The organism is Microbulbifer maximicatervae (SeqCode) (assembly GCF_052467305.1).
Genome location: NZ_CP174306.1, coordinates 4088556 through 4146226, shown reverse-complemented (window position 1 = coordinate 4146226; position 57671 = coordinate 4088556). Strand labels below are relative to the sequence as shown.

Here is a 57671-nt window from a genome sequence, read left to right as displayed (position 1 = left end):
CTGCTTTTAAAGCGCTCTAAGCCCTCGTGAACATAATTTTGCACAATGCGCTGTGCCCGTGTTTCCAATGGCTCCTCGACAAGAACCCGGGGAGCGGCCTTCATGGCGGTTTGCAATACTGGAGGAAGTGCGCATCGTCCAATTAGACGGCTTTCATCTTCAATAGCAATAGCACCTGTCTGCTGGGAAAGCTTCAGCAGGTCGATACTGATCTGATTTTCAAAATCGACTTGTGAAGGTTGGCTACTACTGGTGCGGCCAAAGCTAGAACCTCGATGTTTTGCGATCCCCTCAAGGTCGATATACCGCCGCGCAGCCTGGATTAATTCCGTTTTGCCACTGCCGGTGTGACCAGCAACAACGATAAAAGGCAGTTGGGTACAATGCTTTTCCAGCTCGTTTAACAGGAACTGCCGCATGGCTTTATAGCCACCCTCTACTATCGGGTATTCAATATTATTCGAGCGCAGCAGTTTTTGTGTCATTCGGGAGCGTAAACCGCCTCGGAAACAGTAGAGGTAACCTTGGGGTTGTTTACGTATAAATGCGCTCCATTGTGAAAGACATAAGCTTCGCACTTCATCTGTTGCTAAACGCCAGCCAAGGTCAATTGCTGCTTGCTGGCCTTTGTTCTTGTACTCAGTCCCGATCAGTTCACGTTGGTGATTGTCAAGCAGGGGGTGATTTCTTGCGGAAGGGAAAGCGCCGCGAACAAACTCAACTGGGGCGCGTACGTCCATCAGCGGAATATCATTCAGGAAGATGTCCGTGTAATTTGCAGTATCGGTCCGCAAGGTAGCACTCCTGCTTATTTAGGAAATAGGTGGTATTTGATTGTATCTCCATTTTCTTTCCAGGCCTATGGCAACTGAAGAAGCTACTTGTATATGCAATATATGATGTGCTTAGCGTTAGATGACAGTTTGATATTTACACCGGAAATTAATGCTCAGTATGAGAGAATACATTTTTAATTTATTGCTCGATAGCTCAGTGTTTACATTTACTTTTTGAACCTAATGCGATTCCAGGTCACAGAAGGTAAATCTTAGCTTCCCTGAATTATTGCAGCTGATTTAAAAATCCTGGAAGCATTTGGATTACATAATGGGCGGGTTGCTCCTGCATGTATAGAGGATAAAAACGTGGCTAAAAAATATATCTATATCCCGATAAATAGTGATGAAATGCAGGAATATGCGGAGGGGTTGGCGAAAGCCTGGGGCATACCGGTGAATCAAATCCTGGCCAATAAAGTAACCTCCGGTTTTGGAAAAGCCATGTATCGGTGGGTGAACCAGTGTTTGAGTAAGCTGAACCCTGCCGATACCCTTTACATCGTAACCCATGGCACGGGTGCCGGGGATGGACAATTTATTGGTGCTGAGCGCTCCACGAGTAACAACAAGCAGAAAAAAGTATATGTAAACGGCATGCCTAACTGGCAAGGAGGAGAGTGGAAAACCTACACGCCTCGACAGCTAGCAGATACCTTGGTTAAAGAGGGGCTTCCTGCTAATTTCGTTAATTTACATGTTTGTGCCTGTGGTTCCGGCTACGATGGAGAAAAGTTAAGACCTTGGGCTCAACGCTTGCGCCAGGCGATGGTTGGCACCTATAGAAATATTCAGGTCACTGGATATAGAGGTTGGTTCTCCTGCAGTACTGCCAGAGTTTGTATTAAAGTAGGTACTCAGTTTTATCCATTGGAAGAGCGGGCAGTTACTTTCTCCTGAATTTTGTACCCCTAATGTAGCTGGGGTTATGGCGTAGAAGTGCGCTCCATGTAGTTTCCCGGGTATACCCTGAATAGATAGCTGAACAGAAATCTGAGCAGCTTTTATATTCAGGGATATTTTTCTCCATGACTGTTGACCAGTTACTAATCCTGATTATTTTAAGTGTCACTATAACCCTGTTTATATGGGGGCGGTGGCGCCACGATATGGTTGCTATAGCAGCCTTATTGACTTGTGTCTTTACCGGTCTGATTCCCCCGGAAAATGCTTTTATTGGTTTTGGCCATCCAGCGGTCGTGACTGTAGCTTGTGTGTTAATCCTGAGTCGCGGCTTACAAAATACCGGCGCAATGGATGCACTTGCACAACGAGTTGTCCGCAAAAGCGGGAGTATCTCAGTATCCATATTGTTACTCATTGGGCTCGGCGCGTTTTTATCGAGCTTTATGAATAATGTCGGCGCGTTGGCTTTATTAATGCCCGTGGCTGTGGATATGGCCGAGAAACAGAAAGTGGCACTGGGGAGGGTTTTAATGCCCCTGTCTTTTGCAACGATTCTGGGGGGAATGACCACACTGATAGGTACACCGCCAAACTTGGTCGTTTCCGGTTTTCGGGCGGATTCTGGCGCCGGTAGCTACGGTATGTTTGATTTCACCCCGGTGGGTCTGGCAGTTGCGATAGCCGGAGTTTTGTTTATTGCATTTGTTGGGTGGCGCTTGGTGCCTACACGCAACCGAACGGGGGCCTCCTCCTTTGAAACTGGCACATATTTAACAGAAGCACTTGTTGAGGAAAAAAGTGTAGCTGCCGGTAAGAATCTACGTGAAATTTCCAAGATGTTGGGAACAGAGGATGCCCAAGTTGTGGGTGTCGTACACAATGATGCCAGGGTCTCTCCCGCGACTCCCTGGCATAAAGTAAATAGCGGTGACATTTTGGTCATTGAGGCGGAGCCGGAGAGCCTTGCCACCTGCTTGTCCAATCTCAGTTTGAAAACAGTGGGCGCCCTTGGGGCTGATTCATCGGGTAAGGCTCGACAATCGGGTAGCAATAACACCGAGAGTGATTCTCAGAATAAGCCCCCAATAAAAGCACTGGCGGATCGTACCGAAATGCAGCTGAGGGAGTTGGTTGTTATGCCAGATTCCCCCTTAGTGGGACGCCCTATGAGGTTTTCACGCCTCGCAGCGAGATACCAGATTCACTTACTAGCACTCTCGCGCCAGGGGCGCCGCTCGGTGCGCCGGTTGCGTTCGACACCATTACTGGCCGGTGATGCTCTGTTAATGATGGGGGCCGATGAAAACCTAAACAGCTTTGCTAGGGAAAAGGGTTGTGTGCCTTTGGCCTCAAGGGATATTAGCATCCCCAACAAGGAGAAGGCGGCCATTGCCCTATTGGCTATGGTGCTTGGTGTCGCCGGTGCAGCGTTCGGCCTATTGCCGGCAGCAATCTCGTTTGCCACCTGTGTATTGGCTTTTATGGCGTTGAAGATAGTGCCGTTGCGAAATGTTTATGACTCTATCGACGGGTCCGTCGTCGTGCTATTAGGAACCTTGATTGCTGTTGCTGATGTGATGGAGTCAACGGGAGCTGCAGATTTGGTCGCTCAGGTTTTGTTGGATGTCCTGGCTCAGGGCAGTGCTGTTTTGGCCTTGGGGCTGATCCTGGTGGTTACCATGACCCTGTCTGATTTTATGAATAATGTCGCCACTGCGGCTGTGATGTGTTCAATTGCCATGAGCACTGCAGAACAACTGGCGGTGAATCCAGACAGTTTCCTGATGGCTGTCGCAATTGGAGCCTCTTGCGCATTTCTAACACCGGTTGGGCACCAAAATAACACCCTAATTCTGGGGCCGGGAGGGTTTGAATTTGGTGATTACTGGAAAATGGGGCTGCCACTAGAATTGTTGGTACTGGTTGTGAGTATCCCCATGCTGCTTTGGGTTTGGCCCCTGTAATCGCAGTGAGCTCAAGCAATAGAATCGTCTACCGGCTGGGCCAACTCCGCCATAAACCTGCTACAAAAGCGCAAAATATCAGTTACAGTTACAATTCCAACCAGCTCGCCTTCCCGCATAACCAGTACCGAGCCAATGCCTGTATCCGCCATAGCTAAGAGAATTTTATCTAATGGGTCGTGGATATCTGCAATAAAGGGACGTCTGGCACATAGGTCATGTACATAAAGCTGCTGCTCCTCTAAACGGTGTCCCGGTGCATTGGCTCTTTCGATATCCCCTCGGGAAATGACCGTCTCCAAGTCGCCTGCACGTGTTACCGGCAGGTGGCGTACTTTGTGCTCCTCCATCATTGCCAGAGCATCCTCAACCGTGGCATTGATATCGATATGGTAGGGAAATGGCGTCATCAGAGCGGCCAAAGTCGGTATATGGTGGATATTATTGTGAGTGGACATAGTATGATCTGGGTATCCAATTGTATTTGGCAATATGCTCGATTACCGTTACACAGCGACTAATTTGCAATTGACGACTGCAGCTACAATATAGCTAATTGCGCTCCCTAGGGATATCCTTTTGAGATTGCAGATATGGCCGCCTTTGTTACACTTTTTAGCCCTTATTTTGAATTATTCCTATTATATTCAAAGGTAGGGACACAAATGGTTGATATTTGCCGGTGAAAGATTATTATTCGCGACCTCAGTCGAAAAATATAATCAGTGATTCGGAGTGTTTGCCGAACCGAGCTGAAATCGGCTAGTTTTTAATAATGTATTTGCCGAATATACCTAACACCAGAACTACACGATGTGTAGTGGTATCTACTCATGTATATCGGGCAATTCATAATATGCCGGACTAAACATCACTAAGTTGCTTGCCATTGGCCAGCATGGTGTTTGTTGATTTTTTACACGGTATATCCGAAATAACAATCTGTGTCGCCCAGCGCCACAGATATATCTCTGTGTTTTTTAATAACCGTCGTTGAGGTTTATTGAATGTTTCAGGAATACGAACAACTTGAACAACAAATCGCCGAACATCAGGCAAGAATCGAAGAGTTACAAGAGCAAATGGCTCAGGCTGAACGCAAGAAAGATGGCGTAATTGCCTATGATAAAGCACTGGTAAACCTTGCTGCTGAATATCACATGGATGAAGAGGAGTTCTTCGTTGCCCGTGGCCAGCAAATCGTTGAATGGTTGGTAGCACAGCTGGGTGATGAAGATCCTGCAGACTACGTACAAACCCTGAAGGCTCGCGTTGCCCGTCACCTCAAGAAGGAAGGTGACAGCCCCCGTCGCGGTCGTCGTGCAGCACCGGCAGCAAAGGCAGCAGAGCCCAAGCTGGAAACTGGTCACTATCGCAACCCGTATACCGGCGCTACTGTTGAAAAGAAAAAGCGTAATCCTAAGGCCCTGAGCCAGTGGATTGATGAGTACGGCCTGGATACCGTAAAAGAGTGGAAAATCTAATTCTGGATGACCACTAATTTGATGCCGGATATCCGGCATCAAATATTTTTTCAAAAATCGTTCGATTTTAATTCATCGCATTATTTGGCGTTTTCGCCGCATCCTCTCTTTACTTAACTTATTATATTCAGCATATGTCTGCCCCGTTATTTACCTGGGAGTTAATACCGTGTTTTCAAGACTTAAGCTGATTGTTTTATGTACACTTTTTGTTCTGATTGGGGCTTCAAATTGGGTTTTAGCCGACTCTTCTGAGTCTCAGGTGATTTACTTGATACGCCATGCAGAAAAAGAGAAAGGGCCCGGGGTGGGTCGCGACCCTCATTTGACTGAGGCGGGCCAGCAGCGTGCACGGCAACTCGCCTATATTCTTGGGGGAGTGGGTATAGATGCTATCTATAGCACTGACTACAACCGCACCCGGGAAACGGTTGAGCCTCTGTCAAAAGAGCTGGGGCTTGAAGTGGAAATTTATAACCCCAGAGATTTAAAAGAATTTGCTAACTCTTTGCAGCAGGCAGGAAATCGGATTTTAGTGGTTGGGCACAGCAATACCACTCCAAAACTGGCGGAATTGCTCGGCGGTGAAAAAGGGCGACCCATTCGAGAGGCCAGTGAGTTTGACCGACTCTATATCCTTGTGCGTGATAATGAGGGGGTAACCACTTTGATACAGCGCTATGGCCCGATGAAATCCTCGCAGACAGAAAATGCAGTTTCAGAGTCATCTTAATTAATGATTTCTTTTATAAAAGTATCGACTACCTGTGACGCCAGTCCGTGGCGGTGTTCCTTGAAGGCATCGCCGACACTACTGCGCTCCAGGTTCAACTCTATGGTGTGAGCTCCAGCCTGATTGGCACATTCGACAAATCCCGCTGCTGGGTAGACGTTTCCAGATGTGCCAATGCTGATGAATAGGTCGCAATCGGATAACGCCTGATAGATAGTTTCCATTTCCAGAGGCATTTCTCCAAACCAGACCACATGGGGGCGAAGGTTTCCCGCCTGCTGACAGCAACTACAGGTATCAGCTATCGAAAGATCCGAATTGAGGGGATATAGTTTCCCGCTCCGGCTGCATCGTGCTTTTAGTAGCTCTCCATGCATATGAATTAGCTGGTCACTGCCCGCGCGCTCATGCAGGTTGTCAATATTTTGAGTAACCAGTAAGTAATCCCCTTGGAATTTCTGTTCCAGTTCGGCCAGGGCGAGATGGGCAGGGTTGGGATGGATATCTGCAGATAGCAGCTGCTGGCGGCGTTCATTGTAAAATCTATGTACCAGTGCCGGATTGCGATCAAATGCCTCTGGCGTTGCGACATCTTCCAGGCGATGGTTTTCCCACAGGCCATCGGCACCGCGAAAAGTACCTATGCCAGATTCAGCTGAAATTCCTGCGCCGGTAAGTACAACGATTTTTTGATACTGTTTTTTCATTTTATATTTTCACACAAGGGCATTGCCTGGATCTTCAGAGGAGCTCGCATCCAGTTCAAAGGTCTTAATTGATGGGCTGGTGTGACTCATAATGTTACCGCCCTGGCACTTCCATGTGCAGGGTTTTATTGGTAGTGCTATCAGTTAGTTTTGCACTAACTGTCTAATATCCCCTTAGCTCCATGGGATCGATACTTTAGTGCATCTTTAGCTTCGGCTTCACAAACCGGTTCGCCTGCCCGATTAGGTAGAGCAGCATAGCTCTCGGCCAGCCGTGGATTGCCGCCAAGTGCATACGGTAGAGTGAGCGATAGGCAAGGCCAGCAAGGCGTCCTTCTACGGTAAGACTGCCTTTAACCAACGCCCCCATCAGGTTGCCAACGGCAGTGTATTGACTGAGGGATACCAGAGAGCCTCGATCGCGATAATAAAAATGGTGCAAAGGCCTATCTTCAAGTAGGGCAATAATATTGTCGCCAACCAGGGTAGCCATTTGCTGTGCTGCCTGGGCGCGCGGAGGCACTCGCTGGTGATTGCCGTCAATGCAACTGGCGCAGTCCCCCATGGCAAAAATCTTTGCGTCAGTTTGGGTCTGCAAGGTAGTTTCCACTTCGATTTGATTGAGTCGGTTGGTACTGAGGCCATCCAGTTGAGTGAGAAATTTCGGAGCCTTGACGCCGGCAGCCCACACTCGGATAGCGGCTGGAACTTCCTTGCCACAAGACGTGGTGAGTCCGCTCTCTGTTGCAGCTGAAATATGATGGCCGGTAAGAATATTAACCCCCATCTTGGCCAGCTCGCGTTCAGCATTATTTCCAATTCGTTTTGGTAGTGCTGGGAGTAGGTGATCACCCCCTTCTATCAAGGTGATTTCCATCGCATTGGGACGAATGCGTCCATAGTTGCCAACCAACTTTACGGCATCTACTAGTTCTGCCGAGAGTTCTACACCCGTTGCCCCGCCACCAACGATCGCTACTTGCAATTTATCGTCAACACGGGTTTCTAAACGGAGGAAACGGTTGAGAAGGTTTTGGTGAAATTTTTGTGCTTCATAACTGCTATCCAGGAAAATACAATTTTCCCTGACGCCGGGAATATGAAAGTCGTTACTATGCCCGCCGATACACAGCACCAAATAATCGTATTCCAATTCCCTCGCGGGTACTAACTCGCTACCGTCCTCATCATTAACGGGTCCGAGCTCAACTACCTGTCGTTCACGATTCAGAGATTGCAGGCTACCCAACTGAAATTCATAGCCGTGAATGCGGGCGTGCACCTGATAATTCAGTGCATCCATATTGGCATCCAATGCGCCGGAGGCAACCTGGTGTAGCAGTGGTTTCCAGAGGTGGGTGCGATTTCGATCGACCAGAGTAACTTGTGCAGCGGGGGACTTGCGGCGGCGCTTAAAGAAAGGGGTAAAAGAAAAATATTGACCGAGCCGCGTAGCCAAATGCAAGCCGCTGGCACCGCCGCCAATAATGACGATCTTTTTCATAGGGGTCTTCCTGTCGATTGCTAAAAGCCGACTCCCCAATCTGTGAAGACCTTTTTTGGTATCGGGAAATATGTCACCGATGTTTTTTCTAACGCCAGTATGTCGCGCTGAAAGACAGATGACAAGTTAATAAAGTCGGTGAAGGCCTCTCTCAATAGAAATCATACAAAGCTCATAACCGGCTGTTGTTCCGGTTTCGCAAAATCCTTAAACCTGGCCTGGTACTGTCTCGTTGTCCTGTGAAATTAGCGCTCGCCAGTCTGCAGACTTGCGCAAGTGTACGCTTACTTCTGGATTCTGTGAGTCTGTTACTACACCGATTATTGACGCCTGGGTGTAACCGCGTTCTAGCAGTGCGCCCACGCAGGCTTCGGCTTGGTCAATAGGAACAGCAGCGAGGAGCCCCCCGCAAGTCTGTGGATCGGTAATCAGTGACCACTGTGGCAATGGCTGCCACTCCTGGGGGTTTTCTACAAAGGCGTAGGCATTGGCATTTTGCGGTTGCAGGCTGGATAGCCATCCGCGCTCGATACAAGTGGCGGCGCCGGAGATTAGCGGTAGATTCTCAGCGATCAGTGTCGCGCTTAACCCTTCAGGGCCGAGCATTTCCAATAGGTGACCCAGCAGGCCAAAGCCCGTGACATCCGTCAGCGCATTGGCGTTATGGCGGGCAAATATCTCTGCGGCGTCGGCATTGCTATGCAACATGGTTTCCAGCGCCTGCTGCAACCATAGGCCTTTAGCCTCTCCCGCGCCCTCTGCTGCCAGGATAGTGCCTACTCCCAATGGCTTGCTCAGGATCAAGCAGTCTCCCCCGCGGGCCCCCGTTTTTTCCAGGAGTTGCTCCCGCTCGGAAAATCCATTGACGGTTAGGCCCATTAGCATTTCAGAACCTTCGGCGGTATGCCCGCCAGATAGGGCACAGTGGTGCCGGTTCAGCTCGTGGATGGCGCCTGCGAGCAACTGCTGTAGGTCTCGCCGGGTAATTTCCTCTGCGGCCGTAGGCAGGGTTGCAAGGATTTGTGCGGTGGCGGGTCGAGCATTCATAGCAAATAGGTCGGATAGGGCGTGCAGAGCCGCCAGGCGACCAAATATCCAGGGATCATCTACAGGTGCACGCAATTGGTCGGAACTCTGCACTAATAAATGATTAGCTGGTAGATCCATAACTGCGGCATCATCACCGACGCCCTTTAACAGGTATTCCGAATGCTGATCCGGAAGGGTCGCCAGCGTGCGGCGCAGGATGTCGGCTCCAACTTTTGCGCCACAGCCATTACAGCGCATAGGAGATAGAGAAGAGCCTGAGCGCTGGTCGACGATGTCTTTGGTTTTGGCAGTGTGATCAGCCATGTCCATTGGCAGCTCACTGAAGCGTCGCATAAATGTGCGGTCGATAGAGTCTTTCCATCGCCACATCAGACCGCTTGCAGCGGCGAAGCCATTTCGAACTGCCACAGCCCGCTTGCCACCACAGGAAAGCAGGCTGAGAAAATCTTTTTGTGGCCGGTATTGTTTTAAGCGGCGTCCGGTCAAGGAGGCGCGCAGATTGTGAAATAGAACTGGCCCCTGGCGAACGGCGTAAACTCCAGCCTTAGGTAGAGGTTCTGGGGCGAAACTGGCCACATCACCAGCTGCAAAAACGTCTTCCCGCCCCTGGGCGCGAAGTGTTTGATCCACCACCACAAAGCCTTTGTCATCGAGGGATAGGCCCGAGTTGGCCAGCCAGGGGGGAGCACAGGCATTGGTGGTGAGTATTACCTGATCGAGGGGCAGGCAGTCATCGCTCCCATTAACGACACCCTGTTCGGTAATTTCATTAACGTTCCAGTTATGGTGTAACTGAACCCCTAGCTCTTGCATCTCCTTTGAGACTAATTTGCGTGCTCTGACTGGATAGCCCTGGGGAATTGCTGCGGCGCCATGAATCAGGTGAACCTCTACCTGCTTTTTCTTAACGGCACCTTGTAAAGCGTGAGCCATTGCCATCGACAGCTCGCAACCTCCGGCACCGCCGCCGACAACTCCTAAGCGGAAAGGTGAGGTGTTTTCACCAACCTGTTTTTGCAGCTTTTGCCAGAAACGGTAGAAATGCCCGATAGGTTTTACCGGGATTGCCAATTCGGAGCCCGGTAACTCGCGGGCGGGAGTCGCGCCGACATCTAAAGAGAGCAGGTCGTACTCTATGGGAGGTCTACCCAATAGGGATACGGTGCGATTATCGATGTCAATTTCGTGTGCACAGGCCTGTATAAAGCGGGCACCAGCGGCCCGGCAGAGTCTGGCAAGATCTATATGAGTGTCTTCCAGGGAGTAATGGCCTGCAACCATTCCGGGCAACATACCGGAGTAGGCGGTTTGCACTTGGGGAGAGACCAGGGTCAGACGCGCGCCTGGCAGAGGATTCATGGCCCACATTTGCAGCACAATAGCATGGCTATGGCCGCCGCCGACCAAAAGGATGTCCTGGTAGTTTGGATGCTCCTGCATGTCTACTCACTGGCTGGGTAACAGAAAAAATGAGAGGCGGTAAGGATACTGGCTTCCCAAACTTCCGCGCCGCGCAAATACACCCCTGGATAAATAGTAGACAGTTCGCATTTGACTGCGAGCGAATGGACGACGCAGCTGCTTATTATCGCGAATAGCAGCGCCAAGGCAAAAAAATCCCCAGGTGCTGGTCTTTACTGTATGGGCCTAATTGCAGTTGTAATCTGCGTAAAATTCATTTTCTGGCGCTTAATTCTAATGCCCCCAGAGCCCGCTTCTCAGAGTGCCTTTTTCCGTCGCTTAATCTGGTGGCTGCTAGCTGGGCTATTGCTGGTGGAAGTTCTTCACTGGTGGGCTGCAAACTGGGTGCGGGTAAAAGCTGGCGACTGGATGGAGGAGCGAGGCCTTGAATTCCATGTGGATCATTTGCGCGTATCGCTGCTGGATCTAAGTGTTATAGCGATTGATGTAAAAGCTGAAAATCGCGAAGGGCGGGGATTCTCTGCTCATGAGGTAATGCTCGATTACAGCTGGTGGCAATTGTTATGGGGGCGAGCTCATTTACCCAAGGCATCGGTGAGCGGTGCCTATATGGATCTGCAGTCTTACCCGGGTGAACTGTACCGGGAGTGGGAGGTGGGTGGTTGGGATCTTGGAGGCGGAGCGCGGCAGGATCGCGATTTCAGGCTGCTTATCGGTCGCGCCCAGATACGGGATAGTGAACTTTGCTACCTGCACAAGCCTATTTGGAAGCAAGCTACCTGTGCAGCCATCGGCAAGCTCCAAACCGATAAATTCACGCTGGCATTATGGCGCAAAGGTGATGTTCCCCTGAACGTAGATATTGCTATTGGGGATTTACAGGTCAGTGATTTATTGGCCTGGGAGGGAGGTAAATCACGATACAACACGGTGATAGGCAGTTTGGAAGGAACTCAGGTCAATTTTTCCTGGCCGAGCCTCAATACAGATCTTAACAAGTTTACTGCGGAATACTTTATAGGATGCCCGCCACAGCGTTGGGCCGATGCAATAGCAGGGCTGCAAAGCCTGATTGGACATTGCGCCTCCGCCCGCCGGCTTGCCGCAGCAGGTGATATGAAATTCGGGTTTGGCCGCAAAGCTCGTGCCCAGTGGCGGCAGCTCAATGGTGAGAGTGTTGTACTGAGGCACAGTGATCGCCTTTGGCAGGATTGGCGGGCCGGGGTTATTAGTATCAGTGAGTTTAATTTTGAGCGCCCGAAAAAGCGCTTGGGATGGAGGCGAGGCTTTGCCCAGGCATTTGATTGGTGTCCACGACATCTGCGTAACGCTAATTCCCACCTGTGTCTGCGAGCGGCTAATTTAGACCTGCCGGAAAAAACGGTTTTCGACTGGAACGATCGCTTAAAAATAAATACAGGGGCCAGTTCAATTAATCGGGGCTACCTCTTGGATATGGCTCGATCTACCAGCCATCCCATCAGGGCTAATAATGGCGTATTTGGTCCTCTTCAGTTTTATGCCAAAACGCGAATATTATCTTTTGCCCACCTCGCGATTGAAACAGCCAATGGGTGTGTACCGGGTGGTCTGTGGCAGAAGCCCGATCACTGTGTCTCTATGGTTGGTCTCAAAAGTACAGAGGAGTTTGCCTTTCAGTTCGGCTCTGCTGAACACAATATTGATTGGGGGCTTTCCAGCGGTCCTCTGCAATTGGCTCAATTTTCAATAGGTGCCAGAGGTCGTCCCAGAGCTAAACTACAGGACCTACGCTGGCGGGCCATTGATACAATAGGTCGTAACGGCCCGCTATCTGCTCAGGACTTTTTTATCCAGTCACTATCCGGGTGTTTACCGCAGGACTTTCTCCCCTCGGATTGGCAGCCTTTGTGCGCACGTTTGAACAGCTTTTCAGGGCAGGGACATTTTGCCTGGCAGGGAGGTGAAGATGGCTATGCCATTTTGGGAAAACTGCGCCTTCACCGATTACTTCTAAATGATTCCTCTGGTGCAGGAAATGGCTTACTGATACAGCAGTTTGAAAGTGGCGATAGCTTATTTAAAAGAAAGGTTACAAATAATCCTTGGGTGGCGACCAGTCAGTTACCGGGTATTCCTCAAGGAGTTGGTGATGATAATTACGGCACCGAAAAAGGAAGACTGGATCAACAAAATATTGATGCGGGTAAAAATCCTGACGACTTAGGGCTGGCCACCATAGAAAACCCAAACCTGGAAATAAAAAACCTTGTTTTGAAGAAACTGGCTGGCTGTCTCACTGAAAGTTGGAAAAGGTTATTTTATCGCGCCAACAAAAGCCACGAAAATCTGCCAGTTTGCTTTGATATCCGCTCATTAGAGCAAAGGGAGCCACTCTTTATATCTTGGCAGCAGGGGATAGATCTCTCTGTAAAAAAAATTTCCGTGGTTAGTGCTGAAGCGAAGACAAAGGGAGGCAGGAAATTATTTGACTTAAAAAAGATAGAGCTACCCCTTGTCAGGCTAAGGCATAGACGTACACCAGACTCTGAATCTTATATCGCTTTGCCCGGTGCAAATGCTGAGCAGTTGAGTGGCTGCTTTCCCGGCGGTAGGCAAGTGAGTTCACTAAATATTCACTGTGTAGATGTTGAGCGCCTTTTACTGGGAGATTACTCCTTCGTTTATTTCAGCCAACGCAATCTAATTGCCAATATGGATGACTCAGCAATTCAATCCGTGCAGTTGAAAAACCTGTCTGGCGAGAATGTTTTTGACCTTGGGGGTGTACTTATACCAAAGCTAGAGTTGCTATGGTCGCGGGAAAAGCCTACCCAGTCAAAAATTGCATTGCAGGATGTTGCTGCTGACAGAGTAACCTTGTGTCTTCCCTGGCTAGCAGAGGCGTATAAATCGATACCGACCTGTGTATTTGGGCAAGATATCCATTCGGTAGGGAAAAGCGGTTGGTCGATCGAAGAAGTGGAATTAAAGGAGGACTTTGAAACTGTACCCATGTTGCAACTGGGGCGAGTATTCACGAAGAGAACGTCTTTTTCCTCCAATACTCTCGATTTTTATGGGCTCAATATCGATGATGTTCTGCTTTGTGGGTTGAGATCTTATTCTTCTGAAAATAATGAAGATATGGGTCTTGCCGATTGCATTGAGACCCCACAAATAAGCTTTGGTGATTCCTGGGTAAAATTGGGTATAGATTCAGGCGCCCCCCGCTTGGATTTAGGGCCGTTAAAGAGTAAGCCTATCGCTTTTTGGCAAAAGGGTAGCGACTATTTAGAAGCTGGCGTGCAGGGCTTGAGTTGGAGTCGATTTATCTGGGATAGAGGTGCAGAGTTCTCAGTGTCGAATCTAAGCTTGCAGAATATCCGGGTGTGTACGCGGGATACGGGGCTTGCAGTAACTGTGGATAAGCTGAGTCGGGCCAGGGCAGGTGACTCCCACCATTGTTTTGGGGTTGATAAATTATCCATGCCGGGATTACAGAAAATCAAATTGTCACACCCCTGGTCAGTTCAAGGTTCTGTAGAATTGGTTGGGTTATCAATACCCAGGAAAAATTTGGGCCCTCTGAAAATACCAAAATTTGAAATTGATAATATCTCCTTGCAAGGGGAATCTTTGGCGAAAGCCTCTGGTGCGAGGGGATGTATGCCAGGGGGACTATTAAAAGACGAAAAGATTGCGCCCTGTTATGAATTTGGGGCCTTTAGTATTGGCAAGGCAGAAGGTATTAATGGCTCTAGCGGTAGGCAGCTTATCCTTTCTGGGATAAAAATAAGTAATGTACAGTTGCATGAGCAGAATTTTCCACAGGAATTGCCACTTAAACTTTTATCCGTATCCGGTATGGGGGCCGGGCACTTAAATATCAGTCGGCAGGGAGTTGACTTCAAGGATTTACAGTTTAAGGAAATTGCAGGATGTTTTCCCAGTGGTTATCTGGATCAGGGAGATCATTGCTTCAGCTTCTCGAGTTTAATGCTGGAGGGAAACTACCGCCGTGGTCAGGGGGCAGAACTTGCTGTTGTGAGGGTCAATGGCATCACTTTACTTTCACCCTCAGGGGAAGAGTTAGTGCACGGTGAGAGCATAATCTTGTCGCATTTGCTCTTTACCGATACCGAGTGGCGCTTTGCCAGTGGTGAGGCAATTCACTTTCATTTTTTTGAGAGAAACCCGGATAGTTTGGATTTTGATCGCCATAGATGGATGGCTGATTTTAAGTCCCTGTGGGTTGAAGGTTTGAGCTACTACCGCCCTAAGAAAACACTCACTGTTGGTTTTATCGACTTTCTGCGCCCTCGATTTATTCTCTTAAGGGATTTATCGGGGAAGTTTCCGGTAGCCCGAAAAATTAATGAACTGCGAGGATTTGGTGGTATTGACACATTTGCTTTCAGGGAGGAAGGCAGCCCACCGCTACTATATCATCTCGGTGACCTATATCTAAAACACGGCACTTTTAGTTGGGTAGACTATCAAGATGAATTCAGGGCCCGCTTACCGGTCCGGGATATCAACTTTAATCTCAGTGATTTAAGTAACTTAGCCAAACACCCCCCTGCGGTGATTGTTGTTAATGGAAGGCCTGGCGGATTTGGTGAGGTTCAGATAGGGGGAACTGTAGATTACTTGGGAGATAAAAAGTGGAATGCTGATCTTACCGGATATCTCACCAGCGTAAATTTGATACCTGCTACGCCTTATATGGCCAAGTTGTTAGGTTACAAAATCCTTCAGGGGCAGGGAGATGCGGTAGTTAATATTCGGGTATTTGAAAATGAACTCGATGGCTTTGCCGATATACGACTGGAAAAACTAAAAGTTCGCCGGGTGCGGAAAGATGATCAGCTACCGGTGAAGTCCACGCTGATTCCCTTGAATATTGCTCTATGGTTGCTAAAAGACGGGCGGGGGGATATCAAGTTTGGCATGCCTGTTAGCGGCAATATTCGCGATCCCAAGTTCTCCTTTAGTTTTGTATTTAGTGAGTTGCTACAAAAGGCAATTATAGATGCCTTGATAAGCTATTTGACTCCCTATGGCGTATATTTGTTGGCACGTTATGCCTGGGGACGTTTCAGGGCGAAATCATTTGCGTCTATTGACTTTGAGCCTGGAAGTGCAAAGTTAACTAATTTAGCACTGACACAACTACAGCGTATGGTCTTTGTTTTACTTAAGAACCCTGACGCACGACCAGGAGTATGCGGCATCTCTAATGCCCGGGACTGGCAAGCCCTGTACCCCTATTCCATGGCAGGTATGAGCAGAAGCGGAAGAGCTCAAGTTGCTTTTTACCAAAACCCATCTCTGGAACTTCGTGAGGAACTTGAAAATTTGGCAATGGAGCGAAGCCGAAATGTCGAAAAGTATTTGATTGATGCGGGAATAGAGGCTTCAGAATTAATCCCTTGCGCACCTGACTATATTGGTAAGGATTTTGGTGATCCAAGGGTGGAATTTTCGAATTAGAGTTTATTTAAAATAATTCAAATAATGTCTGATTGCTGAGTGGATTCTCTCTGGGAATATATAAGTTGGCCTGAATCTCCGTAAATAATCGTTAATGTTGCTTGATAAGCTGCACATATTTAGCGTCTTGAAAAAATCATAGGATTTTCATTAACTTTTTAGATGTTAGGATGAGTTTAGTGCGGTGAGCTGAATAAGCAGTGATTTATTGTTTATTGGCTGTTTATTGCGGAGTGATTATTTCTTGGGAGGTTTGTGCACTATTTCACATTGCGATATGAAGCTTATGATATTGCTGATTTTGATCAATAGCTGATTAGTTTTCTATGGTAGATTCCACTCCCGATTTTGATATTGATTTTCTGAAGTAAGAAATACTTAGGTAAAAAAATGACTCAAGTACACGGAAGTTGCCTCTGTGGTTCAGTGACAATTAGCGCATCTTTGCCCTCTTCAAATCTGGGGGTTTGTCACTGCGGTATGTGCAAAAAATGGGGAGGTGGTCCTCTGTTGGCGGTGGATTGTCAAACCAGTGTTGAGATCACCGGTGAGGAACATGTCAGTGTATTTGATTCATCAATTTGGGCTGAACGGGGTTTTTGTTCAAAGTGCGGTTCGCACCTCTTTTATCGCTTAAAGGAAACTTCCCAGTACTCAGTGCCTGCGGGGATCTTTGATCTTCCGGCCGAGACAACAATGACCCATCAAATCTTTATCGATGAAAAGCCGGATTACTACGAATTTGCCAACGATACCCAGAACATCACGGGGCTGGAGATAGTAACTGAGTACTCATGATAGTGAGTGCTCGCTATCTCTATGGGTATCTTTTAGTCAAGACGGAATATGCGCTCGGGATTCACTTTAGGGTTACTATAGCGTCCTAGGGCTGGATCGCCGCTTCCCTCAATGGTGATTTCAGCTTAGATGGGTACCAAAAGGGTCATCTGCATGGGTTTCGCTCACTGCGGCGGCTCTTTTAGCATCTTTGCGTTGGTATCCGGATGTCTCGTTCTGGAAGCACCTAATCTTTTAAGGTGCCGAGAGCATTAAGATGTAATCGGAAGGTAATACGGACTGGCGAAATTCCATGACTGAAACCCAAATTGTAGAAATTTTCCTGGCCAACCAATGGTGGTCCATCCTGGCGTTGGTGGTAATTGTAATTGGCGTAACTTTATGCTGGTTTGGTGGCCTGATGGCTGCGTTGACGGCCTTGGGTAACAAGCGCTGGGTTTGGGGGATTGTAACGATCGTCCTCGGGCCGATTACCGGCATTCCCTATGCATTGCGTTACAAAGAGGCGGAATATGCCCGATCGCTGATGTTGCGGGGTGTATGGGCCTTACTGGTAGGTCTGATTATCGCCGGGGCTATCTTATTCTTTGGCCGTTAAAGGTTAATAGAGCGCTGGTTCTCAGGTGTCCAGCGCTCCTTCCTTCGATCGAATCATCTCTCCACAGACTTTAGGCATTTTTAATCAGGCGATCAGTGCGCAGGCGCTCCCGCTTATCAAAGAGCTGCCTTGAGGCCAGGGCAACGGCGAGAAAAGTGCCGAAACCGGTGCCTGATGCAATCGCAAAAAGAATCAGGATTTGATATTTGACGGCAATTGTAGGGGAGGTGCCTGAGAGAATCTGCCCTGTCATCATTCCCGGCAAAAATACTATCCCAGCGGCAGCCATGGAATTAATTGTCGGCATCAATCCTGCACGCATCGCATCCCGCCGAAACTCCAAGCTGGCTTGTTGCCAGGTATGCCCCAGCATCAAGCGATTCTCAATAATATCCCTGGAGCGGTGCATACTTTCTGTTAGACGGTCCAGGCTTAGGGCAACACCAGTCATTGTATTACCCAGCAACATACCTAAAAGTGGAATGGAATACTGGGGTTGGTACCAGGGAGTAGGGCCAATCAGTACGGCCAAACTTAATATGGTGATACTGAAAGCGGATACCAGCATTGATAAGGTGCCTACGGCAAAGCTCCAGCCACCGAGCAGACGATACTTTTGTCGGGCTGCCACTTGCTGCCCGGCAAATAGCAGCATTGCCAAGGCCAGTAGTCCCACCCAAAGTAGGGTGCCAACTGCAAAAAGGGTTTCCAGTACCAGTCCTACCAGGGTGAGCTGAATAGCCGTGCGTAGAGCGGCAACAATTAACGATCTACTTAGTTGTAGTCGTGCTACATGAGTGCATACGGCTAGAGCCAATACCAACCCCGCAGCCAAAGACAACTGCCACCAGGATAGGTCGATTACATTCATCGACGGATCTCCTGTTCTTTCAGTTGATTATCAACAATGGCCAAGTGGCGGTGAGCTACCCTTCGAATCTGCTCCTGGCTATGAGCTACCCAAATCGTAGGCAGCTTGTGCTCCTCAATAAGCCCTGTCAGCCATTGCTCTACCTCCTGGGCAGATCTGGCGTCTAGATTGGCCGTAGGCTCATCTAGAAGAAGCGCTTGGGGTTTGTAGGATATTGCGCGAATAAGAGCCAAGCGCTGCTTTTCTCCCGAAGACAGTCGATTGACTTGCCACTTTACTGCGCCCTCAGGAAAGCCGAGAAGTTTAAGTGCATCATTCATGGGGGTTGCGAAGTGATCGCCGACAGTTTCTTCCCACCAGGCAGTCTGCGCGGGAACCAACATCACATGCTTTCTCCACTGGTGTGCTGGATATGTACTCTGGGATTTATTCTTAAAGCATATGTCGCCTGTGTAGGGTTCAAGGTCAGCTATGGCTCTGAGTAAGCGGCTTTTCCCTGAGCCAGATGGACCAGATAAGCAAATAATTTGGCCAGATGCCATGGTTAAATTTATATTTTGAAGACAACCTACAAAAATATTTTTTAGTACCAGAGTCGACATGAGCTTCGTGGAGATTAGTGTTTAATAGAAATTATCAGCAAATGATCATTTGTGTAAAGTAAGTTTTATCTTTTAATTTCTTATTCTTTGTATATGAATTTTGGGTCTTTCTTGGGTTGGGGAATGTCTTGATACTCTGGGGTTATGGATTAAATCTATAACCTGTAAAAATTGTAGACTCTGTTAAGGAAGGTGACAATGAAAATCTGGTGATATAAATTTGTAGGTATTGTTGTGGTTATTGTTTTGTAATTTTATCTAAGAATCAGTGGAAGAGAAAATTTTAGTCGTATCGATATTTTAATCTGTATGCCGGAAGCTATTATTTTAAAGGGCTTGATTTTTAATAAGTGCAGTCGGTAAAGGGTGGGTCAGTTGATAGAGTTGGTTCTTATCCTGATCATGAAGAAGGCACTAATGAGATAATTATAGTTGAGTGAGAACGGTATCAAATTTACAACCTAAGAAAATTGGCACTTACAGAAAGTAGTAGAAAAGCTGTTGGAAAGACACCCCTTGTCGATCAGGTAAGAATTGAGATGTAGTACTGGTTTGCGTGGATGCTGACAAGGATAGGCACAGAAAGTGACTGCTGGTGAGTAGCAACAAATAGACATCACAACTCGGAAAGAAATAGGTTCCCAGTAGAGGGCAAGTTATATAAAGAGGCATACGGTTGTATCGTTGCAGTATGAGATGATCTATTCACTAATTTATTTTCAGCCCAAATGGTGGAGCCTTATACAAGGTACCAATAGCGATAAGGACTTCCAGTATGACCTCGACAAGAGGCAATTGAACCGCTGTGCATACTGCCGCGACAATCAGTGACTTGCTGCGCTGTGATCGTGTGATATTGGAGCAAATTGCCAGGACGACTACCAACGTCACAGCCAACGATAATTGCCATTATCAAAGATGATCACACTAATTGTTACTTAATAAGCTACTCCCATTAATTTCAAAATGCCTGCTCTACACTCGTTGGATCTGCCCTTTCTTATGGGGCGTCCAGGTGGTGGGATATTGGTGATTGCTGATTTCAACCATAAGTCATGCTTCTATTTTACTATTAGTATCTGTCTCCATATTGACACTGGGCCCATCCTGTAAAAAAGCTTGTGCGGTGTAGGAAAGCTCAAGAATAAGTGTCAAGCGTTGTTTCTCTATGAAGGATAGCCGGCTTATCTGCCGGTCTGTCGTATTCTCGGGAAATCTTAAAGTGTTTAATGTATGCCCCATTGGTTGATTAAAGTTTTCGCCTATTGTTTCGTCCCACTAGGCATTTTGCAGTGGTACCAACATAACTTGCTGCCGCCACTTGTGATTTGCCATTTCCTTCTGGCTTTTGTCATCAAATGATATCAATGTCATGGGGTTCAATGTCTGTAATGGCTCTGAGTAGACGGCTTTTACCCGAACTAAAGGGACCTGAGGACAATTGATTTTTCCTGCCAGTACTTTTAGTTGTACTTTTTTAAGTGGGCCAATGCTCAGTGATTCCAGCTTTAGCTCAGGTATAATCGTGTCTATCTATTTCAATTTCCTTCACCTTAAAAGTCGGTGGAATACTCAAGCTTTGTGGATATGGCTGAAGAGTCGAGTTTTATCTCCCTGATCAATTTGATTAAAGGTTCTAGTTGGTAGTCAAGCTGATATGATGCGCGTCTGTTAACGCAGAAGCTGTACAAAAAACAGCCGTTAGCAGGTGTTAAATTATATTGGGGATAAAACATGTACAAAAAATTAGCGGTGCTTTCTATAGCTACATCTCTTTTTGCGGGTTGTGCGTCGGTTCCTATGGAGAGTGATGAGTTATCGAATAAAGCTAAAGAGTTCAATTCACCTACTGAGGGGAATGCTGGTCTCTACATCTATAGAGCTTCTGGTCCCGGTACTACTCTGAAGAAAGATATCTGGGTTAATGATGAATGTGTTGGTCAATCTGCACCCAACGTCTTTTTCTACCAGGAGGTTATTGGGGATAAAGAATATAAGGTCTCAACCGAGTCGGAGTTCTCCCCGAATGACCTGTTGGTTGATGTAAAAGCAGGTGAAAATTACTTTATCGAACAATACATTAAAATGGGAGTGTTCGTTGGTGGTGCAGACTTGAAACTTGTTGAGTCTGAAGAAGGTAAAGCTGATATTACAAAATTAAAGCTTGCAAAAGCTGGCGAGTGCAGCCAGAAATAAAGTTGGCTCTGAGAGAGGCACACTTAGTATGTGTGCTTCTCGAAATTTTACCTAGGAGTCTTATTTCCTTAAGAATGCATTAGGCTGGTTCGATACCCACCGGACTTTTTGGGTAAGCTTTAGAGATTGTATTGAACTTACAATGAGCTTCTCCCCTTCCTTTTTCAGCTTCCCTTTGAACCTCCCGCTCCAGTCCGCCATAATCCGCTCCTTCCGAATCGAATAACGAGAGCTGTATGACCGACACCTCTGTTTATGAGGCCACAGAGCGCCTGCCGTTAAAGGAGTACACCGAAAAGGCGTACCTGGATTACTCCATGTATGTGATCCTGGACCGCGCCCTGCCGAATATCGGTGACGGCCTTAAGCCTGTACAGCGGCGTATCGTGTACGCCATGAGTGAGTTGGGCCTGAAGAATACTGCCAAGTATAAGAAGTCCGCGCGCACCGTTGGTGATGTGATCGGTAAGTACCACCCCCACGGCGATAGTGCCGTGTACGAGGCGATGGTACTGATGGCACAGCCGTTTAGTTATCGCTACCCACTGATTGATGGCCAGGGCAACTGGGGCTCGCCGGATGATCCCAAGTCCTTTGCCGCGATGCGTTACACCGAGTCGCGCATGGGTAAATATTCGGAAGTGCTGCTGTCGGAGCTGGGGCAGGGCACTGTGGACTGGCAGCCCAACTTTGACGGCACCATGGATGAGCCCTGCGTACTGCCTGCGCGGGTGCCCAATATTCTATTGAACGGTACCACCGGTATTGCCGTGGGTATGGCTACGGATATTCCCCCGCATAACTTGCGCGAAGTGGTCAACGCGACTGTAGAGCTGCTGGAAAATCCCAAGGCCACAGTAGAAGAGCTGTGTGAGCATATTCTCGGCCCGGATATGCCCACTGAGGCAGAGATTATTACGCCGCGGGATGATATCCGTAAGATTTACACCTCCGGTCGCGGTTCTATCAAGATGCGCGCTCTGTGGAGTAAGGAAGACGGCGATATTGTCATTACTGCGCTGCCCCATCAGGTGAGCGGTGCCAAGGTGTTGGAGCAGATTGCCCAGCAGATGCAGGCGAAGAAGCTGCCCATGGTGAGCGACCTGCGCGATGAGTCGGATCACGAAAACCCGACGCGCTTGGTAATTGTGCCGAAATCCAATCGGGTGGATATGGAATCGGTGATGAATCACCTGTTTGCCACTACCGATCTTGAGCGCAACTACCGCGTCAATATGAATATGATTGGTATCGACGGGCGCCCGCAGGTGAAGTCCCTCGATAAAATCCTGCGGGAGTGGCTGACTTTCCGCGCCACTACCACCCGCCGTCGTCTGCAGTTCCGTCTGGATAAAGTTGAGAAGCGCCTGCACCTGTTGGCAGGTTTGCTGGTTGCCTTCCTCAATATTGATGAAGTGATCGAAATTATCCGTACCTGTGACGAGCCCAAGCAGGAGCTGATGGATCGCTTTGAGCTCACGGATATCCAAGCGGACTACATTCTCGATACCAAGCTGCGCCAGTTGGCACGCCTCGAAGAGATGAAGATTCGCGGCGAGCAGGCGGAGCTGGAAAAAGAGCGAGATACCCTCACCAAGACCCTGAATAGCGAGCGTCGCCTCAAGACCTTGATCAAGAAAGAGCTTCTGGCCGCAGCCAAAGAGTTTGGCGACGATCGCCGTTCCCCAATTGTGGCTCGTGAAGAGGCCAAGGCGTTTAGTGAATCTGAGCTGCTGTCTTCAGATCCCATCACCGTTATCGTTTCTGAAAAAGGTTGGATTCGCGCGGCCAAGGGCCATGAAATTGATGCGGCAGCACTCAGTTATAAGGCGGGGGACAGTCTCGGTTTTGCCGCGCGGGGCAAGAGTAACCAGCCCGCGTTATTACTCGATAGCACTGGTCGCAGTTACTCCATTGCCTCCCATACTTTGCCTTCAGCACGGGGGCAGGGCGAACCCCTCAGCGGGCGTATCAACCCCCCCTCCGGTGCCACCTTTGAGGGCTTGTTGATGGGCCCTGATGAGCAGCGAGTGTTACTGGCTTCCGATGCGGGTTATGGCTTTATCGCCAAGCTCTCTGATTTGCAGTCGCGCAATAAGGCGGGTAAAGCCATGCTGACCCTGCCCAAGGGAGCCCAGGTGCTTTCCCCTCAATTGCTGGAGAGCCTCGATGATGTTCTGCTGGCAGCGGTGACCACCGAGGGGCGCATGTTGGTGTTCCCTGTGACTGAATTGCCGGAATTGTCCAAAGGCAAGGGCAACAAAATTATCAATATCACTTCAGCCCGCGCTGCGGCCCGCGAAGAGGTGGTCATCGGTGTTGCCGTATTGAAGGGCAGGGACCAACTAGTCGTTCACGCCGGTAAGCGCCATACCAAGATCAAGATCTCGGAGATGGATCACTATCGCGGTGAGCGTGGCCGGCGTGGCAACAAGCTGCCCCGGGGCTTCCAGAAGGTCGATAAGATCGAGGTTCTGGAGAAATAGGCCCATCCCGGATGCAGGTCGAAAGGGCGGTCCTAGTGACCGCCTTTTTTAATGGGGTTTTGGGATATTGATAACTCGCACATTGATGAAATAATAAGCAGGCTTATAATGAGCGGCCTTAGACAGGGAGAGCAGATATGTCCAGGGAAGATGCCGTTACTGAAATGAGTTTTGAACTACACAGTGCAGCACGGCTGCTGCGGCGAAACTTTGACCGCAGAGCCAAGGACCACGGGCTGAGTGGATCCCGCTGGCAGGTGCTTTGGCATCTATTGCGTGAGGAGGGCCTCAAGCAGGCAGAGTTGGCCGAGCGCCTGGACCTAGCGCCGATCAGTCTGGCGCGCCAGCTGGATAACCTCCAGCAGGAGGGGCTGGTGGAGCGGAGGCCCGATCCCGAGGACCGGCGCTGTTTCCGTATTTATCTGACGGGGCAGGCAATGCCGGCCCTCGAGTTGCTGGGCGGCGTAGCCCAGCAGACCCGCAGTGAGGCACTTGCGGGCTTTTCCGCCGCAGAGGTGGATCAATTGCAGTCGCTGCTATTGCGGTTGCGCAAGAATTTGACACGTGAAGAGATTGAATGTGACTGAAAAGCTGTCCATTAAGCTAGACCGCGCTGGGCAACGAGAGTTCGCACTCTCCTTTTTCCTGGTACTGGCCGTCCTGATAGGGGGATGGAACCTGTTGCGCGGCAGCGACATTGTCGAGACAGAGAACGCTTACGTGAAAGCGGACAAGATCTCCCTGGCGCCCGAGGTTAGTGGTGTTGTCACTCAGGTGCTGGTGAGTGCCAACCAGGTAGTGGAGAAAGGGCAATTATTGATTCAGATCGACCGCACGGCCTTCGAACTGGCGGTGACTGAGGCGGAGGCGCGCCTGGCCCAGGTGCGCAACGAATTGCTCGCTCGCCGTTCGGAATATGCTGAAGCAGATGCTGCGTTGCAGCAGGCACGGAAAGATGCGGACTTTTACCGCCGCCAATTGGAGCGCAATGAAAAACTGAGCAAGGTGGCGTTTTCCGAGGCGGAGCTGGACAGCGCCCGCCAGCAGCTAGAGCGGGCTCGTGCACAGATCACGATTAATGCTGAGAAGCTCTCCAGCTTGCGCGCTGAATTGGGGGGCGACCCGAGCATTGCCCTGGAAGAGCAGGCAGATTTAAAAGTGGCTCAAGCGCAACTGGATACGGCCCGCTACCAATTGTCGCGCACGCGCATTATTGCTCCCGTGGATGGCACTATCGCCAATACCGTACCCAAGGTGGGGGAGATGGCCACTCTGGGCATTAACCTGCTGCAAATGATTGGCTCCACTGGCCTTTGGGTGGAGGCCAACCTGAAAGAGACCGAGCTGGGTCGCGTGCGCACGGGCCAACAGGCGGAAGTGACCCTGGATGCCTACCCGGATTTTGAGTGGCAGGCTCAGGTGGACAGCATGAGCCCCGCCAGTGGCAGTGAGTTTGCTTCCACACCGCCGCAGAATGCCAGTGGCAAGTGGGAGAAAGTCGTGCAGCGGGTGCCGGTGCGATTGCGTCTATACCCCCTCAAGGATTCTCCGCCTCTGCGCGCAGGTATGAGCGCCAAGGTACGAATTGATACCAGTGAAGACGATAAAGTGGTGTCGGCCCGTGCAACGAGCGGTGAAAGCGGCAGGGTGGTGCTTTAACTGGGTTTGAGAGAGAGGTTTCTGGGCCCGATAGAACTCGGGCCGAGAGCTGCACCTAGTTGCTTATTGAACTCGGTGCCAAGTTTGGGTGCGGTAGAGGAAGCCCAGGTAGCCGCGCAGCTTAAGGGTGTTGTCATCCTCCAGCCAGACTTTCAGGTCGTAAACCTTGCCTTTTACCGGGTCGAGAATTTCCCCGTCCTCGTATTTTTTCCCTTTCTTTTCCAGCCCGCTGATGACATCCATGCCGACAATGGGCTTACCTTTCAGGTCGCCTGGGCACTTGTCGCAAACGGTGTCGTTAGGCTTCATCAGAAGATCCACTACCTTGCCGTAATACTTCCCATCCTTTTCATAGATGTTGACGATGGACTTTGTCTCTCCGGTCTCGTCATCGATAGTGCGCCAGTTGCCCAGGATATCTGCAGCACTGGCCTGCAGGGCGAACAGCAGGCCAAAGGTGGCCAGAAGCAGGTTTCTAATCATCACTTATTTTCCTATGTAAAGTAGGGTGACCCGGATATTACATCAAGTCACCTGCGAGGGCAGTGGGCTAGTCGTCATCAGGTAAAATCTAACAGTCAAAAAGTAGCATTTGGCCACATATCCCTGCCTTTTCTCTCTACTTGTCCCAATTTCGGGACCTTTGTGAGTTACCCAAAGGCACCTTTAAGAGGAACAGCTCAAGGGGATACGCTTGCCAGATTCTGGCGGTGCACTGGCCCAGACTTCTCGCTCCGGGTGCTCGGCGAAAGGGGATTGCAGTAACTGGCGCAGAGTCCGCAAAGGATGATAGTCGCCATCTTCAGCAGCCTCGATGACCTTCTGTGCCAAATAGTTGCGCAGAATGTATTTCGGGTTGACCGACAGCATGGCTAGATTGCGCTCCCGGGAGTTATTTGTCTCCCGGGTGAGGCGGCGATCGTAGTGCTCCAGCCACTGATCCAGGGCGCTGTGGTGAGTGGGGTTGAGTAACTCGTGCAAAGCGCTGGCCGGACGCTCCCCCCGGTAGTGGGCCAAGGCGCGGAAAAACAGGCTGTAGTCGGCTTGGCCGTGTTGAAGCAACTTCAGCAGTTCCGAGCAGAGGGCTTGGTCGCCATCTTCTTCTTTTTCCAGCCCCAGTTTGGCCCGCATACGTTGCGCATAGGCCTCGCTTACCACCGGCTGGAATTGCTCCAGGCATTCGCGCAGGGCGTCTACACCGACAAAGGCCGACAGTGCATGGGCGAGAGCATTCAGGTTCCACAGTACGACTCCAGGCTGTTGCTCAAAGGCGTAACGGCCGGTGTGGTCGGAGTGATTGCAGATAAAAGTGGGGTCGTAGTCGTCCAGGAAGGCGTAGGGCCCGTAGTCAAAGGTGTCGCCAATAATCGACATGTTGTCGGTGTTGAGCACGCCGTGGGCAAAGCCTACGGACTGCCAGGCTGCAACTAGCTCTGCACTGCGGCGGGTGGTAAAGCGCAGCAATGCTTCAGCTTGGTCGCCCACTGCCATACCCTCTGTACCCGGTATAAAGCGTCGGCAAATAACCCCGATCAACTCCTGTAGGGCCTCCAGTTGCTTGGTGTAAAACAGGTATTCAAAGTGACCGAAACGCACGTGGCTCTCCGCCACTCGGATCAGCATGGCCCCGGTTTCAATTTTCTCACGGGTGACAGGTTCGTCGCTTCCGACAATGCACAGTGCCCGGGTGCTGGGAATACCGAGGCCGTAGAGTGCCTCACTGGCGAGGTACTCCCGTATGGTGGAGCGCAATACTGCGCGGCCATCACCAAAGCGGGAGTAGGGCGTTTTTCCTGCACCCTTTAAATGCAGTTCCCAGCGCCGGCCTTCACTCTCGATTTCACCCAATAGCAGTGCTCGCCCATCCCCCAGGTCCGGGTTGTAGACCCCGAACTGGTGACCGGTGTATTTCATCGCAAATGGGCGGCTTCCCTTAAACAGGCGGGCGCCGCAGCCCAGCTCGGCCCAGGCGGGGTCAGATTTCTCGTTGGGATCTATTCCCAATAGTTGCAGCACAGAAGGGTTGGTATCGATTACCTTGGGGTGGCGGAAAGGAGTGGGTGCTATGGGGGTGCCAAAGGCTTCCCCCATATCCGCATAGTGGTGTTCGAGAGTGACTTCGCTCAGTTTCATAGCTTTTGATTGTAGGGTGAATATTTGCGTAAAACGCCAGTGTTCAGAGTGGCTCACAAGGGCCCCTGGCTCTTATACCGCCGTTATCTGTAGGGGCCGATTTTGTGAGCGCCAGTGTTGCTCTTCCTGCTCCAACAATTCTGCAATTGCCGGGCTATCCTCCAGCCACTGTTGATCGGCTTCCAGGTGATAGGCGTCTCCCTGGTCATATAGCTTTAAGCCGTCCAGGCTGCGTTCGGTGCGGTCCCGGTGAATAATACATCCGAGGCGCAGGCATAACAGAAGGTCTGGGCTGGGGTGGAAGCCATAGTGCTCCCGTGGCGGTTTGATTCTTCCCCGTTGGTTGTGCACCAGATAGGCCAGGTGCTCCTGTTCACTTTTGGCAAATCCGGCCATATCGGCGTGTTTAACCATATAAGCCCCCAGCTTGCGGAAGCTACTGTGAGTTAGGGCCAGGCCGGTTTCGTGCAATTGGATAGCCCAGTGCAGTCGCACCTTGCCTTCTGGTGGGTACTGGGGGCGCAACTGCTGCAGGAGCTTGAGTGAGGTGGAACTGACACGTTTAGCCTGGTTGGTATCTACCTGCCAGCGCTCTACCATGGCGGCAATCGTATCTGCACGTCGATCCCCGCCGTGCAAGCGCCCGGCCAAGTCGTGCACTATGCCCTCGCGGATTGCATAGGGGGAGACTTCCATACGCATAATGTCGAGTTCGCAGAATATTGCATGCAGTATCGCCAGACCGGCAGCGAACACCGGGCGACGCTCTTCATCCAGATAGGGCAAATCCAGGTCCGCGATATGTTTGGCGGAGGAAACCCGGTGCGCAAGCTGATCGATATCCCCGCGCTTGATCGCCTTTACTTCACCATCATTGCAAATCCTGGCAACCGCTTTGATAGTCCCGGAGCAACCGGTAACTTCCGCGCCTTCGGCAATATGCTGTAGCTCCTGCAATTCGGCCCGCGCCGCTCGCCGCGCGCGCTGGAAGTGGTTTACGGTATTGCGGCTGATCAGGCCATCAGCAAAGAAACGTTTACTGTAGGAAACACAACCTATATCCAGGCTTTCCAGTTGCTGTGGAGTATCACCACCGCGAACCAGCTCCGTGGAGCCACCGCCAATATCAATAATGCAGCGCAAGCGAGGGGGGCCATTGGCGGCGGCGAGAACCCCGGTGAAGATCAGGCGGGCCTCCTCGATACCGCTGATAATTTCCACCGGCACTCCGAGTATTGATTCCACTTCTTCCAAAAAACCATCGGCATTGGCCGCAGCCATGCGAAGTGTATTTGTACCCACAACACGCACATGGTCGAGGGGCAGTTTATCCATCACAGGTTGAAAGCGCTGCAGAGCGGCCAGGGCCCGTTCGGTTACTGTCGGGTCCAAGTGGTGGTTAATATCCAGCCCCTCGGCCAGGCGCACCATGGCTCTGTCTGTGTGCAGGCGTACCATGCGCTGATCGCGAAATTCTGCCAGGAGCAGATGAAAACTGTTTGAGCCCAAATCTAGGGCGGCATAGCGTTCGTTTGGAGCTTGCATCAATATCCCGTTGAAAGCGCTAATGTATGGAGTCGGACGCTCTATTATTCATTTTGCCACTTTTCAGTCCAATAGTGGGTGCAGTCAATTTACAGCGCACCAAAAAGGCGCCACCTATAAAAGTGTTACAAAATTATTAAATATCTTTTATAAATAAAAGATATTTTTTATTTATTTGTGCCAATTTATGGACTGAAACAGTGTGGCAGAAAACTGTGAAGCCATACTAGATCGTTATATTGCTATAGGCGCTTGCTCACAGCCACATTTCAGTGGCATATTTCTTTACTTAATCTTGACCCTCAGCCCCGTGTTAAGGCTGCTTCCAGAATAATCTGGATTTTTAAACTGCCGTCAGATACTGGGTGCGTTTTATGGTTTTGCAATGTCTAACGATGTGCCTCTATTTCCCAAAGAGTTGAGCTGGCTTTCATTTAACGAGCGTGTTTTACAGGAGGTGGAAGATGAAAGTGTGCCTGTTATTGAGCGCGTACATTTTTTGGGAATCTTCTCTAATAACCTGGATGAGTTTTTCCGTGTGCATGTTGCAGCGGTACGTCGTTTAGCAGCATTTTCCGTTGGCGGAGAAAAGAAGGAATACTACAGTAATCTATTGCAATCGATTAACAATCGAGTGTTGAGGTTACAGTTGCGCTATGCAAAGGCCTATAACAAAGCTTTAAAGGATCTGGCAAAGCATGATATCCATGTGGTTAGGGAGACTTCGCTTAGCGATAACCAGCGCCAGTTTGTAGAAAGTTACTTTCACCGGGAAGTGCTGCCAGAGTTGGAGCCATTCTTTATCGACGGGCGCAAGCCCATGCCTTTGATTAATGAAACCAGCATCTATTTTGCGATAGCACTTGAATTGGATGATGGTACCGAGCGCTATGTGGCAATGGAGATTCCTACGGATACACTTCCCCGCTTTGTGGAGATTCCTCCACGGGAGGGGAAGCGGGAGAAAGTCTACATCGTTCTCGATAATATTATCCGGGGATGCCTTAAAGAAATATTTCGCCATGTGGTGCCTATCGCTAAAGCCAGCGCCTATACCTTTAAGATTAGTCGCGATGCTGAGTTGGAGTTAAGTGAAGAGGTAACCCAGAATATTCTCGATCGAATGGAGCGCTCACTAAAAAAGAGAAAGCGCGCAGATCCGGTGCGTATGGCCTACGATGGCGATATGCCTGAGACTCTACTGGAGTTGGTGAAGAAGAAACTGAAAATGGGTCGTTATGATACCTATACCCCCGGTGGGCGTTATCACAACTCCAAAGATCTGATGAAATTCCCGGGAGAATCCGCCCGACTTCGCTATAAGCGCCTCACACCATTGCCAGCCTTACCGAAAAATGAAAGTGTATTTTCACAGCTGTGCACAGGGGATCGGCTTTATTATTATCCCTATTATGACTTCCATGCGATTGTCAATTTCCTGGCATCTGCCGCACTAGACCCTCAGGTAAAAGAAATTCGGATTAATCTCTACCGGGTAGCAAAGAACTCCCGTGTAGTTGCGGCTCTGGTAAATGCGGTTCGTAATAACAAAAAAGTGACTGCGGTGGTGGAGTTGCGGGCGCGCTTTGATGAAAAGGCCAATATCCATTGGTCCCATGAGTTGAGCGATGCCGGGGTGAATGTGGTGTATGGCATGTCCAACCTCAAAGTACATTGCAAGTTAATTTCTGTGCTTCGCCGCGAGGATGGCAAAGACCGTTTCTACAGCCATCTTGGCACCGGTAACTTTAATGAGAATACAGCGAAGGTCTATTGCGATTTTAGCTTATTGACCAATAACCAGGAGCTGGGTCGGGACGTTTACAATGTATTTGAGTTTATGCAGGCACCGCGTAAGCGCCCTTCTTTTAAACGTATTATCACTTCACCATTTTTCTATCGGGATGCGATTACTGCGGCGATAGATCGTGAAATTGATGCCGCCCAGGCAGGGAAGGAAGCGGCGCTATTTTTTAAGTGTAATAACCTTGTGGATAGTCAGATTATTGAGCAACTGTATCGTGCCAGTGCCGCAGGTGTAAAAATTCGTATTATCGTTCGTGGGATGTGTGCATTGGTTTGTGAGACTCCGGGCGTATCAGACAATATTCGTATTATCAGTTTGGTAGATAAGTACCTGGAGCATGCCAGAGTCTATATTTTTCACAATGGTGGTGATGAGCTGATGTGGTTGTCTTCGGCGGACCTGATGAAACGAAACCTGGATCAGCGAGTTGAAGTCACTTTCCCGCTTATGAATCCGGAGCACCAGGCTACAGTTCGCAAAATTATGGAATTGCAGTGGAGTGATAATCAGAAGGCGCGGCTGATTGATGCCAAGCAAACAAATTCCAAGTTAGCTAATGAGGGACGAAAAGGTTGTCGATCCCAGGATGCCATCTATCGCTTTTTAAAGCAGCGCGAGGCGGAGTAGTATAGATCGCCAGTAATGGGCTGTAGACCTCCCCTAGATTAAAAGGTGACCCTTCAGTTTGTCTGTGGGGTCACGAATACCATTTGCACTGCTAACATCATTATTCTACCCAACGTAGGCTTCACTCTTGACAGAGTGCATCTTTCTTTTATTTATTGACCCCGCTGCCAGGAAAGAAACTCTACTGTAGGTTTTAGAGCCGATATCACAAGGAGTGAATCCAAAAATACGCTGTCACCTTGTTCTATTATTTTATAGTTAGCCAGATTTTAAGCTCTGTACCAGTAGGGCGGATTTGGGGAGGCTGATATCTGGATTTTGTTGATCAATAGTAGAAGCGTTGGTGAAGTGCTCTATCTATGCTGAATGATATTCCTCTATTTCCCAGCGAATTAAGCTGGCTATCTTTTAATGAACGAGTACTACAGGAAGCCGAGGATGAAACAGTCCCAGCTATCGAACGGGTACACTTTCTCGGAATTTTTTCCCAGAATATGGATGAGTTTTTCCGCATTAAGGTGGCTGGTGTACGGAGGTTGGCGAGTATTGATTCTGGTGTGGGGCAGAGGGAGCACTTTTCCCAGCTATTGAAAACTATTAATGATCGTATTTTGACACTTGAAAAGCGCTATGCCGAAGCTTATGTCAAAGTGTTATCGGGGTTGAAAAAACATAGTATTTATCTTGTTCGAGAAGATAGCTTAAATAGCCATCAGTTGGGATTTGTAAAAAATTATTTCCATAGCCTGGTTTTACCGGAGTTAGAGCCTTTTTTTATCGATGGCAGATCAGCAATGCCATTGCTGAGTGACAACAATATCTATTTCGCTATCACTTTGAATTTAAAAGGGGAGCCAAGCAGATATGCAGTTATGGAGATTCCCACTGCTATTCTTCCCCGCTTCCTGGAAATCCCATCGCGCCAAGGCAGGAAAGAGAAAGTTTACATCGTTCTGGATAATATTATTCGAGTGTGCCTGGAAGAAGTCTTCCGCAATGTCCTGCCTATTCTTTCTGCCAAGGCATATATGTTCAAGATAAGTCGGGATGCAGATATTGAGCTGGGAGAGTATGTCAACCGGGATATTCTCGAACGTGTTGAACGGTCACTCAAACAGCGTAAGCGTGCAGAGCCGGTACGTCTTGCTTACGACATGGAAATGCCTAATACACTGTTGGAGCTGATTAAGAAAAAGCTGAAGATGGGGTCCAGGGATAGTTATACCCCTGGTGGGCGTTATCACAACTCCAAAGATCTTATGGGCTTTGCCCCGGACTCCAAAAGTTGTCGGTATAGAAGGCCGGCACCGCTCTTGTCTTTATCCACCAGTGAAAATATTTTTGACCAATTGCAAGACGATGATGGATTGTTCTGTTATCCGTACCATGATTTTTGGGCGATAACAAATTTCCTTGCTTCGGCCTCTATTGACCCGCAGGTAAAAGAGATACGTATTACCTTGTATCGAATGGCGAAAAACTCAAGGGTAATCGCGGCGTTAATTAATGCGGCTAGAAATAATAAAAAAGTAATTGCGGTTGTTGAATTGCGGGCGAGTTTTGATGAAAAAGCCAATATTTATTGGTCCCGTAAATTAATAGAAGCGGGAGTGTTGGTTGTTTACGGCGTTCCTGAAATGGAGGTTCATGCGAAGTTAATTTCTGTAGTTCGCCGTGAGCAGGGAAAGAATCGCTTTTATACCCAGCTGGGAACAGGGAATTTTAATGAGAGTACTGCCCGTGTCTACTGTGATTTCAGTGTATTGACTAATGATCAGGGAGTGGGTCGCGACATCTATAACTTGTTTGAATTTATGCGATTCCCCAATACAAAACAGGTTTTCAAGCATATTATTGTCTCTCCTTTCTCATTGAGAAGTTCCTTTGAGCAGGCCATAAATCGGGAAATAGAGGCGGCTCTCGCTGGGCGTAAAGCTGGCATATTCTTTAAGTGCAACAGCCTGATAGACAGCAAACTGATTGCCCACCTTTATCGGGCGAGCGCTGCGGGAGTAGAGATTCGATTACTCGTTCGCGGTGAGTGCTCTTTGGTATGCGATACCCCTGGATTATCCGACAATATTAAGGTGATCAGTTTGGTCGATAAGTTTCTGGAGCACGCAAGGATTTATGTGTTTCATAATGGTGGCGATGAACTGATGTGGATGTCCTCTGCGAACCTGAAAAACCGCTGTCTGGATCAGCGGATTGAAGTCACTTATCCGGTAACCAATTCTCGACACCTCCGAACCATTAAGAAGATCATGGAATTACAGTGGCATGATAATCAGAAGGCCCGCTTAATTGATGCCGGTCAAACCAATACCAGATTGGCTAATGAAGGGAGTAGGGGCTGTCGGGCCCAGGACGCTATTTACCGCTACTTGAAGAAGCATTCCCAGAGGTACTAAAAAAGGCAGAAGGGAAATTGTACGGTGCCCAAGAGGCCTAACCGGGTGTCTTCACCGCATGTCTCAAATACGGTCTATCACGCTAGTGGCAACTCTTTTTTCAGTTGGGGCTAAATCCCACCAGTTGTCCATCACTAAATGAAAAACGATATCCCTGGCCCACCTTCAGCCGCTGGCCGCAGGGGGATTGAATCGTAATACGGGGATATTGTGGTGTTGAGATCCAGGTCGCAAAGTCGCCTCTGGGTCCGCGTCCCAGCAGCTGGTAATAATCTCCATAGTTACAGAAGGCTGCTGGCGTACACCTTTCCGCGCCCCAGACATAGGCAATCACGTCGAACTGTTGGGGGAGGCCGTATGACTCTACGAATGGTTGTCGCGGATTTTCGGTAAAAGTAAACACTTCATCAAAGGACAGGGTTGGAAACCCCCGGGCGGGGGTTGCGCAGCTAACTACGTGGGGTTTTCCTGTGATTCGTGCGTAAGGTGGTGGGCGCTTTGCCGGCGGAAGCTTACCGGGAATGGACATCTCGCTGGGGAAATAGCCGCAACCGCTGGTCGTCAGCAGGGAAAAAGTTGCGGCAACTAGAGCCCAGCGAAAAATATGCACGGATTATCCGCTCCCTTGGAAAAGTCCTCCTACCAATATAGTCATAGATTGGTCGTCTACTTTTGTTGTGCACGGTTATGGGAACGGCGCGGGAAACGCCACTTGCGTCGATAGGGGAAAGCACTCTCCACATGTCCGGCGCGAATACGATCTTGTAAGAGTTTCCAGAAGCGATAGTTGTATAAATCGCCGTGCAGCTTTTCGAATGCAGCGCGCGCGGTGGGATTGCCAGAGAAGAACAGGCGGAATTCTTCTGGGAAGACGTCGGCTTCTGCGACGGTATACCAGGGCTTGTCGGCCAGCTCCTGCTCAGAGGTATGAGCTTCGGGAATCTTGCGGAAGTTACATTCCGTCAATGGGCAGAGTTCATCGTAATCGTAGAATACTACCCGCCCGTGACGGGTAACCCCAAAGTTTTTCAGCAACATGTCGCCGGGGAAGATATTTGCGGCTGCCAGCTGTTTGATGGCATTGCCGTACTCTTCCATGGCCTCCTTGGTTTGCTCTTCATTGGCGTGTTGCAGGTAGAGGTTAAGCGGTTCCATACGCCGCTCTACATACAGGTGTTTGATGATGACCCGCTTCTCATCAATGATCAGTTTTGATGGTGCCACTTCCTGCAGTTCTTTGATCAGCTCTTCACTGAAGCGATTGCGGTAGAAAATAAAGTAAGAATACTCCTGGGTGTCAGCCATACGGCCGACCCGGTCAGAGCGGGATACGAACTTGTACTTTTCTTTTACGATCTTCTCGGTGACAGTTTTCGGCTGGTCGAATTCATCTTTAATGACTTTAAATACCACCGGGTAGGAGGGCAATGTGAATACACTCATCACCATCCCTTTAATGCCCGGTGCAATAACAAACTTGTCGTTACTGACCTTCATATGGGCGAGGATATGGCGGTAGAACTCGGTCTTACCGTGTTTGTGGAAGCCGATAGAGTTGTAAAGCTCAGACTTCTCCTTGAGCGGCATAATAGTGGACAGGAAGCGCACAAAGCGGGAGGGGATTGGCGCATCCACCATAAAGTAGGAACGGGTAAAACTGAAAATGATACTGGCGGAGTCGTTATTATAGATAAGGGTGTCCACAAAAATACCGCCGCGCCCGTTGTTTAGGCAGGGCAGGATCATGGGGATAACTTCGCCGTTCAGGATAATGCGCCCCACCAGATAGGCTGCTTTGTTACGGTAGAAAACCGACTCCAGCATATCCACCCGCAAGTGTTTCTCGTTGTCCACATTGGCCAGGGGGGCGCTGCGCAGGGATTCGCAGATATGGGCAATGTCGCGCTCCATATTCTCCCAGGGCGTGGAGAAGCTGAAATCCTTGAGAATATCTTCGACCATACACTCGAGGCCGTGGCGGCCGCTGTAACTGATATAGATGCTGTAATCCCGTAGCGGTTTGTCTTCCGGTGCTCGGGACGGCTTGACGAAGATATTGCTGTCGTGAATGTTGGTGTGGTGAAACTGGCTGCAAAACACCGAGTTAAAAAAGGTCTCGGCGATCTCATAATTGCTGTGATTGGCAATCAGCTGTGCATAAGTGGCGCGGGCATCACGCCACAGCTCCAGCTGGCTGGTGTCCTTGCTGGTTACCGAATGGACCAGGTCCACCACTTGGGTGACCTTGGTTTTGTACAGATCGATCCGGGCTTTATTGGCCTCGTGTGACGCCTGCCAGGAGGCGGTTTCAAAGCGGGCCTTGGCGCCCAAAGTGATGTTCTGATAGTCTGCGAAATAGGCGTCAAAACCATTGAGGATGGTTTTAGCGATGCGTCGGGCGGTCGGTGAGTGATTCGTCATGCACTAGACTTTTTTTCTAAGTTACAAGTTACGCTTGCGCCAGCAGTTACCGTAGATAACGGCGTTGGACCCCCTAAGCACACCTCGCTCCGGTCCTGCCCATACTGCCTGGGGCTCTAATTAAGCGGATAGTAGCACGGCACGTCGGAGTCCCAATTGAACGATTGGATCAGTAGCTTTGTCTTTTTCTTTGCTGTGATTGACCCGGTGGGTACTCTGCCAGTGTTTATCGCAGTCACTTCACGACATGCAGAGTGGCAAAAGCGCAGGATAGCCTGGCTGGCAGTACTCGTCGCAACCGGGATCTTGTTGTTCTTTTTGGTCGCAGGGCAATTCTTCCTCGAGGCGATTGGCGTGCCCCTTTCTGCATTTCAGGTAGCTGGAGGCGTCGTCCTGTTCCTGTTTGCCTTAACCATGATATTTGGTGAGAGCAAGCCAGAGCAGGAGATAGAAATCATCCGTGAGGGGCATGAGACAGCGATTTTCCCTCTTGCGGTGCCCTCCATTGCCTCACCCGGAGCCATGCTCGCGGCTGTGGTACTCACAGATAACCATCGATTTGATGTGGTTCATCAGCTGAGTACAGCATCTGCCATGATAGCTGTATTGGCGATAGTGATATTGCTGCTGCTAACTGCCAACTGGATATATCGATTTATTGGTGATGCCGGGGCCAGTATCGTAAGTCGCGTTATGGGGCTGATCCTGGCCTCCGTAGCAACAACCAATGTACTTGTCGGGATTCAGCAGTTCTTTTCAATTTAACTACTGGCATTTGGTTTTGTACTGGTTGAGCTAAGGCTGCGTTTCTTCTAGTGAAGAGAGTATTGGATTGCCGGTTAGTGTTGGAATTGCGCCCAAGCCTGAATTTCTACTTTATTCATTGTGATTTTGGTGACTTCTGAAGCGGTAAAATGATAGAGCTATTGCTGCTGATTTTTGGCGTCTTGATTTGGTATATCAGTACGCTTGCGGCCGGGGGCGGGGCACTGCTCCTTGTTCCAGTGATTAGCTTTATCGTTGGCCCACACCTGGTTGCACCAACGGTAACCATTGCCAAGTGCCTGGCTTCACCCTACCGGGCCCTGATTTTTTGGTCCTATATTGATTGGCGGGTAGTACGCTGGCTTACCCCGGGAAGCTTAGTCGGGGCATTGCTAGGTGCATATTCCTATACACAGATGTCCCCAGAGTGGATACAAATAGTGGTTGGGCTTTTTTTAATGTCCACGATACTTCAGTATCGCTTTGGCCATAGGGAAAGATCTTTTCCCATGTCACTTCCCTATTTTTTACCTCTGGGATTGGTGACCGCTTTTGCTTCCGGTCTTATTGGGGCAATGGGTCCCCTTAAGAACCCTTTCTTGCTGAACTATGGCCTCGAGAAAGAATCCCTGATAGCCACTAAGGCCTTTAATGGGCTGTTAATGCAGCTTGTAAAGCTGGGAACCTATATTACATTCTCGGCAGTATCCCTAGAGTTGGCAATCTATGGTGTGGCGGCTGGGCTTGGGGGGATTATTGGTGTAACCCTCGCTAAAAGGAGATTGAATCAGGTCAGCTTTAAAAAATTTAGGAAATACACTCTAATGGTGATGTTTTTGTGTGGCTTGGTATTAGTGATAAAAGCGCTTTATGACATAGCTTAGATTTATAGGGATAGTATTTATAATTTATTGCTAGAACTAGCCGTTTGGTAAGTAAAGAATTAAAATTCGCTCCCCTAATTACAATACTATCATCATAAGAATTAGTATAATTTTTTATATCCAGTTTATTAATGGCTGCGTTCGAATCCTGCATAGGTGTGATACTGCTGGGGGGTTAGGCCTGCATGGCGTGCCTGAAGATCCTTGGGAAGATCGCCTAAATAGACGACGCGAGTGGGTTCTGCCGTCTTGAGCCAGCGCTCTGAATAATTCTCCCAGGTATCCACATGTTTATGCGCGGCACTTACATCCTTGAAATGCTCGTATACAATAATTTCTCCACTATCAGAAATATAGTACTGATAATTCAATGTCCCCGCTTCTTGCTGCGAGGTTATCTCTACCATTTCATCAACAATTGACTTAAAGGCCTGCTCCTGTCCGTTCTTTATTTTCGCCTCCACAAGCCAGCCAACATTATTAAACATAAGTATCTCCAATACGGTTTAAGAGGCTTTGACATAAGTGGTAGAGCAACAATTTAGGTCCTGGGAGCATGACTGATAAGCAACCTGTCGCTAAATACCAGAGGGGGAGTAACTGCTCTACTCAGGAAGAAGATCAAGAGATGGTCCTAGATATTGTAGACGACATCGTGGCGTCTAGTTTGGTAAGGCTAGCTATTTGATAGCTCTCCAGTTGCACTGAACTTCACCGGGCTCCTTGTATCAGAAACCTGCCTCACGAATGACTAATGGTTCATTGTTTGGCCTAAGGGAGGGTTCAATGCTTGTGTTGTGAGATAAGCCCAATTGTATTCAGCTGCTATTTAGAGGCTCCTTAATATCTAAGAGTGGCATATTTTCCGTATGTACTGAATGGTAAACAACGATGAGATCCCCGGATCAGCAACAATTTCTAAATTTAGCGTTCTAGGGACAATATTTAAATTTGATGTGGGTAGTCAAATGTAATCGTTAACAGGAATTTTCTCTTTGGCGTATTTAAGATTTTGTATTCCTTGCCTCTCCTAATTAATACCTGATTTTAAGGCTTAGTCCCAAGGTGTAAGACGGCGTAACAGCCTGTGTACCCTTATTTCAAGCTAAAAGGCATAAAACACATTACTTAAGCGCTTGATAAATGAAGAGTGAATCTGCCAAATAGGGGGAGTAGAAAAAAGTTGTACCTGATAATTTAAAGTCCTTGCTAGTGTATTTTTTGTACAGGCGCGGACTTATAGAGTTCATATATAGCTATTTTATGTAAGTATGAATTGATGACTTTCTTGTATGGAAGCTATTTCTCTGAAATACAACAAAAATCATCAATTCACTTTGGAAGTCAGTATCCATTATGACTGAATTGGTCTTTGTGAAGACGGAAATTGTTGCGCATCTACATAGTAAGAATGAAAAAAACAATTGGTGAATTTGAACTGTGGACTCAAAAGGGTGGCCCTAAATGGCACTACCGTTTTGTTTGTTGTGCATTTCTGATGTTTGTCATACTTCTTTCTATGCCCAGCTACCCCCATACGGTTGTGGATGTCACCTCGTTGGAGGGAGGAAGTAAACCGAGTGGCCTAAATGCAATTTGGCATGATCCATCGGGGTTTGGAAACATTGTTGAAGCTGAAAAAGCTTATAAAAATAAACTTTTTCTTCCCCTGGGAACTGCCGGATCTACCGGACTTAAATCCGGAGCCTTCTGGTCTCACTTCATATTAAAAAACTCCAGTAGTGAAACAGTTTATGTCTCAATTGAATATGTGGATAACCAGCTCGATGGGCTGACGGCCTTTTCTAGGGTTCAGGGCGGCAGTCAACCTTATACGGAGCTGGCAAGTCTGTCTGCGAATCAGCCTTTTTCCAGTCGAAAAATCAAGCATCATCGCTTTGCTTTCCCATTGGAAATCCCCCCCTTCGCATCAAAGGAAATGATGGTTAAATTTGATGTTGGAGTTTTAGGTGTTGCCTTTCCCAGTATGCGCATTTGGCGACCTGAACAACTTGAAGAGAGGAGTAAGGCTGAGGCCATTTTAACGTCATTTCTTTTTGGTGGTTATTTTTTGATGGCCATTCTTGCGCTGATTGGTGCTATTACTGCGCGTAAGGATATCCTGTATCTATACTCGTTATATTCCGTAACGAAAATTTGGGTGTGGGGATCTTTACTGGGATATACCCACCAATATTTGCTCCAAGAGCAATTTGATTGGCGCTATCAATCGATTAGTAGTGCTGTGGCGATTCTGACCGGAATTCTTTTTGCCCGATACTTTCTTGAAACGAAAAAGTACACCCCAAGACTGGATTACTTTTTAAAATTAATTTTACTCAATGGTTTATTCCTGGTTATTTGCGTTGTTTTGCAATGGGAAGCTCTGGCGCACATTTCCATGATGCTTGCTCTGTTTTTCTATCCTGGCGTTGTTGTTGTCGCATTGGTGCGTTGGCGACAGGGGGATACTTCTGCGGCCGTTTTTGCTTTAGCCTGGAGCGTTTTGGTGTTGGGGCTTTTGGTGCAGGCGATGAGGGATCTCGGTTATGTGGTGCACAATCCAATTAATTATTATTGGCCCCCGGTTGCCTCTTTTGTTGAGATGTTGGCAATAATGATAGCTATCGGATTACTGGTAAAACGTTTAAGGCAACAAAAAGAGACTGCAGAAAAAAGGTATCTACTACACCTGGAAGCCTCGAGAACCGAGCTGGAGCAACAGGTAAAACTTCGCACACAGGAATTGGAGTACGCTAAAGCCAAGGCTGAAGAGGAGGCGCGCACAGACCCGCTAACAGGTATTTTTAATCGCCGCTGCTTTTTCGAAGAGGCCAGTAATCTGGTGGCTGTGGCAATTAATAACCAAATGCCATTGTGTGTATTAATGCTGGATATCGACAATTTTAAATCTGTTAATGATATTCATGGCCACTTAATCGGCGATCAGGCACTCTGTGCGACTGCCCGAGTAATTTCTCAACACGTGCGGGATGTGGATATCTTCGGACGCATTGGCGGTGAGGAATTTGCGCTAGTACTCAGCTCCAATGTCGAAGGAGCTATGAAGGTTGCCAATCGTATACACCGGGATATCGCTAAAATCGTGATTAAAAGTGCAGTTGGGCAAGCCCAGTTTACCGCAAGTATTGGTATCGCCCGTCTTCAGGGGCGAGAAGATATCCTGGAGCTAATGCGACGGGCAGACTCTGCGTTGTATCAGGCCAAACGCGCTGGACGTAATCGTATTGTGGAGTGCGCTGAAGCTACGTAAATTAGCGTACGTAGGTAACCGCATTGAGTACTTTTTGACGTATATTCTCCGGAAGGGGCACCAGGCCCAAGCTTCCGGCCTGGCTTTGGGATGCGTTGCTCAACATAAAGACCAGCATTTGCCGCAATGCTTGTGCTTTTTGATCATCCTGGTCTGCGTAGAGCAACAGCCAGGAAAAGCTGGTAATGGGATAGGCGGTTTCTCCCTTGGGGTCCCAGATCCAGGCGATAAGGTTGGGAGCACCACTAATTGGCAGTGATGCTTTTGGAAATTCAACCTCTGATAGTGCCTCTGCTCCGCTCTTGGGTCCGGCAGCAATATAATTGCCCGCTCGGTTTTCCAGTAAAGCCACAGGCAGGTTTACCAGTTGGGCAAACCCGTGCTCGACATAGCCAATGGCCCCAACTTTCTTGCGAACCTTAGCGGCTACGCCTTGATTGCCCGGTGCTCTTTTAAATCTGGGCAACTTTGGCCAACTGGGTGTTCTGTCCAAACCAATTTTTTCGCGGAAATCCTGGCTCACGCTACTCATATGCCCAGAAAAGATATATGAGGTCCCCGAACTTTCAGAGCGGGTGACAACGGTAATCTCATCTCTGGGCAACTTGATATCGGGGTTTGCAGCCGCGATCTTGGGGTCATCCCAGTGGGTTATTTCTCCGAGGAAAATCCCCACATAAGCTTCCCTGGACAGTTTTAGCTTGTCGATCCCGGGAAGGTTAAACACCAGTACGACTTCCCCTGCAGTAACCGGCAGTACCACGCCACCACCTTTTAGGTTGCGTAACTCATCGATATCAATAGCGGCATCTGAGGCGGCAAAATCAACTGTATGACCGAGAAAGTCCCTGATGCCGTCACCGCTACTGCTCATCTCGTAGAAAATAAATATATTGTTTTCCCGATGGGTGAACTGCCGAAACCACTCGACATAGATTGGGTAGGGGAAACTGGCGCCGCTGCCCCGGAGATTTACAGGATTTTCTGGTACCTGGGCAGTTCCCGGTGTGGCGGCAAGGATAAAACTGGCGATTGCCAGCACAGCGGTAAGGCGGCGTAAAAGGGTTGCACACCTCGATATCATAGGGACCTCGGCTTATAGGCCTCTGACAACCTGCCTATAGGCGGGGTGAGAGGCCAAAAACTGCTTTAGATTAAAATTTTAGCAGGGTCCCTGGTTTGTCATATCAATCGCCTAGCTACCGACTATTTGGTCGTCCTCACGGTAAATGGCCAGTACCGATGGCCGAGGTGGTAACAGGGGGTTATTATCTGGCCAGCGGTGCAGGGGGTGGTCATAAGTGGAGTTGCGTGAATCGGCCGGATGTTGCACGGCAATAAACAGGGTTTTTCCGTCGGGAGTAAATTCCGGCCCGCACACTTCAGCCCCTTGCGGGCAGCCAAAAAAATGCTTGGGTGCCGCCCGCAAAGGCCCCTCAGTAGCCATTGCCCAAAGTCCATCGTGGAACCCAAAGCGCTCACAGCCATCGGTAGCAATCCACATATTGCCCCTGGGGTCGAAAGCGACGTTATCGGGATTGGCAAACCAGCCGTGCTCAGAGATATCGTAAGGGGACTGCTGTCCATAGGCGCCCCTTTCAGCGGGGTTTTCAGCATTGGGGTTTCCACCAAGTAGAAATTGCTGCCACTGAAATTGTGCGCTGGTGTGGTTGCGGTTTCCCTTCTCCCCGGGAGGCGCTAATTCCAATACATGGCCGGCAGTATTGCGTGCGCGGGGGTTGGCGGCATCGGTATCGCTGCGCTTCTTGTTTTTGGTCAGCATTACATAGGTGCAATCATTGTGGGGGTTAGTCTCCACGTCCTCCGGCCGATCCATTGGCGTGGCTCCCAATAGCGCGGCTGCGCGGCGCGCATCAATCATTACATCTGCTTGATTGCGAAAACCATTCTCTGCGGTCAGTGAGCCCTGGCCATATATCAGCGGCAGCCATTCGCCACTGCCATCGTCGGCAAAGCGCGCGGCATAGAGCGTGCCATTAACGAGTAGCTTTCGGTTTGTATCGGGATCTTCGGGCTGATAGTTATCTTGGGATACATAGCGATAGACAAATTGATGTTCATCATCATCGCCGCCGTAAGCAACGATCGGTTGTCCCGGTTTACAGACCAGGGTAAAGCCTTCGTGCTCAAAACGCCCCAAACTGGTCAGCTTACGCGGTTTTGATTGGGGGTTATAGGGGTCAAACTCCACCATCCAACCGAATCGATTGGGCTCATGGGGTTCTACCTGAATATCAAATCGGCGGTCGTGGTCACCCCAGTTGCGATTTTCCGGTTTTATACCAAAAAGTTGATGGTTTTCGATCTCCCGGGAATCTTCGAGCTTTTTGGGGTCTCCCTGAAAAGCGCCGCCAAACCCCTCTTCGGCAATTAATACGGTTCCCCATGGGGTTTTCCCTCCTGCACAGTTACCTATGGTGCCGAGGACCTGGGTTCCGCTGGGATCTTGGCGGGTTTTCAAACGTTCGTCGCCTGCGGCGGGACCGGTGATTTCCATTGGCGTCGTAGAAGTTATCCGCCGGTTATAGGGACTGTCAGCCATTACCTTCCAGCCCTGTTTACTTCTTCGAATTTCCACGATGGAGTGTCCGCAGGCGGCCTGTTCAATGGCCACATGCTCGGCACTCACTCCCCGGGTGGCACTGTATTCATCGTTATAACCGGGGAACATTAGATGGGGCTGGGTGTATTCGTGGTTGACACATAAAAGCCCGCGATCACTATTTTTACTTTGTATATGCAGGTACCCCTGGGTGGAACTGGTCCCCGCTGCCAAGGGCATAAAAGCAATAAAATCGTTGTTGTAACCGAATCGCTGTTCCTGGCTACTGGCGCTAAGTTCTTCAGGCTGAAAAGATGTTTCCTCTCTATTTAAAGGGTCTCCCCACCTCAGCAGAACCGTGGATTTATAACCCTCTGGTAGATGGTGTTGGTAATCCAGGCCATGGGGAATTTCTTTAAAGGTGAGGGAGTTGTGTGTGGGCTTTTCACTTTCACTTTCACTACAGCCGGGTAGTAAGCTGCTTACAGCACCGGTGGCGGTTACACCACCCAAGAATTTAAAAAGAGACCGGCGTGCTGGGTTTTTGGGGCTTTCGTTCATGACTGCTCCATATTTGGCTTCAGTATATGACGCTTTTTACTGTTAATTGCCTTGATGGTTCTTTTTAAGGCGATTGATATCTGTGTAAATAGCAGGGCTTACATCTATCGTCGCAGTACTAATTGACTATGTGATGACAAGCTTAAAAAAAATGTCACGTAAAGTTCATAGCGGCCTTCTAGTCTGCGTCCAATTCAATTAACCACCGGTAATGTGGGAGTGGGACGCAATGAAATACAGAACTTCAGGCTTGCGGTTACTGGGAATGCCATTGGCGGCTCTGGCGACTGCCATCATTAGTGCAAATGCTGTCGCAGAAAATGAGCAGCTAATGGAAACGGTGACGGTTACCGCCCAGGCAAGTAATGCGCGCAGCGACTTGGATCGACAGCGGGACGCCAATAAGGTCGTAGCGGTGCAATCTTCTGATGCGATTGGTGAACTCCCCGATGCCAATGTCACAGAAGCGTTACAGCGGATGCCCGGTGTATTTATTGCGAGAGATCAGGGTGAGGGGCGTTTCGTTGGGGTACGGGGTATAGATCCAAATTTGAATGCGGCAACAATTAATGGGGTGAGCCTGCCCGCACCGGAAACAAACACCCGGGCGGTAGCCCTGGATGTTATTCCATCGGACTTATTGGCGAGTTTGGAGGTATTTAAAACTCTTACGCCTGATATGAGCGCAGATTCTATTGGCGGTGCCATTGAGATCAAAAGTCTGAATGCCCTGGATTATGACAGCAATCGCTACAAGTTCAGCGTAGAGAATAGCTACAGCGAGCTTCAGGAAGAGTACAGCCCCAAAGTGGCTGCCACCATGACCAATATTTTTGAACTTGATGGAGAGCGCCGTCTCGGGGTGGCCTTAGCGCTAAGTCACCAGGAGCGGGATTTTGGCTCAGATAATATTGAGACTGATGGTAGCTGGGAAGAACTGACCGCTGAAGATGGCTCTGTAGCTAAGGGCGCGACCGAAATAGAACATCGCGATTACAGTATTACCCGGGAGCGCACAGGTCTTGCTGCCAACTTCGACCTGGACCTGGGCAGTGACTCAAGCATCTATCTCCACAGCTTGTACTCCGATTTTTCTGATCAGGAAATCCGCCAGCGCAATTCCTGGAAGCTCGATGATGAGCGCGATGAGCCGGAGACTATTTCGGCCAACTCGGCAGAATGGGAAGAGGCCGCGTTGGAGAAGTCCCTGAAGGATCGCCTGGAAGAGCAGGAAATTATTTCTGCGGTATTTGGTGGCGAGCATAATTTTGAGCAATGGGGATTGTCCTATGCCTTGGGATATTCCCATGCAGAGGAATCTGAACCCAATCGACGCGATACCGATTTTGTCTTGGACTCCCTGCGTTTGGGGTATGTTGAAGCTGGTGATACTCCCTGCATGGCGGTGGGAAGTGAGGATGTTGAAGCAGTATTGGACCCGGCCAGTTATCAACTCGATGAGTTGGTCATTGAAGATAACTTTACTGAAGATGAAGAAATCAGCTTCCGTATTGATCTCAGTAGAGAAATGGATTGGGCTGGCAATCCTTCAGTTGTTAAATTCGGATTACATGAGCGTCAGCGAGAAAAGGCTGGTGACTTAAATGCGACTGTATATGAAGGGTTTGGTGGGGATTACACTCTGGCGGACTTTTCTCGCAATAGTATCGATTATGGTTTGGATGCATTTGGACCTGGCGTCAATGTTGGAAGCCTGAATAGTTTTATCAATGCTAACCTCAGTGATTTTGACATAGATGAGACTGAGACCGCTTTGGCATCCGCCCGTGACTACGCAATGAATGAAGACATCACGGCCTTGTATGTGATGAATTCTATTGAGTTGGATCGCTCCCAGCTGGTTTTTGGGGTTCGCTATGAGCGCACCGAATTTACTGCTGAAGGAGTGAATGTGGCAGAGTCGGAAGAGTCCCTGCCGGGTGCCGATTTAATTTCAGAAGGGGTTTATGCCACTGAGGTTAACTACGAGCGGGACTACGACAATTTCTTCCCCAGTATTAATTACAAGTTTGATTACAACGATAATGTTGTTCTCCGTGCAGCTTATTCGGAGTCCTTATCGCGTCCATCATTTGGCTATTTGAACCCCTCTCCGGCCAAAATTGAATACGATGATGGGGAACTGGAGGTTGAAGCTGGAAATCCAGAATTAGACCCCTATGAATCCCGCAATATCGACCTGTCTGCCGAATACTATGCGGACGATTTGGGTATGTTCTCTGTGGGACTTTTCCATAAGAGTATCGATAACTTTATTGTTATGTCTGAGGTTTCCAGTAATACCGATTTTACCCGTTTTGTAGGGAATTTAGCGGTTGACGATGCTGAAGTATGGCAACCGATTAACGGAGACAACGCCCGTATCAGCGGTGCTGAACTGGCCTGGACTCAAGGTTTTGAAAATGGGTTCTTACTCAGGGCCAATGCAACATTTACCGATTCAGAAGCTGATCTGGGTCTCAATAGTATTGATCGCAGTGACAAAATATCTATGCCTTCCCAGGCAGATTTTGTCGGCAACTTTATAGTAGGCTATGAGCGCGATGCCTTTAGTATGCGCCTGTCAGCAGCTTTTCGCAGTGAACGCCTGCTGGAAGTAGACCTTGAAAATGAGGCTAATGATCGCTACGAAGAAGACCATTTGCAATTGGATTTGTCGGCCCGCTACCGCTTTGATAATGGCCTTCAACTTACTTTTACTGGGGTTAACCTCACGGATGAACCTTACTATGTTCACACGTCTGGGTTTAATGGTCAGTACGAAGAATACGGTCCGACCTATGCGATTGGGCTGAGCTATAGCACTTTCTAGAATTTACACTGGAATTTTTGGATTAGTGCAATTTTTTACCCTGATAAAGCCCCTGCAATATTGTGGGGGCTTTGTTTTTGTAAAAATAATATTTTCTGTCAGTTACCGGTAAGTCCTAAGCAGGTTTTATTATGCGTTTTTCAATAGTGGGTGTTTTGTCCTGCCTTATATTACTCGGATGTGATCTTGAAAAGGATAGTCAAAGATTATCTTCACAAAAGATCATCTCTTTAAAGGGGCTGATAGCTGAACAGATTCAGCTGGTCAGTTTCCCTAAGCAGCAATACTTGTTGCTATCCAGTAAAGATAAGGGGCTAGTGCTTGTAGATGAGTCCGCAGAAATACAAGTTCAAAAGGATGGCAGAGTAGAGGCACTTGCCATTCAGCCAAGGGAAGATGGTAGCTACCTGGTGGCCGCTTACGAAGAGCAGGAAGCGCAATTACAGCTATATCAATTATTTACTGATCTAAATGATGATTTGCAGCTTCAACTTTTAGGAAAGCTTGAGAGTGCCAAGCCTGTGAGCGCACTCTGTTTTTCACTACAAGAAGGAAGAGACCACCTGTTTGTCATTGAAGAGGATGGGTTGGGAGTTGAGTACCTGCTTTCTCCCAGCGGTGGGCACTGGGACTTTACCGGGATCCGCCCAATATATTTAGGGGAGGAAGTTAATAGGTGTAGCGTGGATAACCGTCGGGGACGATTATTGGTATCACAGCCACCTGTTGGGATATTGGCATTGAATGCCGATGCAGAGCGAGATGAGGAGCGTGAGCTTTTAATCTCGGCGGAACAGCTCGGTGATGATTTCGGCAGCTTGCAACTGGATTATCAGCAGGACCAAATCTGGATTGCTGTGGAACAGGGAGTACAGGTTTTTGACTTGTCAGGAAGTGATAGGCCCCACCAGTCTTGGACTTTGCCTGCAGAAAGTCCTGCTTCAATAGCAGTTTTTGGTGATAAGTTGGCCGTGTTAAATGATAAGCAGAGTGAAATAACCTATTTCCCGATAAATACCAAGCTGACCAGCGCTACAGGTAATCCGCTTGAGATTATTCCCACTATTGCGGCCAGGGGACAAACTGACCCCGTTCACTCTTATGGGGATGCTGCCGATGATCCCGCCATTTGGGTGAACTCTCATTCGCCGGCAAACAGCCTGATTTTTGCTACAGATAAAAAAAAGGGGCTCAATATCTATCATCTATCAGGCGGCTTAAAACAGCACTTTCCGGTAGGCAGGGTTAATAATGTTGATATCCGTAAAATTTCCCACCCTAATATTGATGCGATTGCCGTTGCCTCTAATCGTACTAACCCCGGTTTGGATCTATTTTCTATCAGTACAATGGGCGAGGTGGGGTATCTTGGATACCGGGGTATAGGGCTTCATGATCCCTATGGCTTGTGCCTGCAACAGGACGATAGTGGGCTTTATGCCTGGGTTTCTGACAAGGAGGCCAGCTTGCATCAGCTCAAAATTAATGTCTCTGAGTCCTCCAATGAGTTTGAGATTGAGCAGGGTATCCAGTTTGATGACTATGGACAGGTTGAAGGCTGTGTTGTGGATGACCAGTTCGGAACCCTGTTTTTTGCTGAGGAAGACCGGGGGATTTGGCGGCTGGACCTAAAGTCCTTATCAGAGGCCTCTCCAGAGTTGGTGGCAGAAGTGGATGGTGAAAAGCTGGTGGCAGATATAGAGGGATTGGCACTTTATCAGGATGGCGATAAGGGCTATCTAGTGATATCCAGTCAAGGTAATGATAGCTATGCACTATTCAGCCGTAGTGGGAATGAATTTATTACCCATTTTCGGGTTGGTATGAATCCCCAGCTAGGTGTGGATGGCAGTTCGGAGACCGATGGTTTGGCCGTTACCAGTTCAGCTTTGGGTGCGGAATATCCTCGAGGTTTGTTAGTTGTCCAGGATGGGCGCAACCGAATGCCCAGCGCAGCCCAGAATTTTAAATTGGTTGATTGGGGAGATATCAATCGTCTGTTGTCTCACTAGCGGTATCGGGGTTTTCAGGCTGGCTTAAATTGTTAATATTGCGGGCTCTCTGAACCAGGTAAACCAGAGAGCTCGCAAGTATCACTCCAACGATATCGGCGGCCAGATCAAGTAAGTCAAAAGTCCTTGAGCGAACAAATGCTTGGCTTATCTCTTCAATCAGGGCAAAGCCAAGCACTGCGATAGCACCATAGTAAACTCTAATAAAGCCGAGCTTAAAATAAGTGGCGCGGGTGGCAAGTATCAGGATAAGGCCAAAAGTACCAAACAAGGCGATATGGCCTAATTTATCGCCATAGGGGATAGCACGGACAAGGTCAAAAAATATACTACTCGATCCGGTATTGGCTAGATAGATAATCCAAAGAATAAAAAGAAAAAACAGTAGGGCTGAAGCCTTGAGAAATCTTGGCATAATACTTATTGATACAGTTTTGTTTAATCTTGTGAAGTCTAGATGTTGATTTTATCTATATCTTATGAGAGAGGAAAGAGAGGCCTTAAAAAACTGAGAGTTAACCAGATTGTGATGGCTCAGTATCAATTATTTTTGACTTGCAGTCTTCACATAGATAGACGACTCCCCTCAGATCTTGCCACCTGCATCCGCTGGTATATTCACAGCGCCGCATCTTGTTATTGCAATTACTGCAGATAGGGGGGGTGTTAATTTTCTTCTGTTCCAGTTGCCAGTTAAGACCGTATAAAGTAAGTATAACCCCAAAGGTAATGGCCATTAAAAGTTCGTCATATCGTTGAGCGTAACCCGAAAGAAAAACTGAAATAATAAGTATTATAGTGAAAAATAATAGTGGAAATATTTTAATTAATTTATATTCATCTTTTAATCGATTTTCAAATTCTATTTTTGCTCTATAGTCTTCACTGTATTCTTTTAGATCTTTTGCTTGTAGGTTTTTTTTCTTATTTTTCATTTTTTTATTGTTTGAATCGGTGAGCTGATAGCTGTTTTTCTAGGAATAATTAATGTTGAACCTTCCTTACTTTATTAAAAATGCATACTCCAACCCATGGTGATAGCTTCACTATCTATTTCATCCAGAAACGTATCGCCCCCAATTTTTGAAAACTGTTCCCACTCTATCCGTAGGCTCCATTTGCCCCTGTAGCTATAGTTAACACCAGCACCATATGCCCAGTGGAATCCATTGCTGCTATCGGTTAATTCACCTCTGACTGGAGTTAATTGTTCTATTAAACTGCCATCTTCAAGCTGGTATAGGATAAAAACTTCACCCTTCTGAATCTCATTGGTTTCCGCGTACCAGATGCCGGTGCCAAGTTTCCCGAATAAGCTAAATGACTCTCCTAGGGGAAGATACGCCAGGGAAAATATATTGAAAAGCTGGCTATCAAAATCAGAGAAATAGTTTAAATATTCACCATCCCCATATGAGATATGGGTATCCAGCTGGTACTTATTGAAATTTTGATAGCTGGCTTCAATTGCCAGGTAAGGTGTCCATCGAGTTCCTGCAAATAGTTTCCAGGCGTTATTTTTATCATCACACAGACTGAGATCCACTTGATCTAAGCTGGCGCTAATTTGTTGAACTCGCTTTTCTGCTTCGCTACACAAGTTATTGGCATGCTGGTTACCGAAAGAAATACCAGCATATTTGTGTGAGTAGAAATCGGCGCAAGCAAGGGCTGGTAAGGAAAGTAGAAAAATAATGAATAGGGGGCTAAAGCGGTTCATGGCTTGACCTTGTTTAGCTTATATGGGGGACCGCTGAAGCTGATTTTAGAGTGAAATTTGATTAAGGCAACCACCAAAATAATAACGTCTTTTAGATTGGTCGAAGGTAGGACCTACTCTATTAACTGGATTTGGCGCCTAAAGGTAGAGTTCCCAGTAATAGTGCGCGGGAACTCTATTTAATTTGTATAAAGTTATAGGTGTCAATTAACAAAATTCAAAAAAGCCGTCCTAAACCCAGTGATAGTGTTTCTGCATTGAAGTCTACTCCAGTGGGCTCCAGTTTCTCCCACTCCAGTCTCCAAATCCAGTGATTCCTATAGACATAATTCATACCGACCCCAACTCCTCAGTGAGGGCCTTTGTGGTTTTGGGACTTGTCTTTATCGAACGTCTGAAGTTGTGTCGTGAATTGTCCATTGGATAATTGCTGGGGGATATAAAATTGAGCGGATTGTTGCTCTGATAATTTCCCTCTCCAAGCTCCAGCCCCGACTCTGGCAAACATATTTATATTGGAGTTAACAGGATAAAAACCCAATAAAAAGGCGGTCAATAAATGTGTTTCAACCTGGTATGCAGCCTTTGCATACTCTCCATTTTCATTATTGGTATAAAAGCTGCTTTGCGCAGCTGAAGGTTTTAGATAGCTGATTTCAAGGGCGAGGTATCTGTTCCAGCGCAAGCCGCCATAAAACTTAATCGTACTGCCGCTACTATTGCAATGAAAGCGTCCGTCTGTAGATCCGTGAGGAATCTGTGATTTTATCCGGGGGTTTGCAGATGAGCAAAATTGAGGATAAGAGGTTTCACCGAGGGTAGCCCCAATATATTTCCTGTTGGCAAAGTCAGCGCTGGTATTTGTAGCGAAAGTGAATATAAGGCTGGAAAAAAAGCTTATATTTAAGGTGGTCTTAAAATTATTCATGATCTGTCCTGTGCTTTGTTTATTTTTATTTCAAGCACAGTAAAGCTAGATCAGGGCTTTCACTTCACAAGTCATTGGCGTGAGGGCCTTTAGGTATCAGGCCCTGTATTCAAAGTCAGAGTAAGCAGTTGGCTGTTAATTTCTAAATGCCAAGCTTTGCTCGCATCTCCGAGAGTCTTTTCGAATTTTCTTCCTTGGAAAGTGGTGAGCCGGGGTTTTCCTCCAGCTTTAATTGCTCTGGAGCGGTTAGTTTTTCTCCCCCCAGGACTCGTTCACATATTTTTCGATAGTGCTCAGCAAAGACTGGGTAGGCGATAGACTCGGGGTTATTGGCAAGAAAAAACCAGTTGGATTCCCGCCCTGCGTGATAGATTGCTAAGTGGCTCCAGTTGTAATTGGTTTTGGGGCTGGGGGCATTGCAGGCTTCGCGATAGGCGGCGCGTGCTTCCGGTAAACCATTCTCCCCAGCGGCGCACAGCTGCAGCATTTTATGTACGGTGGGCAGGTACTCGCTTTGCAGGATCGCTCGCTTGGCACCCTGCATAATATCCTGGGGAGCGAAAGCAAGCAGGGCCTCCAGCCAGAGGCGCTTAGCGTGGTGAAGGGTTTCAGTGTCTGGAAACGCTGCGCTGAACTGATTGTGATAATTCAGTTTAAACAGCGCAAATACTTCATTGATTGCGCGCTTCTTTTCGTTCAGCAGTTCCTGGCCCTGTTCACTACCAGTTTGTGTCTGTGAGTATGTCGCCGATTGACCGGTCGCGGGTGCGCTGGTTGGTGTTGTTGTGGGAGTCTTGTGGATTGCCATAAGAGTTTCCTATTGCCAGTTTGTTGCGCTCCGCCCACTGGTGGCGCGCGTGACGCACAAATACGGCGTCCCAGCTTTTACGTGCGGCATTTTGACCGCGCCAGTAAATAATAAATTCCGGAACCAGGGATAGAGCAAAGTCGCGATCTATCTCGCATTGGTTCATCAAATGACTCAGGCAGTCACCACTGGGCTGCCAGTTGCGGGAGATAGGTTTGGCCACCGGGTTTTTCTCAATACCCTGGCAGTAATAGGCCCACTCTTCCCGCGCATACTCGATAAACAGTTCACCCCAGCGGGCACTGTGGCCACCGCGCTCGGTCCATTTATAAATAAATTCCGGTAGCAATTCGGCGGCAAAGCGCGGATTGATGGCCAGGCGCTGCAACTGCTCCCAGGTGTGCTCGCTGGGCTGCCAATCGCGGGACATAGCAGTGGGCTTGCGTTTTTCGATAAATGGCGTGTCCTGCTTTTCCCAGTCTTCCATGATCCAGTCATTGAATTCCAAATCCCAGGAAATGGACTGCTTGCCACTGGAGCGGTGGTAATCGAGAAAGCGCTGTAGGCCGCGGCCGACAAAAGTGCTGGGGACTCCCTCGTCCGCCAGCTTGCGCAGAGTCTCATCGCTGGGTTGCCAGCCGTTGGGCAGTGGCTGCTTGCGCTGAGCCGTTGCGCGAAAAGCCTCCCACTTGCTTTTAACCTGGCGCAGGAACAGGGAGCCAAAGGAGTGGCGGGGCTCGGCGCGCTCGCGCCAGTAAGTGACAAACTCCGGTAATTGCTCCCTTACAAAGTGCTCGGGAATACCCAGTTGGGCGATACGTGCCATGGTTTCACTATCCGGCTGCCAACTGGGGGCAATAGTGTTGGCATTGCGGTTGGACGGGGTAGGGGGTGTTGCCACCGGGCGCTTGTACTCACCGGGCAGGGCGAACTTCAGAATCTCGCTACTGCCGAATGGTGCCGCCCCCAGCAGAAGGGCACCCTGGTTGCGCAAGCTGGTGGCTACCCGCTGGATATCCGCTGCTTGCCAGAAGGGCAGCAGCAGATATAGCTGCTCCCCCTCGGCGGTATACCAATCCCGACCTCCGTAGGGCTCCAGGGGAAGGAATGGAGCCAGGTCGCCAAGTGCAGTGAGCAGCACAGCTTCCTCCAGGCCGACAGTGGCAGCCAGAGAAGGAGAGATACTCAGGGGTCTTTCGGGAAGCAGGGGATGTGTCATGGCGCGATAATAACATTCCGTCGCATCGCATGCGCGATCATTGGCGAATCCTCAGCCTTTTCCTGCCCCTGGTGCCAACCACTAAGCTGAAGGATGAATTGACTGCGAAATTTCGGCAGACGGTGCGCTGCCAACTGTTGCCTTCCCCTAGCGGTAAGGTTGTAACTTTGTCGCTGTAATTGGTGTTGCGGGAGAGCAAGATGACGAAGGAGCAACAATCTGCGCCAACGGTGTTCCGTTTGAGTGGAGTCAATTGTGCCGGTTGTATTGACAAAATTGAGACTGCGGTTAAGGCCGTAGCCGGGGTGACTGATGCCCGGGTAAACCTGTCAGACAAAATCCTGTCGGTATACGGCCCGGCAGAGGCTGAATCCTGTATCGAAGCCGTCCGAGGCGCGGGCTACGGCGCTGAACTCTTGCGAAGTAGTGAACGAGAGCAGCGCGCGGAACAGCGGGAGCAGACACAGCGGCACTATCGCCAGCAGTTGTGGCGCTCGGCATTTGCTCTGGGCGTGGGCGTGCCAATGATGGCCTGGGGGCTGATCACCGACAAGGTATCGGTGAATACCCCGGCGGAGCAGCTGGCCTGGGGTGTCATGGGGCTGATTACCCTGGCGGTGCTGGTCTTCTGTGGCGGCAACTTCTTCAGTGGCGCCTGGAAGGCACTGCGTCACCACAATGCCACTATGGATACGCTGGTGGCCCTGGGCACGGGAACGGCCTGGCTCTTTTCCATGATCGTGGTACTGATTCCCCATCTCTTACCGGAAGCGGTACGACATGTGTACTTCGAGGCCAGTGCCATGATTATTGGCCTGATCAGCCTCGGTCAGGCACTGGAGATTCGGGCGCGCGGGCGCACCAGTGCCGCAGTGGAGAAGTTGTTGGAGCTCCAGGATACATCCGCGCGGGTATTGAGAGACGGCCGGGAGGTGGATCTGCCTATCGAGCAGGTGCAGCAGGGAGACCAGCTGCGCGTCCGCCCCGGCGAGAAAATTCCGGTGGATGGCACTGTGCTTGAAGGGCGCAGCCTGGTGGATGAATCCATGCTCACCGGGGAACCAGTGCCGGTGAAAAAGGCGGAGGGTGACAGCCTCGCCGCCGGCACCCTGAATAAAAATGGCAGCCTGCTGTTTCGCGCAGATAAAGTGGGTTCCGACACCCGCCTCGCGCAGATTATCGAGATGGTAAAGAATGCCCAGAGCTCCCGGGTACCTATCGCGCGCTTGGCGGACAAGATTTCCGGCATCTTTGTGCCAGTGGTGATGATTATTGCCCTGGTGGCCGCACTGGTTTGGTTCAACTTGGGCCCCGATCCTCGGGTTGCCCATATGTTAGTAGTACTGACTTCGGTGCTGATTATCGCCTGTCCCTGTGCCTTGGGTTTGGCGACTCCCATGTCGGTTATGGTGGGGGTGGGCAAAGGTGCCGAGTACGGTGTACTGGTGCGCAACGGCAAGGCCCTGCAACAATCCTGCACTCTGGATGTCCTGGTTGTGGATAAAACCGGGACTCTCACCGAGGGTTCTCCGCGTCTGACAGATATCGATAGTGATGGCGACAGCGATGAACTGCTGCGTTTAGTGGCGAGCCTGGAGCAGGGCTCAGAGCACCCCTTGGCCGAAGCCATAGTGACGGCCGCTCACGATAAAAACCTTGAATTGCAGTCTCCAGCCAACTTTGAAGCCATCACAGCTCACGGTGTGAGTGGTGATATCGGTGGCAGTCGCGTGCTGTTGGGGAATACCAAGTTAATGCAAAAGGAGGCTGTTTCCCTGGATGCCTGGAGTGAGCGGGCAGCCAAATTGGCCGAGGTGGGGCGCACGGTGATGTACGCCGCCGTGGACGGCAAGTTGCGGGGGATTATTGCTGTAGCCGATCCGATTCGCGCTGATGCGCAAGCTGCAATCGAGCGACTGAACAAACTGGGTTTACGCATTGAAATGCTTACCGGGGACAATCACGGCAGTGCCGAAGCGGTTGCCCGGCAACTGGGCATCGACCGAGTTCACGCAGAACTATTGCCGGAAGATAAAGAGGGGATCGTCGCTGAATTGCAAAAAAAAGGCGAGCGAGTGGGTATGGTGGGTGACGGGATTAACGATGCCCCGGCCCTGGCGCGGGCCGATGTGGGCTTTGCGATAGGTGCCGGTACCGATGTTGCTATTGAGAGCGCCGATGTCACCCTAATGCGTTCCTCCCTGCACGGGGTCGCCAATGCCGTGGAGTTGTCCCGGGCCACTTTGCACAACATCAAGCAAAACCTGTTTGGAGCTTTTATTTATAACACTCTGGGCATTCCCATCGCCGCCGGTGTCCTCTACCCGATTACGGGTATGTTACTGAGCCCCATTGTTGCCGGTGGTGCTATGGCGCTTTCCTCCCTGACAGTGGTCAGTAATGCCAACCGCCTGCGCTTCTTTAAACCATCGGAGGCTCGCTAAATGGCTGAAGCTCTCGTAAATATCGTCGGTGTGCTGATGATTCTGGCTGTTATCTGGTGGTTTTGGTTGGGGCCAAAAAGAAGTGCCAGTAAGGCGACGCCGAGCACGGATAATTTACAGATTCTGGTTAAGGATGGAGTTTACGAACCGGATCTTATCCGCCTGCCCGCCGGTCGCACAGCGACTTTGCATTTTCACCGGGAGGACCCAAGCCCCTGCTCCGAGTGGGTATTGTTTCCAGACTTGGAAGTCAGTGCTCAGCTTGCCCTGAATCAGGATACCTTGGTGGAAATACCAAGAGCCGAGCCGGGTGAATACCCGTTCAACTGCCAGATGCAAATGTATCGGGGCACATTGATACTGGAGTAACAGTAAATGTGATTCTCTATGGGGGTGTAATAATTCCCCGGGCCAAGACGACATAGATTTAACCAATACCCCAGAGCCGCCTTTCACCTGTATGGAGAGAGGGGCTCTGGTCAGGCTGGTGACTAAGCTCTAATTTGTTAAGAGGTCGTCAACAAATGTCATTTCTTCTTCGAAAACTTCCCTTCGCCCTGGTGGCCATCGCCTTTGCGCTTATTGCGGTGGCGCTTTTTTCCGGCCAATGGGGTGGTATCAAGCGCGTATTTGAATTCTACGGTGTCACTAATGAGGAGGTGCTTTCCTCTATACGTTTAATGACCGCCATTATTTTTTCAGTCGCCGCTATTTTGGGGGCACTCGCCCTTCGCTTTGAGCGGGTTGTTAAGCCCCTGGCAATCCTTCTGATTTTAATATCGCTAGCGCCCCTACTGAGTCTTCTTGGCAGCGGCCATTGGATCGACTCCCTGGGCGGCTTTCCGGCAATTGGCTCAGGACAGGGGATAATTAAGTACTCTGCCCTGTTAGCCTTGGGTATTACCTGGTTGTATAGGGATTCGTTGAGTCCACTAAAGCTGATATGGCTCAATTATTTCCCTGTCGGTTTGGTATTACTCTGGATTGGTGGGATGAAATTCACAGCGCTTGAGGCTGAGGGGATTGAAGGCCTGGTAAGCACTTCGCCACTGATGTCGTGGTTATACAGTCTATTTAGCGTGCAGGTGGCCTCAAATCTTATCGGTATATATGACTTGATTGCGCTGGCTATCCTCGCCTTGGGTATTTATATCCGGCAGCTGTTTTGGCCGGGACTATTGCTTTGTGCCGCAGTATTTATAACAACCCAGACCTTCCTCTACTCCTATCCAGGCAGTTGGGTAGCTCCCTGGCAACTTAGCTCCAGCGGTATTTTTATTATTAAAGATCTGTGGTTTATCGCAAACCTGATATTAATCTTGGGCTTTAGAAACTCCATGATTAAATCTTAAAACTGATGGGGTCAAAGAGTTGCTCTGAGGCCCCCAAAATGCCAGCTTTGATACATTGGGAATACTATTTGTA

At 49.1% G+C, this 57671-nt stretch carries 43 protein-coding genes (1 of these 43 only partly in view); 21 read left to right on the top strand and 22 right to left on the bottom strand.

The genetic code is table 11. The features are described 5' to 3' along the window. A protein-coding gene (gene mnmH / locus ACJJI4_RS18075; protein WP_444926020.1) for a tRNA 2-selenouridine(34) synthase MnmH crosses the window boundary here: on the bottom strand, window positions 1-794 show its 5' portion. 310 nt of this gene lie to the left of the window's left edge; 794 of the gene's 1104 nt are visible here — the first part of the coding sequence; it begins with the start codon at window positions 792-794; the stop codon falls past the left edge of the window. A 351-nt stretch (window positions 795-1145) separates the two neighbouring features. Here mnmH and ACJJI4_RS18070 point away from each other — a divergent pair, with 351 nt between their 5' ends. Both ACJJI4_RS18070 and ACJJI4_RS18065 read left to right on the top strand, forming a co-directional pair. Continuing rightward, window positions 1146-1736, top strand: coding sequence for a hypothetical protein (locus ACJJI4_RS18070; protein WP_413663455.1), 591 nt, complete (start codon window positions 1146-1148; stop codon window positions 1734-1736). Window positions 1737-1864: 128 nt separating this feature from the next. Continuing rightward, the gene (locus tag ACJJI4_RS18065) at window positions 1865-3706 is read left to right on the top strand and encodes an SLC13 family permease (protein ID WP_444926019.1); all 1842 of its coding nucleotides are present in this window, start codon (window positions 1865-1867) and stop codon (window positions 3704-3706) included. An 11-nt stretch (window positions 3707-3717) separates the two neighbouring features. On the opposite strand, the gene ACJJI4_RS18060 is transcribed toward ACJJI4_RS18065, so the two are convergent. After that, complete coding sequence (locus ACJJI4_RS18060; protein WP_413663453.1) at window positions 3718-4164, bottom strand: CBS domain-containing protein; 447 nt, start codon at window positions 4162-4164, stop codon at window positions 3718-3720. 549 nt (window positions 4165-4713) lie between these two features. Between ACJJI4_RS18060 and ACJJI4_RS18055 the strand changes: the two genes are divergently transcribed. Both ACJJI4_RS18055 and ACJJI4_RS18050 read left to right on the top strand, forming a co-directional pair. Beyond that, a complete protein-coding gene (locus ACJJI4_RS18055; protein WP_282931121.1) occupies window positions 4714-5190 on the top strand; it encodes a DNA binding protein in 477 nt (158 codons plus the stop codon). A 169-nt stretch (window positions 5191-5359) separates the two neighbouring features. After that, window positions 5360-5923, top strand: a complete 564-nt coding sequence (locus tag ACJJI4_RS18050) for a SixA phosphatase family protein (protein WP_444926018.1) — start codon at window positions 5360-5362, stop codon at window positions 5921-5923. Here ACJJI4_RS18050 and cobB read toward each other — a convergent pair. The 3 genes from cobB to ACJJI4_RS18035 form a co-directional block, all read right to left on the bottom strand. Next, window positions 5920-6630, bottom strand: a complete 711-nt coding sequence (cobB, locus tag ACJJI4_RS18045; protein ID WP_444926017.1) for a Sir2 family NAD+-dependent deacetylase — start codon at window positions 6628-6630, stop codon at window positions 5920-5922. The genes ACJJI4_RS18050 and cobB overlap by 4 nt on opposite strands. A gap of 196 nt (window positions 6631-6826) precedes the next feature. Then, a complete protein-coding gene (locus ACJJI4_RS18040) occupies window positions 6827-8134 on the bottom strand; it encodes an NAD(P)/FAD-dependent oxidoreductase (protein WP_444926016.1) in 1308 nt (435 codons plus the stop codon). Between the two features lie 207 nt (window positions 8135-8341). Further along, window positions 8342-10624, bottom strand: coding sequence for a slr1591 family oxidoreductase (locus ACJJI4_RS18035; RefSeq protein WP_444926015.1), 2283 nt, complete (start codon window positions 10622-10624; stop codon window positions 8342-8344). A 258-nt stretch (window positions 10625-10882) separates the two neighbouring features. Between ACJJI4_RS18035 and ACJJI4_RS18030 the strand changes: the two genes are divergently transcribed. From ACJJI4_RS18030 to ACJJI4_RS18020, 3 genes are all read left to right on the top strand, one after another. Next, complete coding sequence (locus ACJJI4_RS18030; RefSeq protein WP_444926014.1) at window positions 10883-16081, top strand: DUF748 domain-containing protein; 5199 nt, start codon at window positions 10883-10885, stop codon at window positions 16079-16081. A 390-nt stretch (window positions 16082-16471) separates the two neighbouring features. Further along, on the top strand, window positions 16472-16879 hold the full coding sequence (locus tag ACJJI4_RS18025) for a GFA family protein (RefSeq protein WP_282931128.1): 408 nt from the start codon (window positions 16472-16474) through the stop codon (window positions 16877-16879). A gap of 292 nt (window positions 16880-17171) precedes the next feature. Next, window positions 17172-17477, top strand: coding sequence for a hypothetical protein (locus ACJJI4_RS18020; RefSeq protein WP_282931129.1), 306 nt, complete (start codon window positions 17172-17174; stop codon window positions 17475-17477). 70 nt (window positions 17478-17547) lie between these two features. Here ACJJI4_RS18020 and ACJJI4_RS18015 read toward each other — a convergent pair whose 3' ends face one another. From ACJJI4_RS18015 to ACJJI4_RS18005, 3 genes are all read right to left on the bottom strand, one after another. Then, window positions 17548-18348: an ABC transporter permease gene (locus ACJJI4_RS18015; RefSeq protein ID WP_444926013.1), complete on the bottom strand. Its 801-nt coding sequence runs from the start codon at window positions 18346-18348 to the stop codon at window positions 17548-17550. Further along, window positions 18345-18950 (bottom strand): ABC transporter ATP-binding protein, encoded by a 606-nt coding sequence (locus ACJJI4_RS18010; RefSeq protein ID WP_444926012.1) that lies wholly within the window; start codon window positions 18948-18950, stop codon window positions 18345-18347. The genes ACJJI4_RS18015 and ACJJI4_RS18010 overlap by 4 nt, the downstream gene beginning before the upstream one ends. A 708-nt stretch (window positions 18951-19658) precedes the next feature. Continuing rightward, a complete protein-coding gene (locus tag ACJJI4_RS18005; protein WP_444926011.1) occupies window positions 19659-19847 on the bottom strand; it encodes an ABC transporter permease in 189 nt (62 codons plus the stop codon). Window positions 19848-20684: 837 nt separating this feature from the next. On the opposite strand from ACJJI4_RS18005, the gene ACJJI4_RS18000 reads away from it, so the two are divergent. From ACJJI4_RS18000 to ACJJI4_RS17985, 4 genes are all read left to right on the top strand, one after another. Beyond that, the gene (locus tag ACJJI4_RS18000; RefSeq protein ID WP_444926010.1) at window positions 20685-21146 is read left to right on the top strand and encodes a DUF2846 domain-containing protein; all 462 of its coding nucleotides are present in this window, start codon (window positions 20685-20687) and stop codon (window positions 21144-21146) included. Window positions 21147-21382: 236 nt separating this feature from the next. Continuing rightward, window positions 21383-23632 carry a DNA topoisomerase IV subunit A gene (gene parC / locus ACJJI4_RS17995; protein WP_282931134.1) on the top strand — a complete coding sequence of 750 codons (2250 nt, stop codon included), beginning with the start codon at window positions 21383-21385 and terminating at the stop codon, window positions 23630-23632. Between the two features lie 137 nt (window positions 23633-23769). Next, window positions 23770-24219 (top strand): MarR family winged helix-turn-helix transcriptional regulator, encoded by a 450-nt coding sequence (locus tag ACJJI4_RS17990; RefSeq protein ID WP_413663442.1) that lies wholly within the window; start codon window positions 23770-23772, stop codon window positions 24217-24219. Next, complete coding sequence (locus tag ACJJI4_RS17985) at window positions 24212-25291, top strand: HlyD family secretion protein (protein ID WP_282931136.1); 1080 nt, start codon at window positions 24212-24214, stop codon at window positions 25289-25291. The genes ACJJI4_RS17990 and ACJJI4_RS17985 overlap by 8 nt, the downstream gene beginning before the upstream one ends. Window positions 25292-25354: 63 nt before the next feature. Here ACJJI4_RS17985 and ACJJI4_RS17980 read toward each other — a convergent pair whose 3' ends face one another. From ACJJI4_RS17980 to ACJJI4_RS17970, 3 genes are all read right to left on the bottom strand, one after another. Beyond that, window positions 25355-25774: a DUF2147 domain-containing protein gene (locus ACJJI4_RS17980; RefSeq protein WP_108734638.1), complete on the bottom strand. Its 420-nt coding sequence runs from the start codon at window positions 25772-25774 to the stop codon at window positions 25355-25357. A gap of 183 nt (window positions 25775-25957) precedes the next feature. After that, window positions 25958-27481, bottom strand: coding sequence for a protein adenylyltransferase SelO (locus ACJJI4_RS17975; protein WP_444926009.1), 1524 nt, complete (start codon window positions 27479-27481; stop codon window positions 25958-25960). Window positions 27482-27496: 15 nt separating this feature from the next. Then, window positions 27497-28969: a Ppx/GppA phosphatase family protein gene (locus ACJJI4_RS17970; protein WP_444926008.1), complete on the bottom strand. Its 1473-nt coding sequence runs from the start codon at window positions 28967-28969 to the stop codon at window positions 27497-27499. Between the two features lie 385 nt (window positions 28970-29354). On the opposite strand from ACJJI4_RS17970, the gene ppk1 (ACJJI4_RS17965) reads away from it, so the two are divergent. Next, window positions 29355-31403, top strand: coding sequence for a polyphosphate kinase 1 (ppk1, locus tag ACJJI4_RS17965; protein WP_444926007.1), 2049 nt, complete (start codon window positions 29355-29357; stop codon window positions 31401-31403). Window positions 31404-31762: 359 nt separating this feature from the next. Beyond that, window positions 31763-33814, top strand: a complete 2052-nt coding sequence (ppk1, locus tag ACJJI4_RS17960) for a polyphosphate kinase 1 (protein WP_444926006.1) — start codon at window positions 31763-31765, stop codon at window positions 33812-33814. Window positions 33815-33914: 100 nt separating this feature from the next. On the opposite strand, the gene ACJJI4_RS17955 is transcribed toward ppk1 (ACJJI4_RS17960), so the two are convergent. Together ACJJI4_RS17955 and aceK are read right to left on the bottom strand one after the other, a co-directional pair. Then, window positions 33915-34424 carry a hypothetical protein gene (locus ACJJI4_RS17955; RefSeq protein WP_444926005.1) on the bottom strand — a complete coding sequence of 170 codons (510 nt, stop codon included), beginning with the start codon at window positions 34422-34424 and terminating at the stop codon, window positions 33915-33917. 56 nt (window positions 34425-34480) lie between these two features. Further along, window positions 34481-36235, bottom strand: a complete 1755-nt coding sequence (gene aceK, locus ACJJI4_RS17950) for a bifunctional isocitrate dehydrogenase kinase/phosphatase (RefSeq protein WP_444926004.1) — start codon at window positions 36233-36235, stop codon at window positions 34481-34483. A 156-nt stretch (window positions 36236-36391) separates the two neighbouring features. Here aceK and ACJJI4_RS17945 point away from each other — a divergent pair, with 156 nt between their 5' ends. Beyond that, window positions 36392-37000, top strand: coding sequence for a MarC family protein (locus tag ACJJI4_RS17945; RefSeq protein ID WP_282931144.1), 609 nt, complete (start codon window positions 36392-36394; stop codon window positions 36998-37000). Window positions 37001-37149: 149 nt separating this feature from the next. Beyond that, entirely contained in the window at window positions 37150-37884 is a 735-nt protein-coding gene (locus tag ACJJI4_RS17940) for a sulfite exporter TauE/SafE family protein (RefSeq protein WP_444926003.1), read from the top strand. Between the two features lie 128 nt (window positions 37885-38012). On the opposite strand, the gene ACJJI4_RS17935 is transcribed toward ACJJI4_RS17940, so the two are convergent. Beyond that, window positions 38013-38372, bottom strand: a complete 360-nt coding sequence (locus ACJJI4_RS17935; protein WP_444907182.1) for a putative quinol monooxygenase — start codon at window positions 38370-38372, stop codon at window positions 38013-38015. A gap of 923 nt (window positions 38373-39295) precedes the next feature. Here ACJJI4_RS17935 and ACJJI4_RS17930 point away from each other — a divergent pair. Then, a complete protein-coding gene (locus ACJJI4_RS17930) occupies window positions 39296-41158 on the top strand; it encodes a sensor domain-containing diguanylate cyclase (protein WP_444926002.1) in 1863 nt (620 codons plus the stop codon). Window position 41159: 1 nt separating this feature from the next. Here ACJJI4_RS17930 and pstS read toward each other — a convergent pair whose 3' ends face one another. Next, entirely contained in the window at window positions 41160-42242 is a 1083-nt protein-coding gene (gene pstS, locus ACJJI4_RS17925; RefSeq protein WP_444926001.1) for a phosphate ABC transporter substrate-binding protein PstS, read from the bottom strand. A 111-nt stretch (window positions 42243-42353) separates the two neighbouring features. Continuing rightward, window positions 42354-44282, bottom strand: a complete 1929-nt coding sequence (locus tag ACJJI4_RS17920; protein WP_444926000.1) for a PhoX family protein — start codon at window positions 44280-44282, stop codon at window positions 42354-42356. A gap of 229 nt (window positions 44283-44511) precedes the next feature. On the opposite strand from ACJJI4_RS17920, the gene ACJJI4_RS17915 reads away from it, so the two are divergent. Together ACJJI4_RS17915 and ACJJI4_RS17910 are read left to right on the top strand one after the other, a co-directional pair. Next, a complete protein-coding gene (locus tag ACJJI4_RS17915) occupies window positions 44512-47115 on the top strand; it encodes a TonB-dependent receptor (RefSeq protein WP_444925999.1) in 2604 nt (867 codons plus the stop codon). A 131-nt stretch (window positions 47116-47246) separates the two neighbouring features. Continuing rightward, entirely contained in the window at window positions 47247-49127 is a 1881-nt protein-coding gene (locus ACJJI4_RS17910; RefSeq protein ID WP_444925998.1) for a phytase, read from the top strand. Here the strand turns inward: ACJJI4_RS17910 and ACJJI4_RS17905 are convergent. The 6 genes from ACJJI4_RS17905 to ACJJI4_RS17880 all read right to left on the bottom strand — a co-directional run bounded on the left by ACJJI4_RS17905 (window position 49105) and on the right by ACJJI4_RS17880 (window position 53802). Further along, the gene (locus tag ACJJI4_RS17905) at window positions 49105-49542 is read right to left on the bottom strand and encodes a VanZ family protein (RefSeq protein WP_444925997.1); all 438 of its coding nucleotides are present in this window, start codon (window positions 49540-49542) and stop codon (window positions 49105-49107) included. The two genes, ACJJI4_RS17910 and ACJJI4_RS17905, sit on opposite strands and share 23 nt — an antisense overlap. 100 nt (window positions 49543-49642) lie before the next feature. After that, entirely contained in the window at window positions 49643-50062 is a 420-nt protein-coding gene (locus ACJJI4_RS17900; protein WP_444925996.1) for a hypothetical protein, read from the bottom strand. Between the two features lie 74 nt (window positions 50063-50136). Further along, a complete protein-coding gene (locus tag ACJJI4_RS17895; RefSeq protein ID WP_444925995.1) occupies window positions 50137-50847 on the bottom strand; it encodes an outer membrane beta-barrel protein in 711 nt (236 codons plus the stop codon). 349 nt (window positions 50848-51196) lie between these two features. Then, window positions 51197-51775 carry a hypothetical protein gene (locus tag ACJJI4_RS17890; RefSeq protein ID WP_444925994.1) on the bottom strand — a complete coding sequence of 193 codons (579 nt, stop codon included), beginning with the start codon at window positions 51773-51775 and terminating at the stop codon, window positions 51197-51199. Between the two features lie 142 nt (window positions 51776-51917). Then, window positions 51918-52583 carry a replication protein P gene (locus tag ACJJI4_RS17885; protein WP_108734620.1) on the bottom strand — a complete coding sequence of 222 codons (666 nt, stop codon included), beginning with the start codon at window positions 52581-52583 and terminating at the stop codon, window positions 51918-51920. Beyond that, window positions 52495-53802 (bottom strand): DnaT-like ssDNA-binding domain-containing protein, encoded by a 1308-nt coding sequence (locus ACJJI4_RS17880; RefSeq protein WP_108734619.1) that lies wholly within the window; start codon window positions 53800-53802, stop codon window positions 52495-52497. The genes ACJJI4_RS17885 and ACJJI4_RS17880 overlap by 89 nt, the downstream gene beginning before the upstream one ends. 200 nt (window positions 53803-54002) lie before the next feature. On the opposite strand from ACJJI4_RS17880, the gene ACJJI4_RS17875 reads away from it, so the two are divergent. The 3 genes from ACJJI4_RS17875 (at window position 54003) to ACJJI4_RS17865 (ending at window position 57598) form a co-directional block, all read left to right on the top strand. Then, window positions 54003-56246 (top strand): heavy metal translocating P-type ATPase, encoded by a 2244-nt coding sequence (locus ACJJI4_RS17875; RefSeq protein ID WP_444925993.1) that lies wholly within the window; start codon window positions 54003-54005, stop codon window positions 56244-56246. After that, entirely contained in the window at window positions 56247-56615 is a 369-nt protein-coding gene (locus ACJJI4_RS17870) for a cupredoxin domain-containing protein (protein ID WP_444925992.1), read from the top strand. Between the two features lie 155 nt (window positions 56616-56770). Continuing rightward, window positions 56771-57598 carry a DUF417 family protein gene (locus ACJJI4_RS17865; RefSeq protein ID WP_444925991.1) on the top strand — a complete coding sequence of 276 codons (828 nt, stop codon included), beginning with the start codon at window positions 56771-56773 and terminating at the stop codon, window positions 57596-57598. Window positions 57599-57671 lie beyond the last annotated feature (73 nt).

Coding starts and splice junctions, on each gene's coding strand:
- ACJJI4_RS18065 (WP_444926019.1), top strand. CDS start 1,865: ATGACTGTTGACCAGTTACTAATCCTGATTATTTTAAGTGTCACTATA.
- ACJJI4_RS18060 (WP_413663453.1), bottom strand. CDS start 4,164: ATGTCCACTCACAATAATATCCACCATATACCGACTTTGGCCGCTCTG.
- ACJJI4_RS18055 (WP_282931121.1), top strand. CDS start 4,714: ATGTTTCAGGAATACGAACAACTTGAACAACAAATCGCCGAACATCAG.
- cobB (WP_444926017.1), bottom strand. CDS start 6,630: ATGAAAAAACAGTATCAAAAAATCGTTGTACTTACCGGCGCAGGAATT.
- ACJJI4_RS18040 (WP_444926016.1), bottom strand. CDS start 8,134: ATGAAAAAGATCGTCATTATTGGCGGCGGTGCCAGCGGCTTGCATTTG.
- ACJJI4_RS18035 (WP_444926015.1), bottom strand. CDS start 10,624: ATGCAGGAGCATCCAAACTACCAGGACATCCTTTTGGTCGGCGGCGGC.
- ACJJI4_RS18030 (WP_444926014.1), top strand. CDS start 10,883: ATGCCCCCAGAGCCCGCTTCTCAGAGTGCCTTTTTCCGTCGCTTAATC.
- ACJJI4_RS18025 (WP_282931128.1), top strand. CDS start 16,472: ATGACTCAAGTACACGGAAGTTGCCTCTGTGGTTCAGTGACAATTAGC.
- ACJJI4_RS18020 (WP_282931129.1), top strand. CDS start 17,172: ATGACTGAAACCCAAATTGTAGAAATTTTCCTGGCCAACCAATGGTGG.
- ACJJI4_RS18015 (WP_444926013.1), bottom strand. CDS start 18,348: ATGAATGTAATCGACCTATCCTGGTGGCAGTTGTCTTTGGCTGCGGGG.
- ACJJI4_RS18010 (WP_444926012.1), bottom strand. CDS start 18,950: ATGTCGACTCTGGTACTAAAAAATATTTTTGTAGGTTGTCTTCAAAAT.
- ACJJI4_RS18000 (WP_444926010.1), top strand. CDS start 20,685: ATGTACAAAAAATTAGCGGTGCTTTCTATAGCTACATCTCTTTTTGCG.
- parC (WP_282931134.1), top strand. CDS start 21,383: ATGACCGACACCTCTGTTTATGAGGCCACAGAGCGCCTGCCGTTAAAG.
- ACJJI4_RS17990 (WP_413663442.1), top strand. CDS start 23,770: ATGTCCAGGGAAGATGCCGTTACTGAAATGAGTTTTGAACTACACAGT.
- ACJJI4_RS17980 (WP_108734638.1), bottom strand. CDS start 25,774: ATGATTAGAAACCTGCTTCTGGCCACCTTTGGCCTGCTGTTCGCCCTG.
- ACJJI4_RS17970 (WP_444926008.1), bottom strand. CDS start 28,969: ATGCAAGCTCCAAACGAACGCTATGCCGCCCTAGATTTGGGCTCAAAC.
- ppk1 (WP_444926007.1), top strand. CDS start 29,355: ATGTCTAACGATGTGCCTCTATTTCCCAAAGAGTTGAGCTGGCTTTCA.
- ppk1 (WP_444926006.1), top strand. CDS start 31,763: ATGCTGAATGATATTCCTCTATTTCCCAGCGAATTAAGCTGGCTATCT.
- aceK (WP_444926004.1), bottom strand. CDS start 36,235: ATGACGAATCACTCACCGACCGCCCGACGCATCGCTAAAACCATCCTC.
- ACJJI4_RS17940 (WP_444926003.1), top strand. CDS start 37,150: ATGATAGAGCTATTGCTGCTGATTTTTGGCGTCTTGATTTGGTATATC.
- ACJJI4_RS17935 (WP_444907182.1), bottom strand. CDS start 38,372: ATGTTTAATAATGTTGGCTGGCTTGTGGAGGCGAAAATAAAGAACGGA.
- ACJJI4_RS17930 (WP_444926002.1), top strand. CDS start 39,296: ATGAAAAAAACAATTGGTGAATTTGAACTGTGGACTCAAAAGGGTGGC.
- pstS (WP_444926001.1), bottom strand. CDS start 42,242: ATGATATCGAGGTGTGCAACCCTTTTACGCCGCCTTACCGCTGTGCTG.
- ACJJI4_RS17920 (WP_444926000.1), bottom strand. CDS start 44,282: ATGAACGAAAGCCCCAAAAACCCAGCACGCCGGTCTCTTTTTAAATTC.
- ACJJI4_RS17915 (WP_444925999.1), top strand. CDS start 44,512: ATGAAATACAGAACTTCAGGCTTGCGGTTACTGGGAATGCCATTGGCG.
- ACJJI4_RS17910 (WP_444925998.1), top strand. CDS start 47,247: ATGCGTTTTTCAATAGTGGGTGTTTTGTCCTGCCTTATATTACTCGGA.
- ACJJI4_RS17905 (WP_444925997.1), bottom strand. CDS start 49,542: ATGCCAAGATTTCTCAAGGCTTCAGCCCTACTGTTTTTTCTTTTTATT.
- ACJJI4_RS17900 (WP_444925996.1), bottom strand. CDS start 50,062: ATGAAAAATAAGAAAAAAAACCTACAAGCAAAAGATCTAAAAGAATAC.
- ACJJI4_RS17895 (WP_444925995.1), bottom strand. CDS start 50,847: ATGAACCGCTTTAGCCCCCTATTCATTATTTTTCTACTTTCCTTACCA.
- ACJJI4_RS17890 (WP_444925994.1), bottom strand. CDS start 51,775: ATGAATAATTTTAAGACCACCTTAAATATAAGCTTTTTTTCCAGCCTT.
- ACJJI4_RS17885 (WP_108734620.1), bottom strand. CDS start 52,583: ATGGCAATCCACAAGACTCCCACAACAACACCAACCAGCGCACCCGCG.
- ACJJI4_RS17880 (WP_108734619.1), bottom strand. CDS start 53,802: ATGACACATCCCCTGCTTCCCGAAAGACCCCTGAGTATCTCTCCTTCT.
- ACJJI4_RS17875 (WP_444925993.1), top strand. CDS start 54,003: ATGACGAAGGAGCAACAATCTGCGCCAACGGTGTTCCGTTTGAGTGGA.
- ACJJI4_RS17870 (WP_444925992.1), top strand. CDS start 56,247: ATGGCTGAAGCTCTCGTAAATATCGTCGGTGTGCTGATGATTCTGGCT.
- ACJJI4_RS17865 (WP_444925991.1), top strand. CDS start 56,771: ATGTCATTTCTTCTTCGAAAACTTCCCTTCGCCCTGGTGGCCATCGCC.